The organism is Arthrobacter sp. 001422645, from assembly GCF_059816125.1.
Window position 1 is genome coordinate 115344 of record NZ_JCBANT010000006.1, and the last position, 57055, is coordinate 172398.

The following is a 57055-nucleotide window of genomic DNA, read 5'->3' on the forward strand; positions in this document are numbered from 1 at the left end:
GACTTCCTTGAAGGTGGGCAGCATGCCGGCGTGGTGGGCGGCCAGTCCGCGGAGCAGCCCGTCGCGCCAGCTCCAGAAGCCCAGGACGTCCAGGTCGTCGGAGGGAATGTCCTGCGCGGCCTCGTCGACGCGCCGGGCAATGATGAGCTGTTCCTGCTCGGTGGTCAGCCACAGCCCGGCGGCGACGCACTGCGCCACAGCGGCGTCGCAGCCCGCGCGGGAGAAGATGAAGGTGATGGCCGGCAGCAGGTCCTGCCGGTCGAGGCTGGAAATGACCTGCGGGCGGCTGGCCTTCCGGACCGGGCTGCGCTGGCCGGCCGGCTGGGCGTCGTCGCGCTGGTTCCGCTGCCGCCGCTGGTTGCGGCCGCCGTGCCCGAACCGCCCGCGGAAGTTCATCTGGCTCTCGGCGCGTGCCATCGACAGCAGTTCAGGATTGACCTCGAAGCCGGGCCGGTCGCTGAGGTCCGCCGTCTCCACGGTGGCGGACACGGCCGCGGACGTGGTGGCGGCCGCCCCGGTCCCGGCGGCGGGTGCGATTTCGTCGAAGGTGGTGTCGCCGGCGAAGAGGTCCACGATCTTCCGGCCCACCATCACGTGCTGCCAGAGCGGCACCGGCCGGTGCTCGGACACGATGACGTCGGTCTGGCCGCGCACCGTGTCCAGCCAGGCACCGAATTCCTCGGCGTTGGAGACGGTGGCGCTGAGCGAGGCCACCTGCACCTCGCTGGGCAGATGGATGATGACCTCTTCCCAGACGGCGCCGCGGAACCGGTCCGCCAGGTAGTGGACCTCATCCATGACCACAAAGCCGAGGTCGGCCAGCGTGCTGGAATCGGCGTAGAGCATGTTGCGGAGCACCTCAGTGGTCATCACCACCACCGGGGCGTCCCCGTTGATGCTGGTATCGCCGGTCAGGAGCCCCACCCGGTCGGCACCGTACTTGTCCGCCAGTTCGGAGTACTTCTGGTTGCTCAGGGCCTTGATGGGGGTGGTGTAGAACGCCTTGAGGCCGCGCTGGAGGGCGAGGTAGATGGCGAACTCCCCCACGATCGTCTTGCCGGCACCCGTGGGGGCGGCCACCAGGACACCCCGGCCGGCCTGCAACGACAGGCAGGCCTCGCGCTGGAAGTCGTCGAGTTCGAAGGCGAGCGAACGGATGAAGCCGCCCAGATAGGTTTTGGCTTCTGCGGCCCGCTCGGCACTGGCTCGGTAGCGTTCAGACGGCGATTCCGGCCCGGGTATGGAGGACATGGTTCCAGCCTAGTGCGCCGCGGGCTACAGATTCTCCAGCTCGGAGCTGGGAGTCGCCTGGCCTGCGGTCGCTTCGGTCTCGGCGGCGCGTTTGACGGCGCGCCGTTCGCGGCGGCGGTCGTTGAGCAAACACAGGCCGATGGCGGCGAAGAAGAGAAGCAGCATGGGGCCGGCGAGGTAGAACATGCTCATCGCGTCGGCTCCGGGGGCGGCCATGGCCGCGAAGAGGCAGACCAGGAAGACGGTGATGCGCCAGCTCTTGACGAGCTGCTTGCCTTTGACGATGCCGGCGAGGTTGAGCCCCACGAGGACCACCGGCAGGAGGAACGCGATACCGAAGGCCAGCAGGAGCCGCAGGACAAAGGACAGGTACACCTGGGCGCTGATGAAGTTGGAGCCGCCGGAGGGGGTGAAGTCGGTCAGCACCCGGACGGCGTTCGGAAGTACCAGCCAGGCCAGCAGGACTCCGCCCACAAACAACGGGACGGCGGCAGCCACGAAGGACAGCGCTAGGCGCCGTTCTTTTTTGTGCAGGCCGGGGACGATGAAGGCCCACAGCTGATACAGCCAGACCGGGCTGGCGATGATCAGGCCCAGGAAGACGGAGACCTGGATCATCAGGTCGAAGGAGCTCGCCACACCGTCGAAGTTCAGCGTCGCCTGCCGGCCCTCGTGTTCGTTGAGGTCGCTGATGGGCTTGATCAGGGCCTCAAGCATCGGCTGGTAGACGAGGAATCCGACGACGGTACCGAGGACGACGGCGATCGCGGACCTGAAGAGGCGGTTCCGCAGTTCCTTCAGGTGGTCGAGGAGCGCCATCCTCCCCTCGGGGTTCGACCGGCGGCTCATGGTTACTGCCACGCGGTGTTAGGCGCGGTTCGGCGGCGGAACGTCGGTTCCATCGCCTGCGCGGTTTTCCGTGCCGGCGGACTTCGGGTGGTTCACGACCCTGCCTTCGACCGGCTCGGAACCGTCAGTGGCGTCCGCGGCGCCGTCCTTCTTCATTTCCCGGACCTCAGACTTGAAAATGCGCATCGACTGGCCAAGGCTCCGGGCCATGCCGGGCAGCTTCGGTGCAGCGAAAAGCACCAATGCCAGAACGATGATGATGATGAGATGCCAGCCTTCAAGCCTCATGACAAGAGGTCCTTTCGTTGAAATACATCCTACGTCTATGTCTATCTGAATTCGATGTCGCGCAGCCGCTGGGGCTGGCCGCGGTCCGCCTTGCGCTGGATGCGCCGCTGGCGGCGGGCGTCCTGACGGGCGTGCTTGGATGCGCGATAATCATGCCCCATCTGGACCGGCGAGGCGAAAACGGCGGAACCGGGTTCCGGCAGTGAAACGCTGCCCTCTGCAGATCCGTCAGTCCCGGTTCCCGGGGTGTCGGCGTGACCGGGTGCAGAGGGGAAGGCGGAGAACCGCTCCCCCGCTGCCTCGAGTTCCTTGACCGTAGCCATGAACTGCCGGAACAGCCGGGCTCCGAGCACAACGAAGAACAACAGCGACAGCGCGACGAGCGCTATCCAGATCACGATCCAGGACCACCAAGGCATGCTGAGTAGTCTAGCCGCCGTCCCGGCTAGTCTTCGTATTGGGCGAGGGCAGCGGACAGCCACTCGCGGGAGGCCTCCGCCAGTTCTTCGGGGTGCAGGATCCGCGCCGCCCCGCCGTGCTGGGCGACGAACATGGGCAGCCAGTCGGTGTTGCCGAAGCGGATTTCGGCCAGCAGACCGCCGTCCGGCAGCGCGGCCGTCCGCTCCGCGTAGTAGTCATCGGCGAGGCCCGCTCCGCGCCGGGTGAGTTCGACCACTACCACCGCGTCGTCGTCGTTGGGGGTGAAGAGTTTGACGGGGAAACTGTCACCGGGCTTGGCCGAGTCCGAGACGGGCAGTCCCGTGGATTCCAGGGCCTCGATCCGGTCCAGCCGGAAGTTGCGCAGGCCCTGCGCGGAATGGCAGTAGGCCTCGAGGTACCACGTGTTGTCCAGCGAATAGAGCCGCAGCGGGTCAATGTCCCGTTCGGAAACGGAATCCCGGAGGGGCGAGAAGTAGCGCAGCCGCAGCCGGGTGCCGGTCCGGATGGCTTCCCGCGCGGTTTCCAGGGCCGCGGAGTTGCCGGGCCCCACCTCCGGGGCAGAAAGGGCCGCAGCCTTGAGCCCCTCCTCCCCCGCCGCCGCCATGAGCTTGAGCGTGACGGATTCCAGCGCGCCTCCTTCTGCCAGTTCCGGGAGGCCGTTGAGGGTTTCCAGCCCGGTCAGCAGGGCGCAGGCCTCCTCGACCGTGAAGCGGACCGGCCGCTTTAGGTCGAGATCCTCGGTGATGGTGACATGGTCGTCGTCCCACTGGATGTCCAGCAGGTCGTCCGGGTAGCCCTCGGGCAGGCCGGAACAGATCAGGATCCGCAGGTCCGCTTCCAGCTCCTGGCGGGTGATTCCGAATTTTGCCGCCACTTCGCTGATGTGGAGGCCCTGGTTGTGGACCAGGAACGGTACCAGCTGCAGCATCCGGGCCAGCTGGTCCTCTGAGGTGCGTTTGCGGCCGCGCCGGGGCGCTGCCCCGGCAGGGAATACCGGCTGCGAGGAGCCCGCAGGGAAGGCGACCGGCGGGACGGGTGCGGAGGCGAAGGCAGCGGCGGCCGCCAGGCGGCGGCGCACGGAGGTGAGGAGCTCAGGCGGGGACACCACGCGGACCCGGGGACCGTAGGAGGCGAGTTCCTCGGCGAGGGTCTCGGCGTCGCGGTACGGCACGCTGAGGCGGTCGCGGCCGGCTTCGGGCAGCCCGGCGCCCGCTTCCGGGACGGGGTCGGGAAGGGCGCGTGTGCGGAGCCCGTGCAGCCTGCCGGACTGGACGTCGACGACGGCGGTCCGGATGGGCAGCTCCGCCAGCCCGGCCAGCTCGGCACGCATGTTGAAGTCCGCCAGCGGGGTGAAGCTCTCCTTCTCCAGGACGGTCACGGCGGACGTGAGGCGGGAGAGGCGGAAGAAGCGCTTGTCCCCGCGGTTCCTGTCCCGGGCCACGAGGTACCACTGGCCGAAGCGGCTGCCGAGGCCCCACGGTTCCACCAGCCGCTCCTCTTCCTTGCCGGTGCTCCCGGCGAGGTAGGAGAAAGTGACGGGGTGCTGCGCATGCATGGCCGCCACAAGGTCCTCGAAGGCCTGGCCGGCGGGACGGATCCGCGGCTGGACCCCGGCGGGGAGTTCGGCGTCGACGAGCCCCCCGGAGGCTTGCAGTTTGCGGACCGCATTGACGGCCGCGGACCCGAGCGCCGCGTGCTCCCACAGTTGGGCCGCGAGGATCAGCACGGTGCATTCGGCCGGAGTGAGGCTCACGTCCGGAAGCCGGTTGGATTCCTTGCCGATGCGGTAGCGGGTGGTTGCGGGGTCATCGGACCCCCAGCCCTTGTCCGTGACGGTCTCCACGTCGAAGCCGAAGTGCCGCAACTCGCCCTTGTCGCGTTCGAACATCCGGCCGAAAGCGACATCCGTGCTGGTGGTGTCGTGGTAGACCTTGTCCCGCAACTCGCTGCGGCGCAGGCCGTAGGTGGTGTTGAGCAGGGCGATAAGCAGGTTCAGGAGGCGTTCTGTACGTGAGGCTGACACCCCGCAAGGGTACTAAAGTCCCTGCCCGAAACTGACAAAAGCGCGGTAACAGCCGGAAGAACTTTTCCGATTGTTACCGCGCTTGCGCATGTCAGCAGCTTGTTCAGCCTGCTGGGTGGGCCCACGCCCGCCGGGTTCCCTGTCCGAGCCTGCGAGGATAGGGGGCGGGTGGGGACTAGCGGACGGCGACGAGGTCGACCACGAAGATCAGGGCCTCGTTGGGGCCGATTGCCCCGCCCGCGCCACGGGAGCCGTAGGCCAGCTCGGACGGGATTTCCAGCCGGCGGCGGCCGCCGACCTTCATGCCCAGCAGGCCCTGGTCCCAGCCCTGGATGACCTGGCCGACGCCGACCCGGAAGTCGAGCGGTGCGCCACGGCCCCAGGAGGCGTCGAACTCTTCGCCGGTGGACCAGGCCACGCCGACGTAGTGGGTGGAGACGGTGTCGCCGGCCTTGGCTTCGGCGCCGTCGCCCTCGATGAGGTCGGTGATGACCAGCTCGGTGGGCACGTCGCCTTCGGGGAAATCAATTTCCGGCTTCTGGCGGTCGAGGTTGCGCTGTCCAAATGACATGGTTACTCCTTCTAGCGTGGCTTGAGTGGTGAGGTGTGGTGGCTACTTAACGCCGAGGATGTCGACGACGAAGACGAGGTCGCCCTTTGCCTCGCCCTGGCCCTTCGCGCCGTAGGCAAGGTCCTGGGGAATGACCAGGAGGACCCGGGAGCCGACCGTCTTGCCGGTCAGGCCCTGGGTCCAGCCCTTGATGACGCCGGTGAGCGGGAAGGAGGTCTTCTCGCCGCGGTCAAAGCTGGAGTCGAAGACCTTGCCGCTTGACAGTGCCACACCGACGTAGTTCACGGTGAGGGTGTCGGTGGCCTTGACCTCCGGGCCGGTGCCCTTGATGAGGTCCTGGGAGACGAGGGCCTTCGGGGCGGCTACGCCCTTGACGGAGATCTCCGGGACGCCCTTGTCGTTTTCCTTGACGGTCGGCAGGCCTGCCGGCGGCGTCACGGTCTCGCCCTCGGGCTTGTCGAGTACCTTGGGTGCGTCCTTGGCGGAGATGACCTTGACGACGAGGAGCTGCGTGGGCTGCGCCTGGGCGCCCTCTGCCGCTGCCTGGCCGGGAACCGCGAGGGCCAGGTGGGAGCCGATCTTCGAGCCGACGAAGGCGTTGTAGATGACGGGGCTCTCGGTCTTGAGCGCCTCGTTGAGTTCGAGATCCTGCGGCGCGTCCGGGAACGTGTCTTCCAGGGTGGAGCCGTCCTTGCCGCTCAGGGCGACGATGGAAATTCCGGCGATCTGGTTGGCCTTGACCCGGTCACCGTCACCCTCGGTGACCACCTTGACGGTGGGTTCCTTGACGTCGAGGGGCTTGGTGAATTCAACACCGGGAGCCTTCTTGTCGCCGTTCTCCGTCAGCTTGAGGGAGTCCAGCTTGGCGGTCTCGCCGGCGGACTGGCTGGTGGGTTCCGGGGCGGCTGGTTCGCCGCCGCCGCAAGCGGTCAGCAGCAGCAGTCCGGGAAGAAGAATTGCTAATAGTCGGCGCACTTAAGAACTTTCGTCGGGGCAGGATGGACGCCTCGCCGGGCATGTGCCAGCGGCAAAGCAAGCGTGGCCGCGAACGGCACCCCTCCAGAATAACGCGGAAAGCTGGGTATCAGCCCATAGAGTTCAGCAGGGCATCCACCCGTTCGTCGACGCTGCGGAACGGGTCCTTGCACAGCAGGGTCTGGTGGGCGCGGTCGTTGAGCTTCAAATGCACCCAGTCCACGGTGTAGTCGCGCCCGAGTTCCTGCGCCCGGCGGACAAAGTCGCCGCGGAGCTTGGCCCGGGTGGTCTGCGGCGGGGCGTCCACCGCGTCCTTGACCGCGGTGTCGTCCACCACGCGGCGCACGGCCCCGCGGGACTGCAGCAGGTAGTAGAGTCCGCGGGTGCGCGAGATGTCGTGGTAGGTCAGGTCCAGCTGGGCGATCCGGGGCGCGTCGAGGCCGAGGTTATGCCGGGCGCGGTAGTTGTCCATGAGCTTCTTCTTGATGGCCCAGTCCACTTCAGTGTCGATCTTGCTCGTGTCGCCGCTTTCGATCGCGTCAAGCGTGCGCTCCCAAAGGTCCAGGATCAGCGGGACGTGGGCGTTGTGGGCGCCCTGCTCCGCGACGAAGGCCGTGACCTTGCCCAGGTATTCGCGCTGGATTTCCAGGGCGGTGAGCTGCCGGCCGTTGGCGAGCCGCACCAAGGCGCGTCCGCTGAGGTCATGGGAGATTTCCCGGATGCTGCGGATGGGGTTCTCCATCCGCATGTCGCGCATGATGACCCCTGCCTCGATCATCCGCAGGATCAGGTCAACGGTCCCCACCTTGAGCAGCGCCGTGGTCTCGGACATGTTGGAGTCGCCAACGATCACGTGCAGCCGCCGGTAGAACTCGGCGTCGGCATGCGGCTCGTCGCGCGTGTTGATGATCGGGCGGGACCGCGTAGTGGCGGAGGAGACGCCTTCCCAGATGTGGTCGGCCCGCTGGGAGAACGCGAAGGTGGCTCCGTGGGGGGTCTTGAGAATCTTGCCCGCGCCCGCAATGAGCTGCCGGGTCACGAGGAACGGGATCAGGATCTCGGCGAGCCGGGAGAATTCCCCGCGCCGCGGGATGAGGTAGTTCTCATGGCTGCCGTAGGAGTTCCCGGCGGAGTCAGTGTTGTTCTTGAACAGGTAGACGGTGCCGTTGAAGCCCTCCGCCGCGAGCCGTTCCTGCGCTTCGTCGACGAGGTCGTCCAGGATCAGCTCCCCGGCCCGGTCGTGCGCGATCAGCTGGGCGAGGTCGTCACACTCCGCGGTGGCATACTCCGGGTGGGACCCGACGTCGAGGTACAGCCTGGACCCGTTGGTCAGGAACACGTTGGAGGACCTCCCCCAGCTGACCACCTTGCGGAAGAGGTACCGGGCCACCTCCTCGGGGGCCAGCGGACGGGACTCCGGGCTCGAATAGGAAATCCCGAACTCGGTCTCGATGCCGAAAATGCGCTTGTCCATCTCAGTTCTCCTCAGCCAGCAATGCCGTGATGTCTGCGTCCTCAAGCCTGCGGAAGGCGCGGCGGGTGCCGCGGCTGCTTTCCGAGCCGCGGTCCAGGACGGCCACCTCCACGGCCGACGCCGGCAACGTGGTGGTTTCCTTGTCCGCGACGAGACCGGCCAGGGCCAGTTTGATGGCGCCGGCAAAGTCGAGTTCGCCCTGCCAGCCCGCTGCGACGGCCTCGGAGACCTTGTCCGCCTGGCCGCCCATCACGATGAAGCCGTTCTCGTCGGCAATCGACCCGTCGAAGGTCAGCCGGTAGAGGTGGTCCTCTGCCGGGGAGGACCCCACCTCGGCCACGGCCAGTTCCACTTCGAAGGGCTTCTGTTCCGCCGTGAACACAGCCCCCAGGCTTTGCGCGTAGACGCTGGCGAGGCCCCTGGCCGTCACGTCTTCCCGGTCGTACGAGTAGCCGCGCACGTCGGCGTAGCGCACTCCGGCCTGGCGGAGGCTCTCGAATTCGTTGTACTTGCCCACGGCGGCGAACGCGATTTTGTCGTAGATCTCGCCGATCTTATGCAGCGAGGGTGACGGGTTCTCGGCTACGAGGGCGATCCCGTCGCGGCAGCTGATGACCACCACGGAGCGCCCGCGCGCGATGCCCTTCCGCGCGAAATCCGCGCGGTCCTTCATCAGTTGTTCGGGCGATACGTAGAACTGCTGGGTCATCTCAGGCCTCCCGCTGGGCCACGGCCCTGGATTCAATGATGGTGCCGGCCACTGCCGCGAGCTCACGCTCCGGCACCCGGAAGGCACCTGATCGGTTGACGAGGTAAACCACCGGCCACAGCTGCCGGACCGGGTCCGGTCCGCCCGTGGCGGAATCGTCGTCGGCGGCGTCGTACAGCGCCTCGACGGCGACGGCGACGGCGTCCTGCTCGGAGAGGTTGGGCCGCCAGAGCTTCTTGAGCGCGCCGCGGGCGAACACGGAGCCCGACCCGACGGTGTGGTGCTCCTGCTCCTCATACCGGCCGCCGGTCACGTCGTAGGAGAAAAGCCGTCCGACGCCGGCGGGACGGTCGAAGCCTGCGAAGAGTGGGACTACCGCGAGGCCCTGCATCGCCATCGGCAGGTTGCTGCGGATCATGGCACCGAGCCGGTTGGCTTTGCCGTCAAGGCTCAGGATCGTGCCTTCGATCTTCTCGTAGTGTTCGAGTTCGACCTGGAACAGCCGGGTGATGTCCAGCGCGATGCCCGCGGTCCCGGCGATGCCGAGCACCGAGTACTGATCGGCCGGGAAGACTTTCTCGATATGCCGGCTGGCGATGACGTTGCCCATGGTGGCGCGCCGGTCCCCCGCCATCAGGACCCCGCCAGCGTAGCTCAGCGCGACAATGGTGGTCCCGTGCGGTGCCTGCAGCGGCTGGGCGGTGCCCGCTGCCGTGGCTCCCGCCGGAAGGTGCTGGCCGAACGGCAACAAGTCGGGGCGTTGGCGCTGCAGATGTTCAGTGAAGGAGGACGTGGCGTTGGCTGCTACCTGGTTGGCTGTGGTTTCCTGCACTGGTGCACTCCCTCAACGTAGTGAATCAACGACTTCCGGCCCTCAGCCCTGTCCCGGCGCAACCCGTGGGCCGCCGTGCCCTGGCCGTTCTACTGGCCGCCCTTTTGGACGAACGCGCGGACGAATTCCTCGGCGTTGGACTCCAGCACTCCGTCGATCTCATCGAGGAGATCGTCGACGCCCTGGGTGGCGGCCGACGCCTGTCCCTCGGCGGGAGCCGGCGGGGCGGCGGGGACGTCCTCGTCGACCTCGGTGTCCCGCGACTTCGGCTGTTGCTGCTCCTGGCCTGCCATTGTTTTCTCCTTCTGTCCGTCCCCCGTGGCGAGGGACTTCCTGTAAGCCATATTGCCACGCCAGGGGGCTCTGCGGGGCGCTTTGTTCCTAGGAACCGGGTGGGAGTCCCAGCAGCTCGGAGAGGAACGGTCCGGCCTCCCGGTGGCGGGCGAAGAGCCCGCCGGTGAGTGCCTCGGTTCCGCGCAGCGGCTCCCGGGTGGGGACCCGTTGCAGCCTGCCGCGGCCGGGCACATCGAAGATCACGGAGTCCCAGCTGGCGCCGACCACGTCTGCTCCGAAGCGGCTGATGCAGCGGCCGCGGAAGAACGCCCGGGTGTCCGACGGCGGTTCGGTGACCGCCCGCTGGATCCTGGTGTCGTCGACGAGCCGCTGCATGCGGTCCCGTGCCAGCATGCGGTAGTAAAGCCCCTTTTCGGGCCTGATATCCGCCCACTGCAGGTCCACGAGGCCCAGCCGTGCGTGGCCCCAGTCCAGCCCGTCGCGGTCCCGGTAGCCCTCCAGCAGGGAGAGCTTTGCGAGCCACTCCACGGAGGACGCGGCGGCCGCGCGGTCGCTGCCCAGTTCCGTCAGCGTCGCCGACCAGCGTTCCAGGACTTGATGCGTGTGCCCGTCCCCGTCCACGGCGTCGGCGACACCGGTGTCCTGGGCGTGCTTCGCGGCCGCTTCGTAATAGATCCACTGCAGGTCCAGGGCGGTGATCCGCCGTCCGTCGAGCAGCCGCAGCGTGGCCGTCAGCGAGGTGTCATGGCTGACGGCCTGAAGCGCGGCCACCGGCTCGTGGACTTCAAGCTTGGGGGCCAGGCCGGCCTCGATCAGGCTCAGCACCATCGCGGTGGCCCCGAATTTGAGGTAGTTGGAGGCCTGGCTGAGATTGGCGTCGCCGATGATGACGTGCAGCCGCCGGTACTTGTCCGCCGTCGCATGGGGTTCGTCGCGGGTGTTGATGATGGGGCGGCGGATGGTGGTCTCGAGGCCGACTTCGGTCTCAAAAAAATCCGCCCGCTGGCTGATCTGGTACCCGGGGCGTGACCCGTCCTGTTTCATGCCGACCCGGCCCGCCCCGCAGATAATCTGCCGGGTGACGAAGAACGGTGTCAGCCCGCGGACAATGTCCCCGAACGGGACGTTCCGCGGCATCAGGTAGTTCTCGTGGGACCCGTAGGAGACGGACTTGTTGTCGGTGTTGTTCTTGTAAAGATTGATGGGGGGCAGTTCAGGGTCGGCCGCCAGCCGGCGCACCGCGGCCAGGGCCACGAGGTCGCCTGCGGCATCCCAGGCGACGGCGTCGAGCGGGCTGGTCACTTCCGGGCTGGAGTACTCGGGGTGGGCATGGTCGACGTACAGCCGGGCGCCGTTGCCGAGGACCATGTTCATCAGCAGGGTCCCGGATTCGTCCTCGCCGTCGGCCTCAAGTTCTTGCCGCCCGTACGCTAGGGCGACGGCCTCGGCGTCGAGGACGGGAGGCTGGTCGGTCAGCTGGTCTGGGTCGGCCTGGCTGCGCTCCAGCGTCCACCCGCGGGCATCGTGCAGCGGTTCCTCGTCGGTGTAGTCCCAGCGGGTTTCGGCTCCTCCGGCTGCGCGCTGCCTGGTCACCTGGGCGTAGGCCTGGATCACCCGGGCGGACATCATCGTGGCGTTGGCGCCGGGTGCGGAGGGTGCATGAATGCCGTACTCCGTCTCCGAGCCCATCACCCGCATGGCACCGCCGACCGGCAGCCCGCCGGACACGCCGGCCGGCTTGCCGGGCACACCAGCCGTCACAGGTACTGGCCCGTGTTCGGCATTGTCTCGATGGACTTGCCGGGTTCCTGTCCGGCCTTGCCCTGGACGATGGTGCGGATGTAGGTGATGCGTTCGCCCTTCTTGCCCGAGATCCGTGCCCAGTCGTCGGGGTTGGTGGTGTTGGGCATGTCCTCGTGCTCGCGGAATTCGTCGACGACGGCGCGCAGCAGGTGGTCGATCCGGATGCCCTTCTGGCCCACGGTCAGCAGGTCCTTGATGGCGTATTTCTTGGCCCGGTCCACAACGTTCTGCACCACGGCGCCGGAGTTGAAGTCCTTGAAGTAGAGCATTTCGGTGTCGCCGTTGGCGTAGGTGACCTCGAGGTATTCGTTGGACTTGTCGGTGGAGTACATGGCCTCGACGGTGCGCTGGACCATCGCATCCACAGTGGCCTGGACATCGCCCTGGTGCTCGGCGAGGTCGGACTCGTGGAAGGGCAGGTCAGCGGTGATGTACTTGTTGAAGATGTCCGCGGCGGCTTCCGCGTCGGGGCGGTGGATCTTGACCTTGACGTCCAGCCGGCCCGGCCTGAGGATCGCAGGGTCGATCATGTCTTCGCGGTTGGACGCACCGATGACGATCACGTTGTCGAGCCGCTCCACGCCGTCGATCTCGCTGAGGAGCTGCGGGACGATGGTCGTTTCGACGTCGGAGGAGATGCCGGTGCCGCGGGTGCGGAACAGCGAGTCCATTTCGTCGAAGAACACCACCACGGGGCTGCCCTCGGAGGCCTTCTCCCGGGCACGGGCGAAGATCAGCCGGATGTGGCGTTCGGTCTCGCCGACGTACTTGTCCAGCAGTTCCGGGCCCTTGATGTTCAGGAAGTAGCTCTTCATGTCCGTTTTGCCGGTGCGTTCGGCGGCCCGGGCCGCGAGGGAGTTGGCAACGGCCTTGGCGATGAGCGTTTTGCCGCAGCCCGGCGGGCCGTAGAGCAGGATGCCCTTGGGCGCCTTGAGGCCGTGTTCGCGGTACAGGTCCGGGTGCAGGAACGGAAGTTCCACGGCGTCGCGGATCTGTTCGATCTGCGGTCCCAGCCCGCCGATGTCCTGGTAGGTGATGTCCGGCACTTCTTCGAGGACGAGGTTTTCGACCTCGGAGCGCGGGATCTTCTCGAGGGCGTAGCCGGTGCGGGAATCGATCGAGAGGGCGTCGCCGACCCGGAGCTTCTGCGCGAGCAGGGCGCCGGAGAGCCGGACGACCCGTTCCTCGTCCGCGCGGCCCACCACCAGTGCACGGTCCGCGCCCAGCATTTCCTTCAGCGTCACCAGGTCCCCGGCCCGCTCGTAGCCCAGCCCGGCCACCACCAGCAGCGCCTCGTTGAGGAGGACTTCCTGGCCGACGGCCAACTGGTTCATGTTGACCAGCGGGCTGATTCCGACGCGCATCTTGCGTCCGGCGTTGAAGATGTCCACCGATTCCTCAGTGGCGGCCTGCCCGCCGTTGCCGGCGGAGGGATGGCGTTTCGGGTTCAGCTGCAGTACCGTGCCGAAGCTGTACGGCGGTTGGCCCTCCTGGTCGAGGGCGTTCTTCAGCCGGAGGATTTCCTGCTTGGCGGCCTCCAGCATCGTGACCAGCTTGGAGTTGTTCTGCGTGGCGGCGGCGAGCTGGCGGTCAATATGGCGGAGTTTGTCCCGAAGGATATTGACCTGCCGCTCGGCCACGGACAGTTCACCGGCGCCCTGGCGGTCGCCTTCGGCCCGTGCCTGCCCTGCCGCGTCCTCTGCCGGTGTCCGGCCCGGATCGGTATTCGGAGTCTCCATCGTGCATCAGCCCCTTCCTACGCTTCTATTAAGACATTAGCCCCAAGAAGCCGGGTGCCGCTGAAGACTTCCGAAATGCGGACTACTTCGTAATATCCGGATCGTCCTTGACGTTGGTCCCGGCAATGGCGTCCCGGGCGGCCCGGCGCAGCTTCTTGTCCGACACGGCGCGCTCCCCCACGGCCCCCGGCGTCCAGGCATTGACGTCCTCTTCGTTGAAGTCCGTCTTGGACGGGCGGCGCTTGACCGAGATGCCGGTGACACCGTCGGCCAGCCGCCGGGTGACCAGCAGGAAGCCGGTGTGCGCGACCATCCGGTGGTCCGGGCGGACCGCCAGGCCTTCGAGGTGCCAGCCGCGGACCATGGATTCCCAGGCGTCGGGTTCGGTGAAGCGGCCGTCGGCGCGGATGGCCTCCGCGGTCCGGGACAGCTGGGTCACGGTGGCGACGTAGTTGATCCACACGCCGCCCGGGGCCAGCACGGTGGCGACAGCGTCGAGGCATTCCCATGGTGCCAGCATGTCCAGGACCACACGGTCCACGGAGCCGGGCTCCTCGGTGCGGACCACTTCCTCCTGGAAGTCGCCGAGCGAGATCTGCCAGGCCGGGTGCGGGCCGCCGAAGATCGTTTCGACGTTGCCGCGGGCGATGTCGGCGAATTCCTCACGCCGCTCGAACGAGTGCAGGAAACCGTTGTCCCCGACCGCGCGGAGCAGCGAGATGGACAGTGCCCCGGAGCCGACGCCGGCTTCGACGACGCGTGCGCCCGGGAAGATGTCCGCCATGGTGACGATCTGGCCGGCATCCTTGGGGTAGACGACGGCTGCGCCGCGTGGCATCGAGAGGACGAAGTCCGACAGCAGGGGCCGCAGGGTCTGGTACTGCTGACCGACGTTGTTGACCACCACGGAGCCGTCCGGCTTGCCGATGATCTCGTCGTGGTTGAGGAAGCCGCGGTGCGTGTGGAACGCCCCGCCGGCCTCGAGGCTGATCGTGTTCATGCGGCCGCGCTCGTCGGTGAGCTGCACTCGCTCGCCTTCCCGGAACGGCCCGCGGCGGCGCGCAGCGCCTACCGGGGCGGCGGCATTTGCGGTACCGGACGCCTGGGCGGTGGTGGTTGCTGCGCTGCCGGCTGTACCGGCGTCGTCCGGGCTGATGCCGGCGGCGGTGTCGCTGCTCATGAAAATGTTCCTCAATCCTGTGAAGCTGTGTGGCCGCGGATGGTGCCGGCGGTCCGGCGGCTCGTGCCCGGCGGTTCGTGTCCGGGGCTCGGGCCCGGAAATACACGACCGGCAGGTAACTCTACCGGCTTTGGCCGTCCGTCCGCTTGCCGGCGCCGGGACCCTTGCCCGTGAGGGCGCCCAGGACAGCGGCTTGCCGGAGCAGCCCGGTGACGGTTCCGTCGCGGTCGACGACGGCGTACTCCAGGCCCTCGAGTTGGGCCAGGTACTGGATCAGCTCCTGCCCCCGGGACCACTCAGGCACGTAAGCGCCCGCGCCGAGGGCGTAGGACACGGCGGTCAGGGGCGTGGCGGCGGTGGCTGCCGCGGGAACCGTGGCGACCGCGCCGGCGTCGACCACGGCGGCCGGCCGCCCGTCGGGGCGGTACAGCACGACGGCGGGGGCCGCCCCGGTGGATGGGACCGGCGCAAGGGCCAGCATGTCGGCCACGGTGGCCGACTCCGGCAGGCCCACCGCCGGCTCGGCGAGGGCACCGGCCTCCACGAGCGGCACCCGGCCCCGCAGCCGGGCCTGCCGGATCGAGGCGCTGGCCCCCATCCACAAAAAGCCGCAGACCAGGATCGTGATGAGCACGAGTGACGTGTCCGGCTCACGGCCGCTGAGCAGGGGCAGGACAACAAACCAGCCCACGAGGCCGATCACGATGATCCGACCGCCCCAGCCGGCAGCCACGGTGCCCTTCTCCTGGCTGCCGGTGAGTTTCCAGACCGCGGATTCGACGAGGCGTCCGCCGTCGAGCGGCAACCCGGGAAGCACGTTGAAGAGGCCGATCAGCAGGTTGGCCCAGACAAAGATATTGGCCAGGATGGCCGCGACCCCCGTGAGGTCGCCGCCGGTCAGCACCAGCCAGCCCCCGGCGGCCAGGACGAAGTTCGCTGCCGGGCCGGCCATCGCGACGAGGACGGAACGGCCGGGTGAGGCGGTGAAGCTCTCGAACTGGGTGTGCCCGCCCCAGAGGTTGAGGACGATCTTTTCGCTGGGCCAGCGGTAGATTTTGGCGGTCAGCGCGTGCGCGAGCTCATGCGCGAGGACCGAAACCAGCAGCAGGAGGGCGTAGGCGAACGCCACGACGTAGGCGCCGAGGCCCAGCTCAGGGTTGTTGGCCCGCAGCACCGGGCCGTAGACGATCACCGTGAACGCCGCGATGATGAACCACGAGTAGGCCAGGATCACCGGGATGCCGGCGATGCGGCCCAGCGGGATTCCCTCTTTCCGGCTTTGCTTCTGGGGGTCCTGCCCGCTGCGGCCGCGGGTGTCGGTGTCAGTCATGGACGGGATCCTGCCCGGCGCGGGCCAGGCCGAAGGTGGCGTCCGGGAACTCGTGGCGCAGGGCGACGAGCTCTTCGAGGTCGGCCACGGTCCGTCCTTCCAGGGTGTCCCACATGGCGCGGCGCGGGTCGTGCGGGAGGGGCACGATGTGCGGAATGGCGACGGTCAGCACGCCGGAGGCGACGGCGGCGGCCACGCCCGGTGCGGAGTCCTCCAGTGCGATGCAGTGGTGGAGCCCGAGGTCCGGGTCCTGCTCCTGTAGCAGTTCCACCGCCGTCAGATAGGCCTCGGGATGTGGCTTGCCTTGGGTGACGGTGTCGCCGGTGACGAGGAAATCGAAGTAGGGCTTGGGCAGGCTGGCGACGATTTCCCGCGCCAGCGGCGCCTCGGACATGGTCACGAGGACACACCGGATACCCGCTGTGTGGAGTTCTTCCAGCAGTTCACGGGCGCCGGGCCGCCATGGCACGGACGTGCGGACCTGGCTGACGACGTGGGCGGTCAGGATGTCGATGATCTCGCGGCGGTCGAGCCGGACGCCGGCGTCCTGCAGGATGCCCGCGGAGAAGACAAGGGACTGGCCCACCAGCTGCATGGCCTTCTCATGGGACCACTGCCCGCCGTGCGCGGTGACCAGGGCGTGCTCGGCCTCAATCCAGTACGGCTCCGTGTCGACGATGGTGCCGTCCATGTCCCAGAGAGCGGCTTTGAGGAGGGGCTGGGCAGCTGAGGATTGCATGCTTTCCAGTCTACGGTGCGGCCCTGCGAGGGGCCTGTGACTACGCCTACGGCGAATATCACCTGCGCGTCTGCGATTCCCGGCGCTTCATTCCATGCGTGGCCCGGGTCCTTGGACGTAGGGTGAAGGGATGAATAGCTTCGAGGTAGACCCCGCGGAAACGGGCGACGTGCCCGAGCCGGAACGGCTGCTGCAGCCTGTACCCGAGGGCCAGCGCGTCACGGTGCTGCTCGCGGCCTTCGAAGGATGGAACGACGCCGGGGAAGCGGCCAGTGATGCCTTGCGCTACCTGAACAAGCTCTGGGGCGGCAAGAAGGTCGGGTCCATCGACGCCGACGAATACTACGATTTCCAGTTCACCCGGCCCACGATCCGCCGCACGGCAACCGGTGAGAGGAAGATCAAGTGGCCCTCCACCCGGATCTTCAAAGCCAGTGTTCCCGACTCCAACGTGGACGTCATCTTCGTTCAGGGCACCGAACCGTCTTATAAGTGGCGGGCGTACACCGCCGAACTGCTGGTCCATGCCGAGGCGCTCCATGTGGACTACGTGATCCTGGTCGGTGCCCTCCTGGCTGACGTGCCGCACAGCCGGCCGATTCCGGTGAGTTCCTCCACCGATGACCCTGCGCTGCGCGAGCGGATGGACCTTGAGGCGTCGCAGTACGAGGGTCCGGTGGGGATCGTCGGGGTACTCGCCGAGGTCGCGCTGCTGGCTGGCCTGCCCACGGTCTCGCTCTGGGCCGCCGTGCCGCACTATGTCGCCCAGGCGCCCTCCCCCAAGGCCCAGCTGGCGCTCCTGCACCGGATTGAGGAGCTGCTGCAGGTTCCGCTCGACACGCAGGACCTTGTCGAGGAGTCGGACGCGTGGGAGCGCGGCGTGGATGAGCTGGCCACCGAAGACCCCGAGATCGCGGCGTACGTGCGCCAGCTGGAGGAAGCGAAGGACACCGCCGACCTCCCGGAGGCCAGCGGCGAGTCGATCGCCCGGGAATTCGAGCGCTACCTCAAGCGCCGCGGCAAGGACAAACCCTAGGGTTCAACGCTCGGGTCCGACGCCCTGGTGTTCAACGCCTAGGGAACGACCCCCGCAGAGTTCCACCCCCCGTAGGGTTCGACGCCCTAGAGTTCAACGCCGAGCAGCGCGTTGACGGCGTCGCTGACCAGCGCGGCGTCTGTGGCATCGGGTGCCGCGGCGCGGCCGTCCGCGAGGGCCGCCCGGGCCCACTCATCGACGGCGGCGACGGCCCCGGGGGCGTTCAGGTCGTTGGACAGCTCAGCCCGCATCCGTGACACCAGCCCGGCTGCTGAGCCGCCGGGGGCCGCGGCGAGGGCTGCCCGCCATACGCGGAGCCGCTCCTTGGCCTCGGCGAACCCGGCCTCGGTCCAGGACCAGTCGCTGCGGTAGTGGTGGGCCAGGATGGCCAGCCGGATTGCTGCCGGTTCCTCGCCGGCGGCGCGGAGCCTGGAGACGAGGACCAGGTTTCCCTTGGACTTGCTCATCTTTTCCCCGTCGAGCCCCACCATGCCGGCGTGCGCGAAGTGTTGGGCCAGCGGCACGCCGGACAGCGAATAGGCGTGCCCGGCGCCCATCTCGTGGTGCGGGAAAATGAGGTCCGAGCCGCCGCCCTGCACCGTGAACGGTGCGGGCAGGTACTGCTGGGCTATGACGGTGCATTCGATGTGCCAGCCGGGCCGGCCCTCCCCCAGTTCGCCGCCGGGCCAGCTGGGTTCGCCCTCGCGGGCCACCCGCCAGAGCAGGGGATCCAGCGCCTGGCGTTTGCCGGCGCGGCCGGGATCGCCGCCGCGTTCGGCGAAGAGCTCCAGCATCTCGGCGTCGGACAATCCGGAGATGGCGCCGAGGGTCCAGGCGTCGGTGGCCTCGGCGGAGTGTTTGCCGGCGGCCTCGACGTCGTAATAGACGTCGCCGTCGGGCTCGCCGTCGGAGCCGGCCACCCGGTACGCGAGGCCGCGTTCCACGAGCTGTTCGATCGCGGGCACAATCATGGGTACGGCTTCGACGGCGCCCACATAGTGGTCCGGGGCGAGGACGTTGAGGGCTTCCATGTCCGTCTGGAAGAGCTCGATCTGGCTGGCGGCGAGGTCGCGCCAGTCCACGCCGGTCGCCGTCGCTCGTTCCAGCAGGGGGTCGTCGACGTCGGTGACGTTCTGCACGTAGGAGACCTGTTGCCTGCCGTCCCGCCAGGCTCGGTTGAGCAGGTCGAAGGCGACGTAGCTGGCCGCGTGGCCCATATGGGTGGCGTCATACGGGGTGATGCCGCAGACGTACATGGACTGTTCGCCCGCTGCGCCGAGGGTGACCATACTGCCCTTGGCAGTGTCGAAGAGGCGGAGGGCAGGCATGCTGCCGGGGAGCTGGGGAACGGGGCGGGAGATCCAAGACTTCACAGCCCAAGCCTAGTGCTACGCGCTGATGACGTTGAAACCGAGGAGCAGGTACAGGGCCAGGCCGAGGAGAATCCGGTACCAGACGAAAAGCCGGTAGCTGTGCGTCGAGACGTACTTCAGGAACCAGCCGATGATGATGTACCCCACCACGAAGGCAACGGCCGTGGCGAGGGCCGTTTCCGGGAGGCTGTACGGTCCGGTGACGCCATCCTGGGAGACCACCTTGTAAAGCTGGTACAGGCCGCTGCCGAACACGGCCGGGATCGCGAGCAGGAAGGAATAGCGGGCGGCCGCTTCGCGGGTGTAGCCCATCAGCAGCCCCGCGGTGATGGTGCCGCCGGAGCGGGAGACCCCGGGGATCAGGGCCAGGGCCTGCGCCAGGCCGTAGAGAATGCCGTGCTTGTAGGTCAGCTTGGTCAGGTCGCGGTCCTGGCGTCCGACGGCGTCGGCGACGGCAAGGATCATGCCGAAGACGATCAGCATGGTGGCGACGATCCAAAGGCTGCGTAGCACGGATTCGATCTGGTCCTGGAACAGCAGCCCCAGGACGATGATCGGCAGGCTGCCCAGTATCACCAGCCAGCCCATCCGGGCGTCCGGGTCCTGCCGGGAGACTTTGCCGGTCAGTGATCCGGCCCAGGCTTTGACAATCCGCACAATGTCGCGCCAGAAGTACACCACCACGGCGGTTTCCGTGCCGAGCTGCGTGATGGCGGTAAACGCGGCCCCGGGATCCGCCGCGTTCGGGAGGAAAGAGCCAACAATCCGCAGATGGGCACTCGAGGAAATTGGGAGGAATTCAGTCAGTCCCTGCACAAGGCCTAGAAAGGCCGCTTCAAACCAGTTCACGTAGATAGACCCTACGTCATGAAGCATTCCGAATCCCCGTAAGCTAGCTGACATGCAGCAGCGTTATGTCGGCAACAGTGGGTTGCGTGTGTCCTCCGTTTCCCTCGGCACCCTGTCCTGGGCCCGGGAAACCGATGAGCAGGATGCCTCGGCCCTGCTCCGTACCTTTGTGGACGGCGGCGGAACCCTGATCGACACGGCCGCGTCCTACGGCGACGGCCAGGCGGAGGCAATGCTGGGCGGAATGCTGGGCGACGTCGTCGCCCGTTCCGAGGTGGTCATCTCCACCAAAGCGGGACTTGCGACGTCGGATGGCCGGCGCAGCGTCGACACCTCCCGGAACGGGATGCTCTCCGGCCTGGACGCCAGCCTTGCCCGGCTCGGCACCGACTACGTGGACCTCTGGTTCGCGCATGCCTGGGACCCCAACGTCCCGCTGGAGGAGACCCTGTCCGCGCTCGAATTCGCCGTGCGCACGGGCCGCGCCCGCTACGCGGGTGTGTCCAACTTCAACAGCTGGCAGACGGCGAAGGCCGCCGCCGTCGCGGGTTTTCCGCTGGTCGCGAACCAGTCGGAATACTCCCTCCTGCACCGCTCCCCCGAAACTGAACTGGTCCCCGCCATCGAGGACGCAGGCCTGGGCCTGATGGCGTGGGGGCCGCTGGGGCGCGGGGTGTTGAGCGGCAAGTACCGCGGCCATATCCCTGCGGATTCGCGGGCGGCGCAAGCGCGGCTGGCCGGCTATGTGGAACCGTACCTTGAGGGTGCTGCGTCCAGCGTGGTGGAGGCCGTGGCGATGGCGGCGAAAGGCTTGGGGCGGACGTCCCTGGACGTTTCGCTGAGCTGGCTGCTGTCACAGCCCGGCGTCGCGACGGCGATTGTGGGGGCGCGTACGCCGGTGCAGCTCAAGGAGATTATGGATTCAACGCTGGCGCCGCTCCCGCCGCAGATCGCCCAGGCCCTGGAGGACGTGTCAAACCCCGCCTGACCGGACTATTTGGCTGGCCTCACGGCCGGACTTAGTCCTGGAGGATCTCGAGGTCTTCCTCGTCGTCGACGTCCTCGTCCTCATCCTCGTCGCTGTCGTCATCGATCACTTCAAGCGGCGTCACTTCGCCGTACGCTTCGTAGAGCGAGTCGTCGTAGACTTCAAAGGCATCAGCAACGGCGAAGAACGCTGCCTCGACCGCCGGATCCCCGGCCCCCCGGCGCGCCGACGCGGCGGCGAGGTGTTCTTCCAGGGCAGACGTCAGGGACTGAAGCGCGACACGCGGATCGATGCTCATGACTTCACGTTAGCCGGAAAAGGAAGAAAATGGAGAGCAATGAAGGAACATTTTCTCAGCAGTTCAGTCCGGCGGGAACGGGACTATGTGAGGCAGTACGAGTACCTCGTACTGACGGTAAGTCCTGAGGATTCCCTGCCCGAGGCGCGCCGCCGCCTGGTGGAGCACTCCGAGTACGGCAAGTGGGAACTGGAGCGCAGTGTGCTGTATCTGGGCGGCGGACGCCGCTTCTGGCTGCGCCGACGGGTTACCCAGGTCCAGAGGACCGTTTAAGGGTTCTGGAGTACAGAGGACCGTTTAGGGGTTCTGGAGTCCAGAGGACCGTTTAGGGGTTCTGGACTCCAGCGTTTACGCCGTTTCGAGGGGTCCCAACCACGCGTTGGCCACTGTGTTGTGCGCCGACTCGTCGTCTGAGGGGTGGAACATTCCTGCCAGCACGTCGCGGTACAGCCGCTCCAGCTCCGAGCCGCGGAAGTAGCTGGAGCCCCCGGAGACCCGGATGGCCAGGTCCACGACGGTGCGGGCCGTCTCCGTCGCTCTGACTTTCAGCCCCACCAGCTTCGGGAACCACTGGCCGCCATGTTCGGCGAGTGCGTCGACGTCGGCGGCGACGCCCGACAGTTGCGGATACAGGGCGTCCATCGCCATCGCCGCGTCGGCCACCTTCCAGCGGATGTCCGGATCCTGGGCATAGCTGCGCCCGCCGTTCTTGAACGAAGTCCGGCCCTTCACGGCCTCAACGCCGAGGGTCAGGGCCCGTTCGCCGATGCCCGTGTACACGGCGGCCAGCAGCGTCTCGAAGCAGGCGAAGATGGCGAAGATCAGCGGATCCGCGTTCGGGCCGACCGGCAGCTTCCGGAAAATCCGCTCGGCGGGCACCACCGCCCCGTCCAGGACCGTAGTGTTCGACTGGCTGGCGCGCATGCCCAGGGTGTCCCAGTCGGCCAGGATCTCGTAGCCGGGGGTATCCCTGGTGATGAAGCCGTGGACCAGCTGCCCCTCGCCGTCGCCGGCCGAGGTGTCCTTGCCGAATATCCCCAGCCGGGTCCACGCCGGTGAGAGGCTCGTGAAGATCTTGCGGCCGGTGAACGCGTAGCCGCCGCCTGAGTCCGGCACGGCCGTGGTGCGGGAGTCGAAGAGCACCGAGTCGTTCCCCGCCTCCGAGTTGCCGAACGCGAAGATTTCGCCCTGCGCGGCCTCCTTGAGGACAAAATCCAGTGAGGCGTCGCCGCGGGCGGCCAGGACATGCGCGACGCCGGTCCACACCAGGTGCACGTTGATGGCCAGTGCGGAGGCCGGGGCCGCCGTCGCCAGCCGGCGCTGCAGCTGCGCTGCCGCCGCGAGCCCGAGTCCCAGCCCGCCGTCGGCCGCCGGGACGAAGATCTTCAGATAGCCGGCCGCGGCCAGCTCCTCAAGATCCTCGTGGAAGAAGGCGTTGTCCCGGTCATAACCCGCCGCGCGCCCCCGGATCCGTTCGAGCAGGTCATCGGGCAGGACTTCAGACAGGGCGTCGGGCAAGGCTGCGGGCAAGGCCGCAGGCAGGGAATCGTCAGGGCTCATGTGTGGTGTCTACCGGGCCTTAGTAGTTGGTGAGCAGGGTGTCCAGCACGCGTGCACCGAACTTCAGGGATTCGGTGGGGACGCGTTCGTCCACTCCGTGGAACATCCCCGTGAAGTCCAGTTCGTCCGGGAGCTGGAGCGGGGCGAAGCCGTAGCCGGTGATGCCCAGACGGCTGAGGGACTTGTTGTCCGTGCCGCCGGAGAGTGTGTAGGGCAGGACCTTGGCTCCCGGGTCCTCGGCGTGCAGGGCGTCGATCATGGAGTCCACGAGATTCCCGGCGAACGGAACCTCGAGGGAGACGTCGTTGTGGACGTAGCTGACGTCCACGCCGGTGCCGGCGAGTTCGCGGACGATCTCGAGGACGTGCTCCTCCTGGCCGGGCAGGGTCCGGCAGTCGATGAGGGCCTCCGCCGATTCGGGGATCACATTGTGCTTGTAGCCGCCCTTGAGCAGCGTGGGGTTGGTGGTGTTCTGCAAGGTGGCGCCGACAAACCGGGCCACCGTGCCGAGCTCCTTGAGGATCTTGTCGGGATCGTCGGGATCGAATTCCACACCCGTGAGTTCCGTCACGCCGTCGAGGAACTGCCGGGTGGTGGGGGTCAGCTCCACCGGCCAGCGGTATTCCCCGATGCGGGAGACCGCACTGGCCAGCCGCGTAACGGCGTTGTCGGTGTTGATCTGGGAGCCGTGCCCGGCGCGGCCGTGGGCGACGAGCCGGAGCCAGGACAGTCCCTTCTCGGCGGTCTGCAGCAGGTAGGTGCGCTGGCCGCCGATGGTGGCGGAGAAGCCGCCGACCTCGGAAATGGCCTCGGTGGCGCCGTCGAAGAGCTCGGGGCGCTTCTCGATCGCGTAGCGGGCGCCGTAGGTGCCGCCGGCTTCCTCGTCGGCGAAGAACGCGAAGATCAGGTCCCGTTTGGGTTTGCGGCCGGTGCGGGCAAAGTTCCTGAGGACGGCGAGAATCATGGCGTCCATGTCCTTCATGTCCACGGCGCCGCGGCCCCAGATCATGCCGTCCTTGAGTTCGGCGCCGAAGGGATCCACCGACCACTGGTCGCGGAGTGCAGGGACGACATCCAGGTGTCCGTGGACCACCAGGGCGCTGGCGGACGGGTCCTCGCCGGCCAGCCTGGTCACCACGCTGGCGCGGCCCGGGGCGGACTCGAAGATTTCGGCATCCAGTCCCACTTCCGTCATCAGCCCCGCGGTGTATTCGGCAGCCGCCCGCTCCCCCGGGCCGGACCCGTCTCCATAGTTGGAGGTGTCGATCCGGATCAGTTCCTGGCAGATTCTGACGACTTCGTCCTCGGGCCTGATGTCAGTCATGTGTAACTCCTCGTGGCGTCGGCTCTGTTGCTGGCTTCAGCCTACCCACACCACCCCGCCGGACCCCGATTATTTGTTTCCGGAAAAGTCGTGCTAGAGTCTTTCTCGCTGCTTCGGAGAAATCCAAAACGCTGAAAGGCGAAATGGTTCACCGAATACCACCTGCGCGGGTGGCGGAATGGCAGACGCGCTAGCTTGAGGTGCTAGTCCTCGAAAGGGGGTGGGGGTTCAAGTCCCCCTCCGCGCACAACAGGAAAAGGCCCTGGAATCCCATGGATTCCGGGGCCTTTTTCGCGTGCCCGATAACCCGGTGCAGCCAGGTCATTCGCTGCTGGAACTCGGTTCCGGCCACTTCCACCGGCCGTCCGGCATGATCTTGTACACCACGGCGCCGAAGAGCAGATCGCTGGTTCCGGCAGGATTGCCGCCGTGCCGGACGTATTCTTCCTTGACCCTTCGTCCGCGGCGCTGCATGGCAGTCACACACCACCACAGGCCCGCAAGGCCGCCCAGTGCGATGAGGCCCATGAGCGCGTAGCCGTCCTCGACGCCGGCGCAGGCACCCACGACGAAGGTGAGGCCTCCGCCGACGGCTGCGCACACCGCACCCTGGAGCACCACAGTGAGCCACAGTGACGCATTAGGGGGTCGGTTCTCGATCCCGTAGAGGTATTCCTCGAGTTGTTGGGTGAGGCGCTGGTTGAGGTCGTCGAGGGGGTTCACAGGGTTTTTCCTATCGGCTCGGGGAATACTTCATCCGGCGGTACGCACCACGAGACGTATACATCTTCTGTTGGGTGGTCATCCCGCGGGGCCAGCTCTGGCTGCGGCAGCAGTTGTCGAAGTCTAGCCAGTCGTCAGGGCCCGGTGCGATTCCGGCAAAAGCAGAAGGCCCCGCAGACTGATTTGGGCAGTCGGCAGGGCCTTCGACTTTTGGTGCTTCGTGCGGGATCAGCTTGCTGTCCCTGCAGCCGGGCTACCAGCCATGCTGGTCGAAACGCTGCCCGGCCGGCTTGGCTTCCATCACCATAAAGACGAGCAGGATGATGCCGCCCACGAACGGTACGAAACCGAGGAGCAGCATCCAGCCGCTGAAGTTCGCATCGTGGAGCCGCCGGACCGAGAGGGCCAGGGACGGAACGATGACCGCAATGAACCAGATGGCGGCGAGGATGAGCCCGATCACCATCCCGGGGCCGGGGACGCTGGTGCCATCGGCTCCCACTTCGGCGCCGGCGGCACCGCCCACGAGCATTATGACGTTCAGTACGGCGGAGACGATGAAGGAGACCAGCACCCACCACCAGTATTCGCTCCGGCTGGCCCGCCCGGAGAATGTGGCGTACTTCTTGAAGAACCGGCGGACGGCTGCCGGGAACGGTGCCCCGTAGTACGGCGCCCAGAGTGGCGGTTCGCCGCCCTGCCAGACCGGTTGCCCGGATTGCTGCTGAGTCTGTTGCGGATATTGCGGATAGCTCACGGTGATTCCCCCATGGTGTCAGTGTGATGAAACGAGGTCATCGTATACGGACACCCGCGGGCGGGTCATTGATTTGGCGAAAACTCTTTGCCTTGAGCTAACGCGTCCGGGTGCAGCGCTGACCGGATCGTGCCGACAAGTGAACGGAATCCCGGATCGGACTGCAGCCCGTCCAGCAGGACGGGTCCCCCGGGGCCGGCGAGCGGTATGCGCCAGTTGGGGTATTCCGTGCTGGTGCCGGGCTGGTTCTGCGTCCGGGTTTCGCCCACCGCATCCACCAGCGCGACACCCAGCAGCGACGACGGCGTCAGAGTGGTGAAGGCGTAGAGCGCCTCCACCGTGCGCTGGACATCCCGGTGCCCCGGCTCCGGCAGGAGGCCGCGATCGTGCAGGAGGCGGAGCACGGCTTCCTGCTCCGCGGCAGCTTCGGCGCGCTCCTCGTGCACCGGACGCTGCAGCAGCCCCAGGGATTCGCGGAGGGTGACGTGCTCGCCGGCCAGATACCCTGCCGTCGGGGGCAGGTCGTGGGTGTTGACGCTGGTCAGGCACTGCTGCCGGTATCGCTCCGGCGGGATCGGACCGTCGGCGTCGTGCTCGAACCAAAGAATCGAGGTGCCGAAGATCCCGCGCTCGGCAAGATAGTCCCGGACCCACGGCTCGAACACGCCAAGGTCCTCGCCGATCACGATCGCGCCTGCCCGCTGCGCTTCCAGCGCCAGGATGCCGATGAGCGCCTCGTGGTCGTAGTAGACGTAGGTGCCCTCCCCCGGCCCGGCACCCTCAGGAATCCACCACAGCCGGAACAGCCCCAGAATATGGTCCACCCGGATCCCGCCGGCATGGCGCAGCACCGTGCGGAGCATGTCCCGGTAGGCGGCATAACCCGATTCGGCGAGCCGGCCGGGGTGCCAGGGCGGTTGGGTCCAGTTCTGGCCCTGCTGGTTGAACATGTCCGGCGGCGCACCCACCGAGACGTTCCGGGCCAGGACCCGCGCCAGCGACCAGTCGTCGGCACCGCCCGGCTTCACGCCCACGGCAAGGTCGTGGATGACGCCGATTTCCATGCCCGCCCTGCGGGCCGAGCGCTGGGCGGCCTCGAGCTGCTGGTCGCAGAGCCACTGCAGCCAGCGGTGGAACTCGATGCGGCCTGCCAGCAGCGCGCGCTGCTCCCGGCAATAGGCGGTCTCCGGCGAGGAGGCCTCCACCGCCCACTGGGGAGCGTCGGGGGCCAGCTTCTCGGCCAGGGCGCACCACAGGGCGAAGTCGTCGAGCCCCTTCCCCTCCCGGGCGCAGAAGTCAGCGAACGCGAGCGAGCGGGCGGGGTCGCGCGGAACGCCGAACAGCAACTCCAGGGCAGCCAGTTTGGCATTGTAGCTGGAGTTCCGGTCCAGCAGCCCGGTGGAGTGGTTGGCGGAGTGCTGTTGGGCGGCCAGCCGTTCCACCTCGGCGCGGTCGGCCGGGCCGAGGTAGCCGTATTCGGGGATCTCCTCCACGCGCAGGTAGAGCGGATTGACGTACCGCCTGGTGGTGGGCAGGTAGGGCGAGTCCTCGACGGGAGGCCGGGGCTCGGCGGCGTGCAGCGGGTTGACCAGCAGGAAGCCGGCGCCCTCCTGCCCGGTCATGGCGGCGAGATCGGCCAGGTCGGTGAAGTCACCGATGCCCCACGACCGGGAGGACCGCACGGAATAGAGCTGCGCGGTCAGGCCCCAGTTCCGCCGTCCGGCGAGCGCCTCGGTGGTGTGGAGCCTCCGCGGCGTGACAATGAGCGGGCATTGGGCCACCGTGCCCTCGTTGTCCGCCACCAGGGTGTGCCACCCCAGGGGCACCCGGTCCGGAACCGCGAAGGTCGCCTGGCCGGTGAGGACGCCGTCGACGTCGACCGGCGCGTCCCAGTTGTCCCGCTGCGTTGCCTCGTACCTGGTGCCGTCCTCGGCGACGATCCAGACGCGGACGGCGCTTCCGTGCTGCACATGGACATTGACGTGGAGTTCCTGCCCCTCCCGCGCGACGGCGACCGGCGGCAGCAGGCGCCGCCACGGCGCCAGCCGGGCCTCGGTCAGGGACCGTTCCGTCGCGTCCGCGTCCCCGGCCGGGACACCCAGCGCGGCGAGAACCGCGCGCAAGGTCCTCTCCGGGACGGACCGTTCGACGCCGTCCCACCCCCAGTAGGTGGTCCCTACGCCGTGGGCGGCCGCAAGCTCCTTGAGCAGTGCGGCTGCGCGAGGAGCAGTGTCAGGGTGCATGCCATCAGCCATGGGGCAACTCTAAACGCTGCCCCCGGGCCCCGTCCCGTGTCGGTGGACGTGGGTTTCGCCCACCAGTTCCTGCAGGCCCTCAACGGCGCGCGCCAGCGAGAGCTCCGGGGAGGCGACGATGAACGGCAGCAGGAGCCGGTTCTCTTTCTCCAGGTGCAGGGCGAAGATGTCCCGGAGCGAGCCGGCGGCCACGGCGGCGTCCACCCCGGTGGATCCCCGCAGGTCCTCGACCAGTCCGACGACTACCTGGTGCTCGGCGAGCATCCCCTCCACGAGCAGCCGGCCTTGCGGCAGGTTCCCTGCCCCTGTGTACAGCGGACCCTCCTCGGCGAGCGCATGGGGGACGAGTTCGGTCTCGCACCACTCCACCAGCACCTCGTGGGCGTCGTGTTCCGCCACAGTGTCGCCGGTCCTGACGCCGCGCGGACCAGTGTCGCCGTCAGCGCGCTGAGGCGCTTGAGCATACTCGCATGGTGCTGTTCCACCGCCGCGAAGGCCGCGGCGTCGTCATCGGCGTTCTTGTTGACGGTGCCGGCCGCTGGCTGGTCCATGACGTCTCCTGGGACTGTGGAATTGGGGGCTTCCGCGCTCTCTTCCCCACTGTACGGCGGAGATTCCCCGGGCACCGGGGCCTTTCGGCCCAACCAGATGGTGCCGGCCGCCGCGGATTCCGCCGCCGGTTTCAGGCTTGGGGGTTTCGACGCCGGCTGGCGCGTCGCGCTAGCCTTGCAGCCTATGGTCGACGTCGAACGGTTCCGGACTCTCCTTCAGGAGGAGCGCCGCCGCAAACTTGAACTCCTGCCCGCGCTGCGCCGGGACATCACGGCGGTGAACGCCGCCCGGCAGGATTCCAATGTCGATGACGAACACGATCCCGAGGGCTCAACGATCGCTTTTGAGCTCTCCCAGGCTTCCGCCCTGATGGACCAGAGCCGGCAGGGCCTGGCGCACATTGAGGCAGCCCTGGCACGGATCGACGCCGGCACCTACGGAATCTGCTCCGTGTGCGGGGAAGGGATCGCGGAGGGACGGCTGGAAGCCAGGCCCTGGACACCGTATTGCATCCGGCACAGTGCCGGCCCGGCAGGACCTACTCCTCGGGGCAGGGCATGACCGACGCAGCCGGGGCCTGGTGGGACCGGATTGCCGCCGGATTCACCCAGTCCCCCGTCCCCCACGTCACCGGCACCGAACTCGCCCTGGTGGTGCTCCTCGCCGTCGTTCTCTCCCTGCCGCGGGTGACCTGGCGGTACTTCGGGTTGCTGGCCACGGTGACGCACGAGCTCGGCCACGCCTTCGCGGCGCTGATGACCGGGCAGCGCGTGGGCGGGATCCGTCTGGGCCTGGACCATTCGGGCACCACCACCACCTACAGCCGGCGACCCCTGGCAGCCGTCTGGTCCACCTTCTGGGGCTACCCGGTGCCAGCCGTGGTCGGGGCCGCCATGGTCTGGAGCGGCTTCAACGGCTGGGGTCCGGCAGCCATGTCGCTGGGCACCCTCATCCTGCTGGCCTCGTTCCTCTTCATCCGCAACGGCATCGGGCTGCTGATCACCGCCGGTGCGGTCCTGGCAGCGGCCCTGCTTGTGCAGTTTGTCCCGCCCGAATTCAACGGCCACGTCATGATCGTGCTTGGCCTGGCACTCCTCGTCGCGGCCGTCCGGGACCTCGGCAAGCTCGCCACCGTGCACCTGAAGCGGCGGGACCGGCTGGCGACGTCGGACGCGTACCTGCTGCACCGGTCCACCCGCATCCCCGCGGCCGTCTGGATCGTGCTGTTCGCCGTGGTGGTCGGCGCGGCCTGGTGGGTCGCCTGGCAGCCCCTGTCCCAGGTCCTCGCGGCAGGACTGCCGCCGCAGTGGCAGGGCGTACCATTGCACGCCACCGGCGGCACCCCGGCATAGGCTGGGACCATGAGTACAACACACACGGACGATCCGGGATTCAGCACCAAGGGCGCCTATGTCACCGGCGGCGAGGAGTTCACCCGCGACACTAACTACATCGAGGACCGGATCACCCGCGACGGCGCCCCCGGCCGGAACGGTGAGCCCGGCTGGCCGGTTGAGCCGGGGCGGTACCGGCTGATCGCGGCCCGCGCCTGCCCGTGGGCCAACAGGACCGTGATCGTACGGCGGCTGCTTGGCCTCGAGGACGCCATCTCCCTCGGCCAGCCCGGCCCCACCCACGATGCGCGCTCGTGGACCTTTGACCTGGACCCGGGTGGCAAGGATCCGGTGCTCGGCATCGAGCGGATCCAAGAGGCATACTTCCGCCGGTTCCCGGACTATCCCCGCGGCATCACCGTCCCGGCCCTTGTCGACGTCGCCAGCGGACAGGTAGTGACCAACAACTTCCCGCAAATCACCCTGGACTTCTCCACCGAGTGGGCCGAGCACCACCGGCCGGGCGCGCCGGACCTGTACCCGGAAGCGCTGCGCGGGGAGATCGACACCGTCAACAAGAGGGTCTTCACCGAAGTGAACAACGGGGTGTACCGCTGCGGCTTCGCCGGCTCGCAGGAAGCGTACGACGCCGCCTACCACCGGCTCTGGACCGCCTTGGACTGGCTGGAAGAGCGACTTACGGGCCAGCGCTACCTCGTGGGCGACACAATCACCGAAGCCGACGTCCGCCTCTTCACGACGCTGGCCCGGTTCGATGCCGTCTACCACGGTCACTTCAAGTGCAACCGGCAGAAGCTCAGTGAGATGCCTGCTCTGTGGGCCTACGCCCGCGATCTCTTCCAGACCCCCGGATTCGGTGACACCACCGACTTCGTGCAGATCAAGCAGCACTACTACATCGTCCACGAGGACATTAACCCCACCGGGATCGTTCCCGCGGGACCAGCGCTCGACGGTTGGCTGACTGACCACGGCCGCGAAGCCCTCGGCGGCCGTCCCTTCGGCGACGGAACACCTCCGGGCCCGGTACGTGCCGGCGAAGAAGTGGCCCCCGGACACGGCGCAGGCTAACGGATGGGGTCGTCGACAACATCGCTCTCCAGCGGGTTTGCCACCGCGGAATTCACGGACGTCCGCACCCTGTTCGACGCCTTCCTGGCCGAGGATCCGGACTATAGCTCCCAGCTGACGGTCTACCGCCACGGGGTGAAGGTGCTCGAGCTCATCGGCGGTCCGCAGCTGACTCATGGTGACATCACCGGCACTTACTCGTGTTCAAAAGGTGCGGCAGCTTTCGTGATGGCCCTGCTGCTGCAGGACGGGACGTTGGACCTTGACCGGACAATGTCCTCTTACTGGCCGGAATTCGGTGCCCACGGTAAAAACAGGATCAGTGTCAGGCAGGCGTTGTCGCATCAGGCGGGCGTGCCCGGCGTCGCGGGCGGGTTTGCCCTGGATGAGTTCACCACTCCGGAGGCGGCCGACAGGCTGGCCGCGGCCGTGCCCCTGTGGCGCCCGGGAACAACGTTCGGCTACCACGCCCTGACAATGGGAATCCTCATGGAGGAGCTCTGCCGACGGGTGACCGATTCCTCCCTGCAGGAGTTGTACGATGCGCGCATCCGCCGGCCATTCGGCGTCGACTTCTTCCTCGGGCTGCCCGAGGACCAGGAGCCGCGCTACCGGGAGGTTCTCTATGCGGATGACCCTGACCTCCCGTGGACTGACCCGTTCGGACTGGATGGCCTGAACAGCAACGCACCGGTCAGCACCATTATGGAGCTGCCCAACCACCGCGTCATCCGTGCCGGCGGGATGAGCAGTGCTGGCGGAGTGGGTTCCGCTGACGGTCTTGCCAGGCTCTATGCCGCCGCAACCACGGGAGTCGACGGCTCCGCGCCCTTCCTGACGTCGCAAACAGTGGACGCCATGGCCGAAGAACAGGTCTGGGGCCTGGACCGCGCTTCGGGCCAGGACAACGCGTTCGCCGTCGTATTCATGAAACCGCAGCCCGGCCGGAATTTCGGCAGCCATTGCGCTTTCGGGCATGAGGGAGCCAACGGGGCGCTCGGCTTCGCGGACCCTGCCTACGGTCTCGGATTCGGATATGTTCCCCGCCGGAGTGAAGAAGGCCGCACCCGCGGGCGCGCCCAGCGTCTTTCCGCGGCCGTCCGGCAGGCCGCCGGCGACGCCAGCTAAGGGTTCGTCCAGTTGTCGCAGCAACATCCCCACCCTAGGGTGAACCGGGTGACAACTACAGATGAGGCCACCCACGCCGGACACCCCTCACTCGTCCGGCGGCTCTGGCGGATCGCGGCCAGCAACGTCCGCTCGGCGCTGCTGTGGCCCCGGCTGCAGCTGGCCCTCAAAGCAGGACTGGCCGCGGGCATCGCGTTCGCCATCGCCCCGTTTATGCCGGGGTCCGCAGCCGACTACCCCTACTACGCTCCGCTGGGCGCCTTGGTGGCGATGTACGAGAACGTCGCCGGTTCCATGAAGCAGGGGGTCCAGACGCTCGCGGGGCTGGCAATCGGCGTCGGCCTGGCCTTTGTGCTGTTCATCCTCGGCAGTCCCACGCCGTTGACGGTCGGTGTGGTGATGGCTTTCGGCGTCATCCTCGCCGGACTCCCGAAGATCGGCGCGGGCCGGGACTGGATCCCGACGGCGGCGCTCCTGGTCCTGCTGGTCGGCGGCCACAATCCGGACCAGTTCTCCTTCGGCTACCTCCTCCAGATGGGCGCCGGGGTGACGGTGGGCGTCCTGGTGAACCTGCTGGTGTTCCCGCCGCTGCACTTCCGCGCCGCGGAGCTCAGCATCGCCGAACTGCGCCTGGCGCTCGCCCAGCAGCTCTGGGACATGGCCAAGGCGCTGAAGGAGAGCTGGCCGCCGGAGCACGAAGACTGGTCAAAACGCTCCGACGGGCTTGAATCGTCCGCACGGTCCGTCCGCCTCGCGGTGGAGAAGGCGGACGCCAGCCGGCGGGCAAACCCCCGGCGCCGGCTCCATCCCCGCGACATCGACGAGGACTACCGCAACCTGCGGGACCTGGAACGGGTGACCTTCCACGTGCAGGACGTGACGCAGGTGCTTTCGGACGTCATCTGGGCCAAGGACACCCCCTTTGTGGTGCCGGATGAATACGCCGCGCCACTCGCCGACGCCATGGCTTCCGTGGGCGACGTCCTGCGTTCGGTCGAGGAGGAAAGCCCGGAGCGGCAGGCCGAGCTGAGCGCTGAGGCCGACGCTGCCGTCAAGGCCCTGACGGCACGGGTCGGCAGCGAGGAAGCTGCCACCGGTGCGCCCAGCGCCGTTGAATCGATTCTGTTGAGCCTCCACCGGATGCTGCGTGTGGTGAAGGAGTCAGCAGACCGGCAGTAGCGGTTCCGGCACCAAAAAACGAGTGGGCGAACAGCCCACAAAACGACGGCGGCGCCTTCCCCTCCCGGAGCGGGCGCCGCCGTCGTCATTCTTTCGGTCGTCATGTTGTCGGCCGGCGCGGCTAGAGCGCGGCAACCGATCCGCTGAAATGCCTGCGCCCGGAACGCGAATTCCAGGCGACATAGTCGGAGCGCTGCCACGCCCCCACGGAGTCCTGTACGGAACTGATATCCAGCGCCACCCGTGCCGGCAGGAATACCGGCGCCTCGAAGGCCACGTCCCAGCTGAAGGCTTCACCCTTCACGGCGCCCACGTCCGCCAGTGCCCTCGACGCGAGATACATCCCGTGCGCGATGGACCGCCGCATGCCCAGGGCCTTGGCCGAGAGGACGCTCAGGTGGATCGGGTTGAAGTCGCCGGACACGGCAGCGTAGGCCCGGCCCGTGTCGACGCCGAGTTGCCACAGTGCGGTGGGATCCGGCGCCGAAAAGTCCGCCGCCGCCGATGCGGCCGTCGGCTTGTCGATGCCGGGCAGGAAAACACCCTTCGCCAGATAGGTCGACACACCTCGCCAGCTCACGGCGTCCTTCCCCGCGCAGCCGACTTCGGTGACGACGTCCAGCTGGGTGCCGGACCGGTGCCCGCGCAGGTTCTCCGTCCATGCCCGGACGTCGAGGGCCTCCGTAAAGCGCAGGGGCGCGGACTGCACCACGCGGTTTTCCAGATGGATCATGCCCAGCAGAGGCAGCGGGAAGTCATCCCGGTTCATCACACTCATGGCCAGCGGGAACGCCAGCGCATGGATGAAGCCGGCGGGCAGCACATCGCTGGCGGTCTCGCCGATCAGGTGCTGGTAGGCCGTGAGGTTCTCCACCGCCGCCTTCACCCCGCGGACCTCGTGCCGTGCCTCCGGGAGACCGTTCCCCGCATGGGTGCCCAAGACCCGGCGGCGGGCGGCGGTGGCGGCCGCGTTGACGTACAGCTTCGACAGCGACGGCATCTCCCCCAGGATGACGGGCCCGGATGGGGTCATGCTCCCACCAGGTTCTGGCCGCACACACGCAGTACCTCGCCGGAGATGCCGCCGGCCGCGTCACTGGCCAGGAACGCGATGGTTTCGGCCACATCGGCGGGCCGGCCGCCCTGCTGCAGGCTGTTGAGCCTGCGGGCGATCTCGCGGGTGGCGAAGGGGATCTTCGCTGTCATCTCGGTCTCGATGAAGCCCGGGGCGACGGCGTTGATGGAACCGCCGTGCACACTGAGCAGAGGAGCCGTGGCCCGGACCATGCCCATCACACCGCCCTTCGAGGCGGCATAGTTGGTCTGGCCGCGGTTTCCGGCGATGCCGCTGGTGGAGGCCACGGAGACGATCCGCGGTGACTCCCGGAAGTGCTCCGAGCCCAGCAGCGCCTCGTTGATCCGCAACTGCGCGGCGATGTTGACCGCGATCACGGAGTCCCAGCGGCTCTGGTCCATATTGGCCAGCAGTTTGTCCCGGGTGATGCCGGCGTTGTGGATCACGATGTCCAAGCGTCCGTGGCGTTCCACGGCGTGGTCGATGATCCGCTGTCCGGCGTCCTCCCGGGTGATGTCCAGCTGCAGGGCGGTGCCGTGCACCTCGTTGGCCACCGCGGCAAGGTGGTCGCCTGCCGCCGGGATATCGACGACGACCACTGTGGCGCCGTCCCGGCGCAGGGTGCGGGCAATCGCGGCGCCGATTCCCCGCGCGGCCCCGGTCACGACTGCGACCTTACCCGCCAGGGGCTTCTCGGCGTCGGCCGGCAGCTGTCCTTCCGCGGAGCTCACGGTGAGGAACTGACCGTCGACGAACGCGGAACGGCCGGAAAGGAAGAACCGGAGGGCACCGAGCGTACTGGGGCTGGTGGTTCCGGCGCCGCCCGCGAGCAGGATGCCGTTGGCGGTGGCACCGGCGCGGAGCTCCTTGGCGAGCGAGCGGAGCAGCCCGTCCACTCCCTGCCGGGCCGCGGCGGAGGCAGGGTCTGCAGCGGCTGGGTCTGCACTGTCGGATGCAGCACGGGAGACGGTGATGACACGGGCATTGGGTGCCAGGTCCCGGAGGGACGTGGCGGCGGTGAGCACGGGCCGCGCGAGGTCCTCGGGGCGGGCCAGTTCGTCAAGCACCACGATGATGGCGCCGAGCTTCTCTTTGGGCACGGCATGCCGGCGCACGTCGAGATCCCAGGCCAGCAGGGTCGAGGCCAGCTCGTCGGCTCCCGTGCCGGTCCCCTGGACCAGTACGGGTCCGGTGATGAGCGGCTGGCCCGGCTTGTGGCGCCTCAACACCACCGGCTGGGGCAGCCCAAGTTTCCGGGCGATGTCCCTGCCCGGGCTGAGGCTCACGAATTGGGTGTATTTGTCGGTCATCGGGTCCCCCTAGTGTGCTTCAAGAATGGCGACGACGCCCTGGCCGCCGGCGGCGCAGATGGAGATGAGGCCGCGGGCCGGACGGCCGTCCACGCGGCCCTTGGCGTGGAGCATTTTCGCAAGCGAAGCGACAATCCGTCCGCCGGTGGCCGCGAAGGGATGGCCCGCCGCGAGCGAGGACCCGTTGACGTTGAGCGTGGAGCGGTCGATGGTGCCGAAGGCCCCGTCCAGCCCCAGCCGGGTGCGGCCGAACTCCTCGTCTTCCCACGCTGCCAGGGTGCTCAGCACGGTGCCGGCGAATGCCTCGTGGATTTCGAAGAAGTCGATGTCGTCGAGGCTGAGCCCGTTGCGGGCCAGCAGGCGCGGCACGGCGAAAGCGGGTGCCATCAGGAGGCCGTCCTTGCCGTGGACAAAGTCGACGGCCGCCGCCTCGCCGTCGAGCACCGTGGCCAGCTTGGGCAGGTCGTGGGCGTCGGCCCACTCCTCCGAGGCGAGCAGCACGGTGGAGGCGCCGTCAGTCAGCGGAGTGGAGTTGCCCGCCGTCATGGTCGCCGCGGAACCCAGGCTCTTGCCAAAAACGGGCTTCAGGGTGGCCAGCTTTTCGAGGCTGGTGTCGGCGCGCAGGTTGGAATCCCGGGTGAGGCCGCGGTACGGGGTGAGCAGGTCATCGAAGAAGCCGCCGTCGTAGGCGGCGGCGAGGTTGCGGTGGCTGTTGAAGGCCAGCTCATCCTGGGCCTCCCGGGTGATCTTCCACTGCGCAGTGGTGAGCGCCTGGTGCTCTCCCATGGACAGGCCGGTGCGCGGTTCGCCGGTGTTGGGGGCATCCGGGGAGAGGTCCTTGGGCCGGAGCCGGCTGAGGACCTGGAGCCGCTGCGGCAGCGTCTTGGCGCGGTTGAGGTCAAGGAGCACCTCGCGCAGGCCCTCGCTCACGGCGATGGGGGCGTCCGAGGCGGAGTCCACGCCGCCGGCGATGGCTGAATCGATCTGGCCGAGCTTGATTTTGTTGGCGAGGCCCAGGACCGTTTCCAGCCCGGTGGCGCACGCCTGCTGCAGATCGTAGGCCGGCGTCTCTGCGGAGAGCGCGGAGCCGAGCACGGCTTCGCGTGTCAGGTTGAAGTCACGGGAGTGTTTGAGCACGGCGCCGGCAGCAACTTCCCCAATGCGCTCGTCCTGCAGCCCGAAACGGGCGATGAGCCCGTCCAGGGCCGCTGTCAGCATGTCCTGGTTGGAGGACTTGGTGTAGGCGCCCCCGGTCCGGGCAAAGGGAATGCGGTTGCCGCCCACGATGACCGCCCTGCGAACCTGCGGAAGGTGTGAAGCGGCCGGTCCGGTTGCTGTGCCTGCGGCCGGTTCTGCCGTTGGCGCGCCGGCGCCTTTGCCTGCCGGGGGCGTCGCTGCGCGGGTCGATTCCTTTGGTCCGGGTGCGGACTGTCCGTTGACGGACATGGGCTGTCTCCTTCGATCAAAGCGGGTTACCGATACCCAGCGTACCTGATACGCTGGGTATCGTGAACATCCCCCAGCCCGGCCTTCCCGGCGGAAGCGCCGCCGACTCCCCCTCTGCCGCCGCCGGCAGTGTGGACGGCCGCGCCTCGCGCTGGCAGTCGCATCGTGAAGAGCGCCGCCGGGAGCTCATCAAGTCGGCCCGGAAGGCCGTGCACGCGCTCGGCAGTGACGCGTCCATGGAGGACATTGCCGCCGCCGCGGGTACCTCGAAATCCGTGTTCTACCGGTACTTCGGGGACAAAGCCGGGCTGCAGCAGGCCGTCGGCGAAGTGGTGCTGAGCCAGATGCAGCGCCGGATCCAGGAAGCCGCGCAGAGCGCACAAACTCCCCGCGAGGGACTGTTCGCCATGGTCTCCGCCTACCTTCAGATGGCTGAGACCAGCCCGAACGTGTACGCCTTCGTGACGCGCTACACCCCCGGCGATACGGGAGCCACCAACGGCACCATCGCCACCGCCGGCGCCCTGGGCCACTTCTTCGCGTCGATCAGCGACATGATCGCCCGCCCCATGCGCAGCCACCTGGGCGACTCGGCGGGGCGCGAGGCCGTGATCGGCTACTGGCCGAACGCGGCGATCGGCCTGGTCCGGAACGCCGGCGAACAATGGCTCGCCAGCCCGGAGTCCCCGTCCAAGCCCGGGCAGGAAGCGATGGCACGCCAGATTACCGACTGGCTGTGCCTCGGCCTCGCCCCCGAGCTGCGCACGGCAGCCCCGAGCCGAGCAACACCGACTTCAGCACCGCCTTTGTCAGAACCAAAGAAGGAATCGACATGACCGAACTTGCAGACCGCCAGTGGGGCGAAGCCCCCGAGAACACCGTCCGCAACACGACAGCCCGCACCGCCGCTTCCCGCCCCGCATCGGCCCCGGCGCCGGCCGCCGCGGGGAGCTCGTCCGGGACGCCGGCCCCCGTGGTCGACGTCGCTGCCCTCGGCGAACTGCTCCTGGGCAAGTGGGCCGAGACCCGCCGTGCCTCCCGGGCGCTCGCCGGCCGGCCGGAGCTGCACAAGACAGAGGGCCTGACCCACACCGAGCACCGCCAGCGTGCATTCGGCCAGCTCAAGATCCTGGTGGAAAACGGCGCGGTGCACCGCGCCTTCCCCGTGTCCGTCGGGGGCGCTGACGAACACGGCGGCAACGTGGCCGGTTTCCAGGAACTCGTCATCGCCGACCCCTCACTGCAGATCAAAGCCGGCGTCCAGTGGGGCCTGTTCGGCTCCGCCGTGAACCACCTCGGCACGGAGGAGCACCACGGGAAATGGCTCCCCGGCATCATGAGCCTGGACATTCCCGGCTGCTTTGCCATGACCGAGACCGGGCACGGCTCGGACGTCGCCAGCATCGCCACCACCGCCACGTATGACCCCGCCACGGAGGAGTTCGTGGTGCACACACCGTTCCGTGCCGCGTGGAAGGACTACATCGGGAACGCCGCCGTGGACGGCCTCGCCGCGGTGGTCTTCGCCCAGCTGGTGACGCAGGGCGTGAACCACGGCGTCCACGCCTTCTACATGGACCTCCGCGATCCCGAAACCAAGGAATTCCTGCCCGGAATCGGCGGCGAGGACGACGGCGTCAAGGGTGGCCTCAACGGCATCGACAACGGCCGGCTGCACTTCACGCACGTCCGGATCCCGCGCACCAACCTGCTGAACCGCTACGGCAACGTCGACGCCGACGGCAGCTACAGGTCCCCCATCGCCAGCCCGGGCCGCCGCTTCTTCACTATGCTCGGCACCCTGGTCCAGGGCCGCGTCTCCCTCGACGGCGCCGCCGTCACCGCGTCGAAGCTGGCTTTGAAGACAGCCATCCAGTACGCCACGGAGCGCCGCCAGTTCAACGCCTCCTCCCAGACCGACGAGGAAGTGCTGCTGGACTACCAGCGGCACCAGCGCCGGCTGTTCACGCGCCTCGCGACGACCTACGCCGCGGGCTTCGCCAGCGAACAGTTGCTGCAGAAGTTCGACGACGTCTTCTCCGGCCGCACGGATACGGATGAGGACCGCCAGGACCTGGAAACCCTCGCGGCGGCGCTCAAGCCGCTCAGCACCTGGCACGCCCTCGACACCCTGCAGGAATGCCGCGAGGCCTGCGGCGGCGCCGGCTTCCTGATCGAGAACCGCTTCGCCTCGCTGCGCGCGGACCTGGACGTCTATGCCACGTTCGAAGGCGACAACACCGTCCTGCTGCAGCTTGTTGCCAAGCGGCTGCTCGCCGACTACGCCAAGGAATTCCGCAGCGTGAACTTCGGTGTGCTGGCCCGCTACGTCGTCGGCCAGGCCACCGACGCCGCCATCCACCGGACCGGCCTGCGCGGGGTGGCGCAGTTCATGGCGGACACCGGTTCGGTGCAGAAAGCTGCCATCGCGATCAAGGACGAAGCGAGCCAGCGCGCGCTGCTGACCGACCGTGTCCAGACCATGGTCGCCGAAGTCGGCTCGGCCCTGAAAGGCGCCGGCAAGCTGCCGCAGCAGCAGGGCGCCGCGCTGTTCAACAGCCACCAGAACGAACTCATCGAAGCCGCCCAGGCGCACGCCGAACTGCTGCAGTGGGAAGCCTTCACGGAAGCGCTGGGGAAGGTCGCGGACCCGGGCACCAAAAAAGTCCTGACTTGGCTTCGCGACCTCTTCGGCCTGTCCCTGATCGAGGAGAACCTGTCCTGGTACCTGATGAACGGCCGCCTCTCGATGCAGCGCGCCCGGACCGTGGGCGACTACATCAACCGGCTGCTGGTGAAAATCCGCCCGCACGCCCTGGACCTGGTGGACGCTTTCGGCTTCGGCCCTGAACATCTCCGTGCCGAGATCGCCACGGGCGCCGAAAAGGTCCGCCAGGACGAGGCCCGCGAGTACTTCCGCCGGCAGCGTGCCAGCGGCGACGCACCGGTGGACGAGAAAATCCTGCTCGCCCGAAAGACCCGCGCTACAAAGGCACAGTGAATCGAAAGCGCCGCGCCTGACCCGGCCGGACAACGACGACGGCGCCGCCCCCAAAGCCGGGGCGGCGCCGTCGTCGTTTGTTGTCTGGAAGCGGCGGGTCAGGAACCCTCGGGGAGCACCGAGCGGTAGACCTCCAGGGTGGTCTCCGTGATCGATTCCCAGGAGAAGTGCTCCTCCGCCCGGCGGCGTCCGGCCTGTCCCATGGCGCGGGCCCTTTCCGGATCGGACACCACCTCGGTCAGGGCAGCGGCGAATTCGGTGACAAACTTCTCCGGGTCCAGCGGAGTGCCGGTCCCGTCCGTGACCTGCTCGATGTCCACCAGCAGGCCGGTCTCACCGTGCTGGACCACCTCGGGGATTCCGCCGGTGGCGCTGGCCACAACGGCGGCGCCGCAGGCCATGGCCTCCAGGTTGACGATTCCGAGCGGTTCGTAGATCGACGGGCAGGCGAACGCTGTGGCGTGGCTGAGGACCTGGATGAGTTCGTTCCGCGGCAGCATCCGCTCCACCAGGATCACACCGCCGCGCTGGGTCTGCAGCTCCTCGATCAGGCGGGCGGTTTCGGCCGCGAGCTCTGGGGTGTCAGCGGCGCCGAGGCACAGCACCAGCTGGACGTCGGCCGGCAGCTTGGCGGCCGCTCGGAGCAGGTAGGGCACACCCTTTTGGCGCGTGTTGCGGCCTACGAAGACCACGCTCGGCCGGTCCGGGTCGATCCCCAGGGCGCGGACGACGTCGTCGCCCTCGTCCCGGTTCCAGAGGCTCACGTCGATCCCGTTGTGGACCACCTTGACCTTGGCGGGGTCAACTTCGGGGTAGCTGCGGAGGATGTCCTGGCGCATGCCCTCGGAGACGGCGATGATCGCGGCCGCGGCCTCGTAGGCGGTTTTTTCCACCCAGGAGGACAGCGCGTAGCCGCCGCCGAGCTGCTCGGCCTTCCACGGACGCAGCGGCTCGAGGCTGTGCGCGCTGAGCACGTGCGGAATGCCGTGCAGCAGCGAGGCGATGTGCCCGGCCATGTTGGCGTACCACGTGTGCGAGTGCACCAGGTCCGCGCCGGCGATGTCCGGAACGATCCGCAGGTCCACACCCAGGGTCTGCACTGCGGCGTTCGCCCCGGAAAGGTCCTCGGGCACGGCGTAGGACGTGACCGTCGCGCCGTGGTACCCCGGTTCACGGGGCGCGCCGAAGGCGCGCACCTGCAGATCCACGTGCTGGGCGAGCACCCGGCTGAGTTCGGCCACGTGGACCCCGGCGCCGCCATAGATTTCGGGCGGGAATTCTTTGGTCACAATGTCTATACGCACAAACCCCAAGGTAGTCGTTACGGTGGAACTGATCTAGTGTGAAGACGTTCGGGCGTGCCGGACTGTTTGGGGAAGTACAAAGGCGTTCAGGAGCGATCACCATGCCGAATAAGAAAGTTCTGGCTATTGTCCTTGCAGGCGGCGAGGGAAACCGGCTCATGCCACTGACGGCGGACCGGGCCAAGCCCGGCGTCCCGTTCGCAGGAAGCTACCGGCTCATTGACTTTGCGTTGTCCAACCTGGTCAATTCCCGCTACTTGCAGATCGTTGTGCTGACGCAATACAAGTCGCACAGCCTGGACCGCCATATTTCTGAGACCTGGCGGATGTCCACCCAGCTGGGCAATTACATCGCCTCCGTCCCTGCGCAGCAGCGTGTGGGCAAGAGCTGGTTCCTCGGCAGCGCCAACGCCATCTACCAGTCCCTGAACCTGATCCATGATGCCAACCCGGACATCGTGGTGGTTGTGGGCGCAGACCACGTCTACCGGATGGACTTTGCCCAGATGGTGGACCAGCACGTCGCCAGCGGCGCCAAGGCCACCGTCGCCGCCGTCCGCCAGCCGCTGCACATGGCCGACCAGTTCGGTGTCATCGAAGTGGACCAGGAAAACCCGGAGAAGATCGCGGCCTTCGTCGAGAAGCCATCCTCCACGCCGGGCCTGGCCGCTGATCCCAGCCAGTTCCTCGCCTCCATGGGCAACTACGTCTTCGACGCCGACGCCCTCGTTGAGGCCCTGCACGTCGACGCCGAGCGCCTGGACACCAAGCACGACATGGGCGGTGACATCATTCCCTACTTCGTGGACAAGGGAGAGGCCGGTGTCTACGACTTCACCCTGAACGAGATCCCCGGCTCCACCGAACGCGACCGCACCTACTGGCGCGACGTCGGCACCATCGACTCGTTCTACGACGCGCACATGGACCTCATCTCGCCCGTGCCGGTGTTCAACCTGTACAACTCCGAATGGCCCATCTACACGCGGCAGAGCATCTCCCCGCCGGCCAAGTTCGTGCGCGGCCAGAAGAACACGGTGGGCACGGCCTTGGATTCGATCGTCGCCAGCGGGGTCGTGATCTCCGGCGGCATCGTGGAAGGCTCCGTGCTGTCCAACGACGTCTACGTCGGTACCTCCAGCCGGGTGCTGGACTCCGTCCTCATGGACAAGGTCAACATCGGTGCGGGGGCCGTCGTCAAGCGCGCCATCATCGACAAGAACGTCAAGGTCCCGGCGGGCGCAGCGATCGGCCTCGACGCCGATCTGGACCGGTCCCGCGGCTTTAAGGTCACCGAATCGGGCATCACTGTCCTGTCGAAGGGGCAGTTCGTGCCCGAACCCGGCGAGCAGGAACGCGCCTTGTCGGCCGCCAACCTGATCCTGGTGCCCGACGCCGTCCGTGCCGCCACGGAGAACTGGCCCGCCATGCGGGAATCGGTGGACAAGGTCGCCGAGGTCCAGGCCGCCGCAGTAGGCGTCCCGGGCGCAGCGTCCCCGAAGGACCGCTGAGCCCGCCGGCCAGCGAGGATTCATAAAGGGCGGGGAGCCCGGTGCCGGCGTCGGACCGGGCTCCCCGCAGGCTGTAAAATTGGGGGAATGAGCTCCCCCGATCTGCAGTCCGATCTGACGCCCGAAGAAATCCAGGCCTGCCTCAAGGTCCTGAACAGCATCCACGTCTATGACGAGGAGCACCCGGACTACGTTTCGGTGCGCAGGGCCACCGGCAAGATGTTCAAGGCCGTCAAGCGTCACCGGCGGGTCAGCAAGCGGGATCTCATCGCCGAAGCGGACCGTGCCGTGATCGCCCAGACGGCGACGGCCGCACCGGACCGGATCGACGACGAAACCCGCGGCAATAAGCTCGCCCCGTCCACGACCGGGAGCATCGCGGGGCACCTGATCAGGTCCCGGCCCTGCTACATCTGCAAACAGCACTACACCCAGGTGGACGCGTTCTACCACCAGCTGTGCCCGGAATGCGCCCTCTTCAGCCACAGCAAGCGGGACGCCCGGACGGACCTGTCCGGACGCCGCGCGCTCCTTACCGGCGGCCGGGCGAAAATCGGCATGTACATCGCGCTGCGTCTGCTCCGCGACGGCGCCCACACCACCATCACCACCCGCTTCCCCAAGGACGCCGCGAGGCGCTTCGCAGCCATGGAGGACAGCGGCGAGTGGCTGCACCGGCTGCGGATCGTGGGCATCGACCTGCGCGACCCCGCCCAGGTCATGGCGCTGACAGATTCCCTGGACGCGGCGGGTCCTCTCGACATCATCATCAATAACGCGGCCCAGACCGTGCGCCGCTCCGGCAACGCGTACAAGCCGCTGGTCGACGCCGAGGACGAACCGCTACCCGCGGCCCTGCAGGCCGCCAACGGCGGGCCGGAACTCGTGACCTTCGGGCACGCCCACGACAAGCACCCGCTGGCCCTGGCCAGCACCGTCCTGGAGCACCCGGTGCTGGCCGGCGACGCCATCACCTCGCTGGCGCTCTCCACCGGCTCCGCTTCGCTGGAGCGGATCGCCGCCGGCACCGCCATCGACGCGGGCGGCCTGGTCCCGGACCTGGCCGCCATCAACAGCTGGACCCAGGTGGTGGACGAGGTGGATCCCCTCGAGATGCTCGAAGTCCAGCTGTGCAACGTCACCGCGCCTTTCCTCCTCGTCAGCCGGCTCCGGGGCGCGATGAAACGCTCCACCGCCAAGCGGAAGTACATCGTGAACGTCAGCGCCATGGAAGGCCAGTTCTCCCGCGCCTACAAAGGCCCGGGCCACCCGCACACCAACATGGCCAAGGCCGCGCTGAACATGATGACCCGGACCAGCGCCCAGGAGATGCTGGACGCCGACGGCATCCTCATGACCGCCGTCGATACCGGCTGGATCACTGATGAGCGCCCGCACTACACCAAGGTGCGCCTTATGGAGGAAGGGTTCCACGCCCCCCTCGACCTCGTCGACGGGGCTGCCCGGGTCTACGATCCGATCGTGATGGGCGAATCGGGCGAGGACCAGTACGGCGTTTTCCTGAAGGACTACAAGCCGAGCCCCTGGTAGGCGGCGGCGTCCGGTGCGGGCCTTATGGCCCTAATGGGGTGCCGGGACAGACCGTAACGTGGGTCCACATGAACACAGAGAGCACGCCCGCGCCCGATTTTGGCCTGTCCCTTGACCAGTGCTGGACACTTCTGGAAACGGAAGTTGTGGGGCGGATCGCCCTGATCGTGGACGGCCATCCGGAGATCTTTCCCGTGAACTTCGCGCTGGAGCGCCGCTCCATTGTGTTCCGCACCGCCGGCGGGTCCAAACTGTGGGCCGCGATGACGGCCAAGCCGGTCGCCTTCGAGATCGACGGCTATGATGCCCACGAACAGCAGGCCTGGAGCGTTGTGGCCCGCGGCGAAGCACAGTTGATCGAGAGCCAGCAGGAAAAGGACGCAGTCGATCAACAACTGCTCGAACCGTGGCAGCCGGGCGACAAGGACTACTACGTGCGTCTTGCCCCCAAGGCCATGACCGGGCGCCGGTTCAAGGTCAACCGGCCTGACATGTGGGCCACCCGGCTCTCCGATCCCCGCCGGGCTTCGTTCGAATAGGCGGCATCAGACCGGCAGGACCGCACTACTACCCCCCCCGGAAATTTCCACGGGCGCCTACTTGGCGGCTTTGGCCGCCTTCGTTTCCGGAGAATGGACCACCAGTACGGGGCAATGGGCATGGGCCACCAGCGCAGAGCTCACGGATCCGATCAGCATTCCGCCAAAGCCTCCGTGCCCGCGGCGGCCCACCACCAGCAGGTCGGCGTCCCGGCTGGCCTCAATCAGGGTGTACCTCGGGTGCCCCTGCACGAGCCGCGTTTCGACGTTGGCGGGCCTTGCCGCCCCGAATGCCTTGTCCACTGTCTCTTGGAGGATTTCGCCGGCACGGACGTCGAAGTCGTCGATGCCCATGGCGACGTAACCGTCGTACACGGGAGGGACGTCCCAGCTGGCCATGGCGACCAGCGTGGCCGAGAGCGGCCCGGCGAGGCTTTGTGCCTGGCGCAGCGCCTCCACCGAAGCATCGGAGCCGTCAACCCCCACCACGATGGTCCGGATGTCCCTGGCTTCGGTCATTGCTGATCCCTTCGTCGTACAGCTGGCGCGTCCAGCCTACAATGACCGGCCAGCCACGACGACGGCTAGGGCCATATGTCCTAGGCGCGGTTTGCACGAGATGTCCCGGCGGGACCAAGGACCCTTGCCGGGGTCCCCGGCAGGGGCAAGAATTGCAGTCGTCGGTGGTAAACCACTCGCAGGGGGCAACCCGCAGGGACCGTCAGTTCCCGGGCGACCAGGGCGAACAGCGACAGCGGCGCCCAAGTCGGCGACAATGGAGTCAGCGGACGCGCAGGTATGATCTGCGGACAGGCTGGGGACCACCGCACCATATGTGGCGGCGCAAGCCGCCGGAGGGAGAATCATGATTGCCTGGGCAGAAGCAGGTCTCACTGCACCCGACGGGGCGCGGGCCGTCATACGTGTCTTCATCCTGGATGACCACGAACTCGTCCGGCGCGGCCTTCAGGAGCTTCTTGAGGGTGAAGGCTTCCAGGTGGTGGGAAGTTCGGGTTCAGCCGTGGAGGCGACCCGCCGGATTCCCGCTCTTCATCCTGACGTCTGTGTCCTGGATGCCAGGCTTCCGGACGGGACCGGAATTGAGGTCTGCCGTGACGTGCGCTCGGTAGACCCATCGCTGAACTGCATTATTCTGACCAGTTTCGACGACGAACAAGCGCTGCGCGGGGCCGTCCTGGCTGGCGCGAGGGGCTATGTCCTGAAAGAAATTGGCGGCACGGACCTGATCGGTGCATTGCGCCGGGCGGCGGCAGGCGAGTCGCTCTTCGAGGAGGGCGTAGCCGCCGGCGTCGTGGAGAGCCTGGTGGAGGCTGAAGAAGTGGACCCCCGGACGTCTTCCCTCACACCCCAGGAGCGCCGGGTGCTGGAGCTGGTGGGCGGCGGACTCACCAACCGCCAGATCGCTGCGGAAATGTTCCTTGCGGAGAAGACGGTCAAGAACTATGTCTCCTCACTGCTGGCCAAGCTGGGCTTCGAACGGAGGACCCAAGCCGCCGTGTTCATCGCCGGACCGGCGTCGCCTGTGCAACCCGCAGGCCAGGCCGAGAGTCACCGCACCCACAGCGTCCGCTAGCCGGCAGCCGCCGCTCGCGGCTGTAGCTGACCGCGCATCCTGACCGCGCATCCTGACAGCGCACCTGAGGATGTCCGCTCCTAGAGCGGCACCGACCACTCAAGGCTCGTGCCGGTATCCGGGGCGCTGACGATCGAGCATTCGCCGTCAAGCATCCTGGCGCGGTCTTCCAGGTTGGCCAGTCCCCTGCGCTTTTCCGGTTCGGCGAAGCCCGCACCGTTGTCCGTGATGACAACCGTGACCCGCCCCTTGACGACGCCGACCGACACGGAGATGGCATCCGCCCCGGAATGCCTGATGGCGTTGCTGAGGCCCTCCGAGACCACGGCCACAACATTGTCCGCCTTGTCCGGCGTGACCGCGTCCACCGGGCCCGTCAGGGTCAGCCGCGGTGTGAACGGCATGGACTTCGCCGAGCTGCGGGTCACCCGCCGGATCCGGCCGCTGAGCAGTTCCGTTTCACCGCTGCTGCTCTTGAGCGAGTAAATGGTGTCCCGCAGGCTCCGGATCGCCTCGTCAAGCTCACCGGTGATGGTTCGGATCCTTTCGGTGGCGAGCTCGTCCTTGGTGAAGCGGGTCAGGCTCTGGACGCTCAGTCCCGCCGCGAACAGCCGCTGGATGACAAGATCGTGAAGGTCACGGGCGATGCGGTCCCGGTCAGTGAACACCAGCAGCTCCTCCCGGAGCCGGTGGACGCGGGCAAGCTCAAGGGCGAGGGCCACATGGGAACCGAAGACGGCCCCCATTTCGATGTCCGTGCGGGCGAAATGGAGCGCGTCCGGATCCCGGACCAGCACCAGGAGCCCGTGATGCGCTCCCTGCGTGCTCAGCGCCACCGCCAGCAGTGGCCCGGTGATCCCGCCGTCGATCTCTCCGAACAGAGCGGAGGCGTCTTCAAGGACAACAGGCTCTCCGCCTTCGAGGACACTTTCCAGCAGCGGCGAATCCAGTCGCAGAGAGCGGCCGGAGAACTGTGAACCACGCTTGCCGGCGACGCCGGCCACAATATGGCCCGAGGCGTCCCCGGCGGCCGCCACCAGCAGCGCGAGCTGGGAGCCGGATTCCTGCAGTGCCCTGCTGGCGATGGGATCCAGTCCCCCGGAGGTGTAGTCGCGGTCGCTGCTGAGCATGAGCCCGGAAACGTCCATACAGGCTTCCAGCCAGCGGGCCCGGCGCCGGGCGTCGTCATAGAGGCGGGCGTTCTCGATGGCCACGCCCGCGGCGGCGGCCAGCGCGACGGCCAGGCCCTCGTCCTCGGCCGTGAAGTCGCTGCCGTCTTCCTTTTCCGTCAGGTAGAGGTTGCCGAAGACCACGTCCCGGACCCGCACCGGGACACCGAGGAAGGACTTCATGGGGGGATGGTTCGCCGGGAAGCCGTAGGATTCCAGATGCTGGCGCAGGTCATGGAGCCTGAGGGGCCGGGGCTCGGAAATCAGCAGACCCAGGACGCCGTGGCCGGTTGGCAGCGGCCCGATCCGGTGGGCGAGTTCCTCGTCAATGCCGACAGTGATGAAGTGGCTGAGTGCGCGGTCATCGCCGATGACGCCCAAGGCGCCATAGCGGGCATGAAGAAGCCGGCAGGCGGACTCCACCACGCGCTCCAGCACGGCGTCCAGGCTGAGGTCCTCGGCGACAGCCACGACTGCTTCCAGCAGCCCGGCCATGCGTTCCTGGGACTGGAGGAGTTCCTCGGCCCTGGACACGAAACCCCGGAGGACACCGTCAACCATGGGTTGTGGCTCCGTGGCGGTCTGGTCCGGGCGGTCCCCCATTGAATGCATGCTCATGGCCCCAATTCGATACAAACGAACGCGACGATCGTCAACGCTGACGATGGTGATGCCAGAATACCCCGTGGCGGGCACAAAGACCCGGGTAGCCGGACGATCTGCCCGGGATTGTGACCTTATCCCCTACCCCGCTGCCGCCGGGCGGGCGTAGGCTCGGCGGCATGAGTACTGATCCCAACCCGGGCAAACACCAGCAGGCACACGAAGTTGAGAACCTTGACCACCATGAATGCTGGCGTCTGCTACGCGGCGTCAGCGTGGGTCGGCTCGCGGTGTGGGTGGATGACCATCCTGATATCTTCCCGATCAATTACAAGGTGGACCACGGCACTCTGGTGTTCCGCACGGCGGACGGCACCAAGCTGCAGGCGGCCACGGCAGACACACCCGTGGCACTGGAGGCCGACGGTATCGACGCTGACTCCGGCGTCGCCTGGAGTGTGGTGATCAAGGGACAGGCAGCACCGGTGCAGAACCAGCAGGAGGTCCTGGACACCGTGGGGCTCCTCCTGTTCCCGTGGCAGGCGGGCAAGAAGGAACACTTCGTCCGGATCACTCCGGACACCGTTACGGGACGCCGCTTCAAGGTGGTCCCCCCGCTGACCTGGTGGACGCCGCTGGATGACGCCACCCGCTCCGGCCTGGAATAACACTTAAACCCGTTGCGCTATCACTTGTTGCTGTTCTGGGGCCTCAGAACAGCATTAGGTGATAGCGCATCAGCGAGATGAGGTCGGGAATCAGGCCAGGCGGGTGATCTCCACCGTGACGCTGAGGGCGGAGCCGCCCCCGCCGGACAGGATTCCCTTAAGCGGGGGCACGTCGCGGTAATCCCGGCCGCGTGCCACAGTCACGTGGAAATCGCCGGCCGGTTTGTGGTTGGTGGGGTCCCAGCTGCGCCATTCGCCGTCCCACCATTCCAGCCAGGCGTGGGACTGTCCCGCGACCGTCTCGCCGAGGTCCGCCGTCGACCGCGGGTGCAGGTAACCGGACACATACCGGGCAGGGATGCCCCGGCTCCGCAGCGCGCCGATGGCGAGGTGCGCCAGGTCCTGGCAGACGCCCTGGCGCTGGTTCCAGGCCTGTTCTGCGTTCGTGGTGACGCCGGTGGAGCCCTTCATGTAGGTCATTTCGCCGCGCATCCATTCGAAGATCGCCATGGCGGCCTCATGCGGGTTGCGGTCCCCGACGACGCCGGGAATGATTCCGAGCACTTCGGTGCCCGGCCCGGTGAGCTGCGACTGCGGAATCCAGTCGCTGAACTTGTTGAGGGTGTCCGGGGAGTCGAGGACGTCCCAGCCGACGATGTCCGCCTCGGCCGGGATCCGCTCCACCCGGTGCACCTCGACTGTGGTGGTCGACAGGACTTCCAGGTGCTCGTGCGGCATCTGCATGTCGAAGGCGGTGACCCGGGTGCCCCAGTAGTCGCGGTAGCTGCTCAACGACGCCTGGGACGGCGAGACCTTCAGCGAGGATTCCAGCACCACCTGCTGGGGGTCCGTTAGCGGGGTCATCCGGGCCTCGTTGTAGGACAGTGTGACCCGCTTGTTGTATTTGTACGCCGTCTTGTGGATGATACTCAGCCGGGTCATGAAACTTCTCCCACCCAGGCCAGTTCGTCTGCCTGATTGAAGTACTTACGGGAAATGGCGTCCGAAGCCTGCGAGACGGCCTTCTGGACACGTTCCATGTGCTCGGGCAGCTCCGACATCAGGTCGTCGGTGCGGTGGAACTCGAGGAAGGTGCGGGCCTGGCCCACGATCCGGCGGGCGTCATTGATAAAGCCGACGCGCTGGGCCGAGGGGTCCAGCTTCGCGAGGCATTCATCGGCGTCACGCAGCGCATACACGATGGAGCGCGGGAACAGACGGTCCAGGAGCAGGAACTCGGCGGCGTGCTGGTCGCCGAAGGCTGCCCGGCGGGTGCGCAGGAACGATTCGTAGGCGCCGGCGCAGCGGAGCATGTTCACCCACGACATCCCGGCGGAGAGCACGTCCCGGGTGGAGAGCATCCGGGCGGTCATGTCGGCGCGTTCCAGGGAGCGGCCCAGGACCAGGAACTGCCAGCTTTCGTCGTGGCTGACCGTGGTGTCCGCGAGGCCGCTGACCATGGCCGTGCGTTCCAGCACCCAGTTGCAGAATCGGTAGGTGCCCACGACGTCCTTGCGGTGCTGGTTCAGCCCGTAATACGTGGTGTTCAGGCTCTCCCAGAGCCCGGACGACACGGTTTCCCGGGCGCGGCGGGCGTTCTCCCGCGCCGCGCCGAGGGAACCGGCGATGGACGTGGCGCTCTGCTTGTCATAGGCGAGGGCGTTGAGCAGTTCCGGCAGGCCGAAGTCCTCGCTCTGCGCCCGGGCGCCCATCACGGCCAGGAGTTCCTGCGCCACGCTGCGCTGTTCCTCCATGGGCAGGTGGTTGAGCCGCTCAAGGTGGACGTCGAGGATCCGGGCGGTGCCGTCGGCCCGTTCGACGTAGCGGCCGATCCAAAACAGTGACTCGGCGATACGGCTAAGCATTCGCGGTTACCTCCAGCGCATCGGAAATCTGAAAAGGGCAGGTCAGCGGAACAGTGTGTGGCAGGGTGCCGGGGGTCATTGCTGCTGCTCCTTCTGGCTATCGCGCCAGTTGCTTTCGACGGGCCAGACCGAAACCCGTTCGCGGACCGTGATGGCCTGGCGGGGCAGGGTCTCCACGGGCACCTCGGGGGAATCCGCCAGCACCCATGTGTCCTTGGAACCGCCGCCCTGGCTGGAGTTCACGATCAGGGAGCCTTCCTTGAGCGCCACCCGGGTCAGCCCGCCGGGGAGGACCCAGACGTCGTCGCCGTCGTTAACCGCGAAGGGGCGCAGGTCCACGTGCCGCGGGCCGAACTTGTCGCCGCTGAGGGTGGGCACGGTGGACAACTGCAGGACCGGCTGCGCGATCCAGCCGCGGGGGTCCGCGATGACGCGCTTGCGCAGCGCATCGAGTTCGTCTTTGGAGGCATCCGGGCCGATCACGAGGCCCTTGCCGCCGGAACCGTCCACGGGCTTGACCACCAGTTCGTCCAGGCGGTCCAGGACCTCTTCCCGGGCTTCCTTCTCCTCCAGCCGGAACGTATCCACGTTGGCGATCACGGGCTCTTCGCTGAGGTAGTAGCGGATCAAGTCAGGGACGTAGCTGTAGACCAGTTTGTCGTCGGCGACGCCGTTGCCCACGGCATTGGCGATGGTGACGCCGCCGGCGCGGGCTGCATTGACCAGGCCCGGGCAGCCGAGCATCGAGTCGGCCCGGAACTGCAGCGGATCCAGGAACTCGTCGTCGATGCGCTTGTAGATCACGTCGACGCGCTGCTCACCGGCGGTGGTGCGCATGTAGACGCGGTTGCCGCGGCAGATCAGGTCGCGCCCCTCGACGAGTTCCACGCCCATGAGGCCGGCGAGCAGGGTGTGCTCGAAATAGGCGCTGTTGAAGACGCCGGGGGTCAGGACCACCACGGTGGGGTCGTCGACGCCTGACGGTGCCGTCTTGCGCAGGGCGGAGAGGAGCCGGCGCGGGTATTCCTCGACCGGCCGGATCAGCTGCTGGCCGAATGCCTCGGGCAGGCCCTTGGCCATGGCGCGGCGGTTCTCCAGGACGTAGCTGACGCCGGAGGGCACGCGGACGTTGTCCTCGAGGACACGGAAGGTCCCGGCGGCGTCGCGGACGACGTCGATGCCGGAAATGTGGACGCGGACGCCGCCGGCCGGCTCGAAGCCGTGCACCTGGCGGTGGAAGTGGGCGCTGGTGGTGACGAGCTGGCGCGGGATGACGCCGTCGGTCACCACGGCCATCTTGTCGTAGACGTCGTTGAGGAACGCCTCCAGCGCCCGCACGCGCTGCGCGACGCCCTGCTCCAGCACGGTCCACTCATCGGCCGGGATGACGCGCGGCACGATGTCCAGCGGAAAGGGCCGCTCCTCCCCCGCGAAGTCGAACGTGACGCCGCGGTCCAGGAAGGTCCGTGCCATGGAATCGGCGCGGGCGGTGACATCAGCGAGCGAGAGTTCACGCAAAGCCCCGGCAACCTGCCCGTAGGACTTCCTGGGCTCCTGCCCGGGGGTAAACATCTCGTCGTAGGCGCCGGTACGTTCGGCGGCCACGGAGTAATCCTGGAATAGGTCAGACATGGTCACTAGACAATCACCTTTTTGTTGCGAAATCATTTCCATGCCCGCCGGAGCGTGGCGCCGGGCAGCAGGAATCCGCCGGGCGTGGCGCTGTCCGCTGGCCGGAAACCGGAGCTGACCGCGGGGCGGCCGCCGTGGCGCGTGCGGGCTTTTCCGCGCAGTTGGGGCAAGGTTGGTGCGTGCCACCGAAAATTCCCCACCCGCTGCCCAGGGCCAAGCCGCTGCCGGGCCTGGTCCCCGGGCTGCTGGCCGCGGCAGCCGCCGTCGTGCTGTCGCTGACCGTCCACGCCCTGGTTCCCGTGCTCCCGGCGATGACGCTGGCCGTGGCGTTCGGGCTCCTCGCCGCCAACGTCCCGGGGCTGTCAGGCTGGACGGCGGGCCCGGGCCGGCCAGGTCTGGACTTCGCCGGCAGGCACCTGATGCGCGCCGGAATCGTGGTCCTCGGCCTGAAAGTCAGCCTCGTGGACGTGCTGGGCCTGGGCTGGAGCGCGCTGCTGCTGATCACGGGCGTGGTGCTGGCCGCCTTCGCCGGAACCTACGGCATCAGCAGGCTGTTCCGGCTGCCGCCGCACGTGTCGCTGCTGATCGCCACCGGCTTCTCCATCTGCGGGGCCTCGGCCATCGGGGCGATGGCCGCGGTGCGCCGGATCCGGCAGCACGACACCGTGCTCCCGGTGGCCCTGGTGACACTGTGCGGCACCCTGGCCATCGGTGTGCTCCCGCTGCTCATCCAGCCGCTGGGCCTGACTCCGGAGGTTTTCGGGGCCTGGGCCGGGGCGTCCGTGCACGACGTCGGACAGGTGGTGGCCACCGCGCAGACCGCCGGGGCCTCGGCACTGGCGGTCGCCGTCGTCGTGAAACTCACCCGGGTGATCCTCCTGGCCCCCATGGTCGCCGCCGCGGGCCTGCACCACCGCAGCACCGCCGACGCCGGCACCGGCCTGAAGCGGCCGCCCATCGTCCCGCTGTTCGTCCTCGGCTTCGTCGCCCTGGCGGCGCTGCGCACCACGGGCTGGCTCTCCCCCGCCGTGCTCGACGCCGCCGCGGTGCTTCAGGACATCCTGCTGGGGATGGCGCTGTTCGGCCTCGGATCGGCGGTGCGGGTGGGCCAGCTGATCCACACCGGGGCGCGGGCGTTGCTGGCCGCTCTGGCGTCGTGGCTGCTGATTGCCGCGCTGGGGCTGGGCGCCGCGTTCCTCATGATTAGATAGCTGGGTGTCGAACCAGAACCTGCGCCGCGATGAAGCCGCAACCCGCTCAGCCCTGATTACCACCCACAGCTACGACGTCTCCCTGGACGTCCGCCAGGCTGCGGATCCGGACGTCGCCGGGTACACGAGCCGCAGCGTCATCAACTTCTCCGCCGGCCAACCCGGGTCCTCCACGTTCCTGGACTTCATCAGCAGCCAGGTGCACAGCGTCTTCCTCAACGGCAAGGGACTCCCGGTCGCCGACGTCGTGGACGGCTCCCGGATCCGGCTGGACAACCTCCAGGCGGAGAACCAGGTCACCGTCACGGGCACCGCGCTGTACAGCACTTCCGGGGAGGGCATGCACCGCTTCTTCGACCCCGCCGACGGCCAGTGCTACCTCTACACCCAGTACGAGCCCGCCGACGCCCGCCGGGTCTTCGCCAACTTTGAGCAGCCCGACCTGAAGGCGGAATTCACCTTCCACGTCATGGCGCCCTCAGCCTGGCAGGTGTCCTCCAACGGCGTCGAAACCCGGCGCGCGCAGCTCACCAGCGATCCCGACACCAGCCGCTGGGACTTCGCCCCCACGAAGGCGATGTCCACCTACATCACCACGGTGCTGGCCGGCCCGTACTTCAAGGCCGAGGACTCCTGGCGCGGGACGCTCACTGACGGATCCGTCTTGGACGTGCCCCTGGCCCTTTACTGCCGTGCCTCGATGGCGCCGTCCTTCGACCCCGAGGCACTCTTCACCCTCACCAAGAACGGCCTGGACTTCTTCAACGAACTCTTCGACTTCCCGTACCCGTGGGGCAAGTACGACCAGGCCTTCGTGCCCGAGTACAACCTCGGCGCCATGGAGAACCCGGGCCTGGTGACGTTCACGGAAAACTACGTCTTCACTTCACGGGCCGCGGATTCGCAGTACCAGGCCCGCGCCAACACCCTGCTGCACGAGATGGCCCACATGTGGTTCGGCGACCTCGTCACGATGCAGTGGTGGGACGACCTGTGGCTCAAGGAGTCCTTCGCGGACTACATGGGCACCCTCGGCGTGGACCGCACTACGGACTGGGACACAGCCTGGGTGAACTTCGCCAACAACCGCAAGGCGTGGGCCTACGTGCAGGACCAGCTGCCGACGACGCACCCGATCGTCGCCGACATCCCCGATCTCGAGGCAGCCAAACAGAACTTCGACGGCATCACGTACGCCAAGGGCGCCTCGGTGCTCAAGCAGCTGGTCGCGTACGTGGGTTTCGAGGCCTTCGTCGCCGGTTCGCGCCGGTACTTCAAGGACCATGCCTACGGGAACACCACCCTGGCCGACCTGCTCGCCGCGCTCAGCGCCGCCTCCGGCCGGGACCTCGCGGACTGGGCCCGCCAGTGGCTGCAGACCTCGGGCATCTCCACCCTCACCACCGGGATTGAAGAGCACGACGGCGTCCTCGGTGCCGTCACCCTTTTCCAGGACGCCGAGGACCCGACGACGGGCCGGCAGGAGCCGCGGCCGCACCGGCTGCGTATCGGCCTGTACGAGATGGACGACGCCGGCGCCCTGGTCCGCACGGACAGCGTCGAGACCGACGTCACCGGCGCCCGGACCGACGTGCCGGCCCTCGCCGGCAGGCCGCGGCCGGCCCTGATGCTGGTCAACGACGATGACCTGAGCTACGCCAAAGTGCGGCTGGACCCGCGCTCCGAGGCCACGGTCCGGAACTCGCTTAGTTCACTCACGGATCCGATGGCCCGGGCCCTGTGCTGGACCGCGCTCTGGGATTCCGCGCGTGACGCCGTCACGCCGTCCGCCCTGTACGTGGACGCCGTGCAGCGCTTCGGTCCCGCGGAGGCCGGCATCGGTGTGCTGCTGAACGTCCTGGGCAATGCCTCCACGGCCATTGAACGCTACGTCCCCGAGGCGAAGCGGGCCGGTGTCCGCCGCGGGTTCTTGTCCATGGCGGCCGACGAGCTCCAGCGTGCCGCACCGGGGTCCGACCAGCAGCTGGCGTGGGCGCGCACGGTTGCCGCGACCAGCCGGTTCGATGACAGCCGGCTCGACCTGCTCCGCGGGATCCTGGACGGCAGCACGGTCATTGAGGGCCTGTCCGTGGATGCGGAGCTCCGGTGGAACCTCTGGCACGCCTTGGCCGCCCACGGGCAAGCCACCGCCGAGCAGCTCGACGGGGAGCTGAGCAGGGACAACACTGCCGCCGGCAAATCCGGGCATGCCACCGCCCTCGCAGCCCGCCCGGATGCGGCGGTCAAGGAGGCAGCCTGGAATGAGGCCGTGCATGGCACGTCGCTGTCCAACCAGTTGCTCAGCGCGACCATCGCCGGTTTCAACACCGGCCCGGCGGCGCTGCTGCAGGGCTTCACTGATCGGTATTTCGACTGCCTGGAGGACGTATGGGCCGGGCGCAGCATCGAGATTGCCAGCCGGATCGTCCGCGGGCTCTACCCGGCAGGGCAGGACCTCGGCGGCGGCACCCCGGACTCACACCCCGTCATCATCCGGACGGATGAGTGGCTTGCCGGACACCAGGACGCCCCGCGGGCACTGCGCCGCATCATCATCGAACAGCGCAGCCACCTGCACCGCGCCCTCGAGGCGCAGGCGCTGCCCGCGAACACCCCGTCCGCTGCTCCGTAACCGCTGTATGCGAGGCGCCCGGCCACCCATCTGACACGTACGGCCGCTAAGCGGGTCGGTGTAGCGGCCACTTGTGGTGAATCGGTCACGAGCGCATCCCGCGGTGCGCACTTCTGACACGTACGGCCGCTAAGCGGGTCGGTGTAGCGGCCAGTTGTGGTGAATCGGTCACGAGCGCCGCCCGGCCGGCCACCCATCTGACACGAATGGCCGTTACCCGAGGCGCCCTGAGGGCAGCGGCGGCTCAGTCGGGGGGCCGGTGGGATGCAATCTGTGGGGCGCGCGGGGGCCTACGGGACCCGGTGCAGCCACTCCGCGGTACCGAACTTGGCCTCGACCCGCTGATGGGCCGCTGCGATTTCGCCGTCGGTGAGCTCCGACGGCGTCGCCGCGTAGCGTTCCGCGAAGACGTCCATCATGGCCGCGACGATCTCGGACCGCGCCAGGCCCGTCTGCCGGCGGAGGGGATCCACCCGCTTCTTCGCGCTCCGCGTGCCCTTGTCTGAGAGCTTCTCCTTGCCGATCCGCAGGACCTCCACCATCTTGTCCGCGTCGATGTCGTAGCTCATGGTGACGTGGTGCAGCATGCCGCCGTTCGCGAGCCGCTTCTGCGCGGCGCCGCCGATTTTTCCCTGCTCGGTGGCGATGTCGTTCAGGGGCACATAAAAGGCGCTGATGCCCATCTTCTCAAGGGCAGCCATCACCCACGCGTCCAGGAAGCCGTAGGAGTCAGCGAAGCTGATGCCGTCCACGAGGGTCTGCGGCACGTACAGGGAGTACGTGATGCAGTTGCCGGCCTCCATGAACATCGCTCCCCCGCCGCTGATCCGGCGGACCACGCTGATGCCGTGGCGTTCGACGCCGGCGGGGTCCAGTTCGTTGCGGACGGACTGGAAGCTGCCGATCACCACGGACGGCTCTTCCCAATCCCAGAACCGCAGCGTCGGGTTGCGGCGGCCCGCGCCGACCTCTTCGGTCAGGACCTCGTCAAGGGCCAC

The 57055-nt window shown here is 67.7% G+C and carries 52 protein-coding genes and 1 tRNA gene (2 of these 53 only partly in view); 18 read left to right on the forward strand and 35 right to left on the reverse strand.

Features of this window, described 5'->3' with window-relative positions; translation table 11 throughout:
• The 16 genes from AC6EUH_RS08695 to AC6EUH_RS08770 all read right to left on the reverse strand — a co-directional run.
• Window positions 1-1251, reverse strand: the start of a protein-coding gene (locus AC6EUH_RS08695; RefSeq protein ID WP_499738379.1) for a DEAD/DEAH box helicase. 1659 nt of this gene lie to the left of the window's left edge; the window shows 1251 of its 2910 coding nt (coding positions 1-1251); its start codon is at window positions 1249-1251; its stop codon lies beyond the left edge, outside the window.
• A 24-nt stretch (window positions 1252-1275) separates the two neighbouring features.
• Entirely contained in the window at window positions 1276-2070 is a 795-nt protein-coding gene (tatC, locus tag AC6EUH_RS08700; RefSeq protein ID WP_499738414.1) for a twin-arginine translocase subunit TatC, read from the reverse strand.
• A gap of 48 nt (window positions 2071-2118) precedes the next feature.
• Window positions 2119-2388, reverse strand: a complete 270-nt coding sequence (gene tatA, locus AC6EUH_RS08705; protein ID WP_056429436.1) for a Sec-independent protein translocase subunit TatA — start codon at window positions 2386-2388, stop codon at window positions 2119-2121.
• Window positions 2389-2429: 41 nt separating this feature from the next.
• On the reverse strand, window positions 2430-2807 hold the full coding sequence (locus AC6EUH_RS08710; RefSeq protein WP_499738380.1) for a hypothetical protein: 378 nt from the start codon (window positions 2805-2807) through the stop codon (window positions 2430-2432).
• 26 nt (window positions 2808-2833) lie between these two features.
• Window positions 2834-4852 (reverse strand): helix-turn-helix transcriptional regulator, encoded by a 2019-nt coding sequence (locus AC6EUH_RS08715; RefSeq protein ID WP_499738381.1) that lies wholly within the window; start codon window positions 4850-4852, stop codon window positions 2834-2836.
• Between the two features lie 175 nt (window positions 4853-5027).
• Entirely contained in the window at window positions 5028-5423 is a 396-nt protein-coding gene (locus tag AC6EUH_RS08720; RefSeq protein WP_056429429.1) for an FKBP-type peptidyl-prolyl cis-trans isomerase, read from the reverse strand.
• Between the two features lie 42 nt (window positions 5424-5465).
• Window positions 5466-6398: an FKBP-type peptidyl-prolyl cis-trans isomerase gene (locus AC6EUH_RS08725; protein WP_056429427.1), complete on the reverse strand. Its 933-nt coding sequence runs from the start codon at window positions 6396-6398 to the stop codon at window positions 5466-5468.
• Window positions 6399-6507: 109 nt separating this feature from the next.
• Complete coding sequence (pafA, locus tag AC6EUH_RS08730; RefSeq protein ID WP_056429425.1) at window positions 6508-7872, reverse strand: Pup--protein ligase; 1365 nt, start codon at window positions 7870-7872, stop codon at window positions 6508-6510.
• 1 nt (window position 7873) lies between these two features.
• On the reverse strand, window positions 7874-8581 hold the full coding sequence (prcA, locus tag AC6EUH_RS08735) for a proteasome subunit alpha (RefSeq protein ID WP_056429423.1): 708 nt from the start codon (window positions 8579-8581) through the stop codon (window positions 7874-7876).
• A 1-nt stretch (window position 8582) separates the two neighbouring features.
• The gene (gene prcB / locus AC6EUH_RS08740; protein ID WP_056429422.1) at window positions 8583-9413 is read right to left on the reverse strand and encodes a proteasome subunit beta; all 831 of its coding nucleotides are present in this window, start codon (window positions 9411-9413) and stop codon (window positions 8583-8585) included.
• Window positions 9414-9502: 89 nt separating this feature from the next.
• Entirely contained in the window at window positions 9503-9706 is a 204-nt protein-coding gene (locus AC6EUH_RS08745) for a ubiquitin-like protein Pup (protein ID WP_056429993.1), read from the reverse strand.
• 88 nt (window positions 9707-9794) lie between these two features.
• Window positions 9795-11405, reverse strand: coding sequence for a depupylase/deamidase Dop (gene dop, locus AC6EUH_RS08750; protein ID WP_156367573.1), 1611 nt, complete (start codon window positions 11403-11405; stop codon window positions 9795-9797).
• 59 nt (window positions 11406-11464) lie between these two features.
• Window positions 11465-13249 carry a proteasome ATPase gene (arc, locus tag AC6EUH_RS08755; RefSeq protein WP_499738382.1) on the reverse strand — a complete coding sequence of 595 codons (1785 nt, stop codon included), beginning with the start codon at window positions 13247-13249 and terminating at the stop codon, window positions 11465-11467.
• A gap of 82 nt (window positions 13250-13331) precedes the next feature.
• Complete coding sequence (locus tag AC6EUH_RS08760) at window positions 13332-14429, reverse strand: tRNA (adenine-N1)-methyltransferase (protein ID WP_499738383.1); 1098 nt, start codon at window positions 14427-14429, stop codon at window positions 13332-13334.
• Window positions 14430-14550: 121 nt separating this feature from the next.
• Window positions 14551-15759, reverse strand: a complete 1209-nt coding sequence (locus AC6EUH_RS08765) for a site-2 protease family protein (RefSeq protein WP_499738384.1) — start codon at window positions 15757-15759, stop codon at window positions 14551-14553.
• Window positions 15752-16498, reverse strand: coding sequence for an HAD family hydrolase (locus tag AC6EUH_RS08770; RefSeq protein WP_499738385.1), 747 nt, complete (start codon window positions 16496-16498; stop codon window positions 15752-15754). The genes AC6EUH_RS08765 and AC6EUH_RS08770 overlap by 8 nt, the downstream gene beginning before the upstream one ends.
• Before the next feature lie 130 nt (window positions 16499-16628).
• Between AC6EUH_RS08770 and AC6EUH_RS08775 the strand changes: the two genes are divergently transcribed.
• On the forward strand, window positions 16629-17534 hold the full coding sequence (locus AC6EUH_RS08775; RefSeq protein ID WP_056429410.1) for a PAC2 family protein: 906 nt from the start codon (window positions 16629-16631) through the stop codon (window positions 17532-17534).
• An 86-nt stretch (window positions 17535-17620) separates the two neighbouring features.
• Here AC6EUH_RS08775 and mshC read toward each other — a convergent pair whose 3' ends face one another.
• A complete protein-coding gene (mshC, locus tag AC6EUH_RS08780) occupies window positions 17621-18907 on the reverse strand; it encodes a cysteine--1-D-myo-inosityl 2-amino-2-deoxy-alpha-D-glucopyranoside ligase (protein WP_499738386.1) in 1287 nt (428 codons plus the stop codon).
• Window positions 18908-18922: 15 nt separating this feature from the next.
• On the reverse strand, window positions 18923-19756 hold the full coding sequence (locus AC6EUH_RS08785) for an undecaprenyl-diphosphate phosphatase (protein ID WP_499738387.1): 834 nt from the start codon (window positions 19754-19756) through the stop codon (window positions 18923-18925).
• 52 nt (window positions 19757-19808) lie between these two features.
• Here AC6EUH_RS08785 and AC6EUH_RS08790 point away from each other — a divergent pair, with 52 nt between their 5' ends.
• Window positions 19809-20744: an aldo/keto reductase gene (locus AC6EUH_RS08790; RefSeq protein WP_056429405.1), complete on the forward strand. Its 936-nt coding sequence runs from the start codon at window positions 19809-19811 to the stop codon at window positions 20742-20744.
• A gap of 31 nt (window positions 20745-20775) precedes the next feature.
• Here AC6EUH_RS08790 and AC6EUH_RS08795 read toward each other — a convergent pair whose 3' ends face one another.
• On the reverse strand, window positions 20776-21042 hold the full coding sequence (locus tag AC6EUH_RS08795; RefSeq protein ID WP_056429402.1) for a hypothetical protein: 267 nt from the start codon (window positions 21040-21042) through the stop codon (window positions 20776-20778).
• Between the two features lie 39 nt (window positions 21043-21081).
• On the opposite strand from AC6EUH_RS08795, the gene AC6EUH_RS08800 reads away from it, so the two are divergent.
• The gene (locus tag AC6EUH_RS08800; protein ID WP_024366712.1) at window positions 21082-21315 is read left to right on the forward strand and encodes a DUF5703 family protein; all 234 of its coding nucleotides are present in this window, start codon (window positions 21082-21084) and stop codon (window positions 21313-21315) included.
• A 75-nt stretch (window positions 21316-21390) separates the two neighbouring features.
• Here the strand turns inward: AC6EUH_RS08800 and AC6EUH_RS08805 are convergent, their stop codons facing one another.
• Both AC6EUH_RS08805 and AC6EUH_RS08810 read right to left on the reverse strand, forming a co-directional pair.
• On the reverse strand, window positions 21391-22602 hold the full coding sequence (locus AC6EUH_RS08805) for an acyl-CoA dehydrogenase family protein (RefSeq protein WP_499738388.1): 1212 nt from the start codon (window positions 22600-22602) through the stop codon (window positions 21391-21393).
• A gap of 19 nt (window positions 22603-22621) precedes the next feature.
• Window positions 22622-23926, reverse strand: a complete 1305-nt coding sequence (locus AC6EUH_RS08810) for a M20/M25/M40 family metallo-hydrolase (protein ID WP_056429397.1) — start codon at window positions 23924-23926, stop codon at window positions 22622-22624.
• A gap of 164 nt (window positions 23927-24090) precedes the next feature.
• Here AC6EUH_RS08810 and AC6EUH_RS08815 point away from each other — a divergent pair.
• Window positions 24091-24173: transfer RNA gene (locus tag AC6EUH_RS08815), tRNA-Leu, on the forward strand.
• A 74-nt stretch (window positions 24174-24247) separates the two neighbouring features.
• On the opposite strand, the gene AC6EUH_RS08820 is transcribed toward AC6EUH_RS08815, so the two are convergent.
• The 4 genes from AC6EUH_RS08820 to AC6EUH_RS08835 form a co-directional block, all read right to left on the reverse strand.
• Window positions 24248-24649, reverse strand: coding sequence for a hypothetical protein (locus AC6EUH_RS08820; protein ID WP_499738389.1), 402 nt, complete (start codon window positions 24647-24649; stop codon window positions 24248-24250).
• A gap of 253 nt (window positions 24650-24902) precedes the next feature.
• Window positions 24903-25406 carry a DUF805 domain-containing protein gene (locus tag AC6EUH_RS08825; protein ID WP_499738390.1) on the reverse strand — a complete coding sequence of 168 codons (504 nt, stop codon included), beginning with the start codon at window positions 25404-25406 and terminating at the stop codon, window positions 24903-24905.
• A gap of 65 nt (window positions 25407-25471) precedes the next feature.
• Window positions 25472-27661: a 4-alpha-glucanotransferase gene (gene malQ, locus AC6EUH_RS08830; protein ID WP_499738391.1), complete on the reverse strand. Its 2190-nt coding sequence runs from the start codon at window positions 27659-27661 to the stop codon at window positions 25472-25474.
• 9 nt (window positions 27662-27670) lie between these two features.
• Window positions 27671-28060: a hemerythrin domain-containing protein gene (locus AC6EUH_RS08835; RefSeq protein WP_499738392.1), complete on the reverse strand. Its 390-nt coding sequence runs from the start codon at window positions 28058-28060 to the stop codon at window positions 27671-27673.
• A 336-nt stretch (window positions 28061-28396) separates the two neighbouring features.
• Between AC6EUH_RS08835 and AC6EUH_RS08840 the strand changes: the two genes are divergently transcribed.
• The 5 genes from AC6EUH_RS08840 to AC6EUH_RS08860 all read left to right on the forward strand — a co-directional run bounded on the left by AC6EUH_RS08840 (window position 28397) and on the right by AC6EUH_RS08860 (window position 32946).
• Complete coding sequence (locus tag AC6EUH_RS08840; RefSeq protein ID WP_499738415.1) at window positions 28397-28774, forward strand: TraR/DksA family transcriptional regulator; 378 nt, start codon at window positions 28397-28399, stop codon at window positions 28772-28774.
• On the forward strand, window positions 28771-29565 hold the full coding sequence (locus AC6EUH_RS08845) for a M50 family metallopeptidase (protein WP_499738393.1): 795 nt from the start codon (window positions 28771-28773) through the stop codon (window positions 29563-29565). The genes AC6EUH_RS08840 and AC6EUH_RS08845 overlap by 4 nt, the downstream gene beginning before the upstream one ends.
• A 9-nt stretch (window positions 29566-29574) precedes the next feature.
• Entirely contained in the window at window positions 29575-30639 is a 1065-nt protein-coding gene (locus tag AC6EUH_RS08850; protein WP_499738394.1) for a glutathione S-transferase family protein, read from the forward strand.
• A 3-nt stretch (window positions 30640-30642) separates the two neighbouring features.
• Entirely contained in the window at window positions 30643-31767 is a 1125-nt protein-coding gene (locus AC6EUH_RS08855) for a serine hydrolase domain-containing protein (RefSeq protein WP_499738395.1), read from the forward strand.
• A 141-nt stretch (window positions 31768-31908) separates the two neighbouring features.
• A complete protein-coding gene (locus AC6EUH_RS08860) occupies window positions 31909-32946 on the forward strand; it encodes an FUSC family protein (RefSeq protein ID WP_499738416.1) in 1038 nt (345 codons plus the stop codon).
• Between the two features lie 121 nt (window positions 32947-33067).
• On the opposite strand, the gene AC6EUH_RS08865 is transcribed toward AC6EUH_RS08860, so the two are convergent.
• Genes AC6EUH_RS08865 through AC6EUH_RS08875 form a run of 3 tightly spaced genes read right to left on the reverse strand, consistent with a single transcriptional unit; the run spans window position 33068 to window position 36777 of the window.
• Window positions 33068-33979: a MaoC family dehydratase gene (locus tag AC6EUH_RS08865; protein ID WP_499738396.1), complete on the reverse strand. Its 912-nt coding sequence runs from the start codon at window positions 33977-33979 to the stop codon at window positions 33068-33070.
• Window positions 33976-35331, reverse strand: a complete 1356-nt coding sequence (locus tag AC6EUH_RS08870; protein ID WP_499738397.1) for a 3-oxoacyl-ACP reductase — start codon at window positions 35329-35331, stop codon at window positions 33976-33978. The genes AC6EUH_RS08865 and AC6EUH_RS08870 overlap by 4 nt, the downstream gene beginning before the upstream one ends.
• Before the next feature lie 9 nt (window positions 35332-35340).
• Window positions 35341-36777 carry an acetyl-CoA C-acetyltransferase gene (locus tag AC6EUH_RS08875; protein WP_499738398.1) on the reverse strand — a complete coding sequence of 479 codons (1437 nt, stop codon included), beginning with the start codon at window positions 36775-36777 and terminating at the stop codon, window positions 35341-35343.
• A gap of 68 nt (window positions 36778-36845) precedes the next feature.
• Here AC6EUH_RS08875 and AC6EUH_RS08880 point away from each other — a divergent pair, with 68 nt between their 5' ends.
• Complete coding sequence (locus tag AC6EUH_RS08880; protein ID WP_499738417.1) at window positions 36846-37613, forward strand: TetR family transcriptional regulator; 768 nt, start codon at window positions 36846-36848, stop codon at window positions 37611-37613.
• Window positions 37610-39778, forward strand: coding sequence for an acyl-CoA dehydrogenase family protein (locus tag AC6EUH_RS08885; protein ID WP_499738399.1), 2169 nt, complete (start codon window positions 37610-37612; stop codon window positions 39776-39778). The genes AC6EUH_RS08880 and AC6EUH_RS08885 overlap by 4 nt, the downstream gene beginning before the upstream one ends.
• A 98-nt stretch (window positions 39779-39876) precedes the next feature.
• Here the strand turns inward: AC6EUH_RS08885 and glgA are convergent, their stop codons facing one another.
• Window positions 39877-41082, reverse strand: a complete 1206-nt coding sequence (glgA, locus tag AC6EUH_RS08890) for a glycogen synthase (protein ID WP_499738400.1) — start codon at window positions 41080-41082, stop codon at window positions 39877-39879.
• A gap of 95 nt (window positions 41083-41177) precedes the next feature.
• On the opposite strand from glgA, the gene glgC reads away from it, so the two are divergent.
• The 3 genes from glgC to AC6EUH_RS08905 all read left to right on the forward strand — a co-directional run bounded on the left by glgC (window position 41178) and on the right by AC6EUH_RS08905 (window position 44683).
• Window positions 41178-42593, forward strand: coding sequence for a glucose-1-phosphate adenylyltransferase (glgC, locus tag AC6EUH_RS08895; RefSeq protein WP_200913041.1), 1416 nt, complete (start codon window positions 41178-41180; stop codon window positions 42591-42593).
• An 87-nt stretch (window positions 42594-42680) separates the two neighbouring features.
• On the forward strand, window positions 42681-44144 hold the full coding sequence (locus AC6EUH_RS08900; protein WP_056429374.1) for an SDR family NAD(P)-dependent oxidoreductase: 1464 nt from the start codon (window positions 42681-42683) through the stop codon (window positions 44142-44144).
• Window positions 44145-44212: 68 nt separating this feature from the next.
• Window positions 44213-44683, forward strand: a complete 471-nt coding sequence (locus AC6EUH_RS08905) for a pyridoxamine 5'-phosphate oxidase family protein (RefSeq protein ID WP_056429373.1) — start codon at window positions 44213-44215, stop codon at window positions 44681-44683.
• Window positions 44684-44740: 57 nt separating this feature from the next.
• Here AC6EUH_RS08905 and AC6EUH_RS08910 read toward each other — a convergent pair whose 3' ends face one another.
• On the reverse strand, window positions 44741-45202 hold the full coding sequence (locus AC6EUH_RS08910) for a universal stress protein (protein WP_056429371.1): 462 nt from the start codon (window positions 45200-45202) through the stop codon (window positions 44741-44743).
• Window positions 45203-45548: 346 nt separating this feature from the next.
• Here AC6EUH_RS08910 and AC6EUH_RS08915 point away from each other — a divergent pair, with 346 nt between their 5' ends.
• Window positions 45549-46277, forward strand: a complete 729-nt coding sequence (locus AC6EUH_RS08915; protein ID WP_499738401.1) for a response regulator — start codon at window positions 45549-45551, stop codon at window positions 46275-46277.
• A gap of 80 nt (window positions 46278-46357) precedes the next feature.
• Here the strand turns inward: AC6EUH_RS08915 and AC6EUH_RS08920 are convergent, their stop codons facing one another.
• Window positions 46358-48058 carry a sensor histidine kinase gene (locus AC6EUH_RS08920; protein ID WP_499738418.1) on the reverse strand — a complete coding sequence of 567 codons (1701 nt, stop codon included), beginning with the start codon at window positions 48056-48058 and terminating at the stop codon, window positions 46358-46360.
• Window positions 48059-48228: 170 nt separating this feature from the next.
• Here AC6EUH_RS08920 and AC6EUH_RS08925 point away from each other — a divergent pair, with 170 nt between their 5' ends.
• Window positions 48229-48717 carry a pyridoxamine 5'-phosphate oxidase family protein gene (locus tag AC6EUH_RS08925; protein WP_056429367.1) on the forward strand — a complete coding sequence of 163 codons (489 nt, stop codon included), beginning with the start codon at window positions 48229-48231 and terminating at the stop codon, window positions 48715-48717.
• Between the two features lie 90 nt (window positions 48718-48807).
• On the opposite strand, the gene AC6EUH_RS08930 is transcribed toward AC6EUH_RS08925, so the two are convergent.
• From AC6EUH_RS08930 to AC6EUH_RS08940, 3 genes are all read right to left on the reverse strand, one after another.
• A complete protein-coding gene (locus AC6EUH_RS08930; RefSeq protein ID WP_499738402.1) occupies window positions 48808-49659 on the reverse strand; it encodes a transglutaminase family protein in 852 nt (283 codons plus the stop codon).
• Window positions 49656-50582 carry an alpha-E domain-containing protein gene (locus AC6EUH_RS08935; RefSeq protein WP_024366688.1) on the reverse strand — a complete coding sequence of 309 codons (927 nt, stop codon included), beginning with the start codon at window positions 50580-50582 and terminating at the stop codon, window positions 49656-49658. Before AC6EUH_RS08935 ends, AC6EUH_RS08930 begins: the two co-directional genes overlap by 4 nt.
• Before the next feature lie 75 nt (window positions 50583-50657).
• A complete protein-coding gene (locus tag AC6EUH_RS08940; RefSeq protein WP_056429975.1) occupies window positions 50658-52214 on the reverse strand; it encodes a circularly permuted type 2 ATP-grasp protein in 1557 nt (518 codons plus the stop codon).
• 179 nt (window positions 52215-52393) lie between these two features.
• Between AC6EUH_RS08940 and AC6EUH_RS08945 the strand changes: the two genes are divergently transcribed.
• Both AC6EUH_RS08945 and pepN read left to right on the forward strand, forming a co-directional pair.
• Entirely contained in the window at window positions 52394-53425 is a 1032-nt protein-coding gene (locus tag AC6EUH_RS08945; RefSeq protein WP_499738403.1) for a YeiH family protein, read from the forward strand.
• 4 nt (window positions 53426-53429) lie between these two features.
• Window positions 53430-56057 (forward strand): aminopeptidase N, encoded by a 2628-nt coding sequence (pepN, locus tag AC6EUH_RS08950; RefSeq protein WP_499738404.1) that lies wholly within the window; start codon window positions 53430-53432, stop codon window positions 56055-56057.
• A 290-nt stretch (window positions 56058-56347) separates the two neighbouring features.
• Here pepN and lplAB read toward each other — a convergent pair whose 3' ends face one another.
• Window positions 56348-57055: the 3' portion of a lipoate-protein ligase LplAB gene (gene lplAB, locus AC6EUH_RS08955; RefSeq protein ID WP_499738405.1), read on the reverse strand. It continues 399 nt past the right edge of the window; the window shows 708 of its 1107 coding nt (coding positions 400-1107); its start codon lies off the right edge, out of view; its stop codon occupies window positions 56348-56350.

Coding starts and splice junctions, on each gene's coding strand:
- tatC (WP_499738414.1), bottom strand. CDS start 2,070: ATGGCGCTCCTCGACCACCTGAAGGAACTGCGGAACCGCCTCTTCAGG.
- tatA (WP_056429436.1), bottom strand. CDS start 2,388: ATGAGGCTTGAAGGCTGGCATCTCATCATCATCATCGTTCTGGCATTG.
- AC6EUH_RS08710 (WP_499738380.1), bottom strand. CDS start 2,807: ATGCCTTGGTGGTCCTGGATCGTGATCTGGATAGCGCTCGTCGCGCTG.
- AC6EUH_RS08720 (WP_056429429.1), bottom strand. CDS start 5,423: ATGTCATTTGGACAGCGCAACCTCGACCGCCAGAAGCCGGAAATTGAT.
- pafA (WP_056429425.1), bottom strand. CDS start 7,872: ATGGACAAGCGCATTTTCGGCATCGAGACCGAGTTCGGGATTTCCTAT.
- prcA (WP_056429423.1), bottom strand. CDS start 8,581: ATGACCCAGCAGTTCTACGTATCGCCCGAACAACTGATGAAGGACCGC.
- AC6EUH_RS08745 (WP_056429993.1), bottom strand. CDS start 9,706: ATGGCAGGCCAGGAGCAGCAACAGCCGAAGTCGCGGGACACCGAGGTC.
- dop (WP_156367573.1), bottom strand. CDS start 11,405: ATGCGGGTGATGGGCTCGGAGACGGAGTACGGCATTCATGCACCCTCC.
- arc (WP_499738382.1), bottom strand. CDS start 13,249: ATGGAGACTCCGAATACCGATCCGGGCCGGACACCGGCAGAGGACGCG.
- AC6EUH_RS08760 (WP_499738383.1), bottom strand. CDS start 14,429: ATGAGCAGCGACACCGCCGCCGGCATCAGCCCGGACGACGCCGGTACA.
- AC6EUH_RS08765 (WP_499738384.1), bottom strand. CDS start 15,759: ATGACTGACACCGACACCCGCGGCCGCAGCGGGCAGGACCCCCAGAAG.
- AC6EUH_RS08770 (WP_499738385.1), bottom strand. CDS start 16,498: ATGCAATCCTCAGCTGCCCAGCCCCTCCTCAAAGCCGCTCTCTGGGAC.
- AC6EUH_RS08775 (WP_056429410.1), top strand. CDS start 16,629: ATGAATAGCTTCGAGGTAGACCCCGCGGAAACGGGCGACGTGCCCGAG.
- AC6EUH_RS08790 (WP_056429405.1), top strand. CDS start 19,809: ATGCAGCAGCGTTATGTCGGCAACAGTGGGTTGCGTGTGTCCTCCGTT.
- AC6EUH_RS08795 (WP_056429402.1), bottom strand. CDS start 21,042: ATGAGCATCGATCCGCGTGTCGCGCTTCAGTCCCTGACGTCTGCCCTG.
- AC6EUH_RS08800 (WP_024366712.1), top strand. CDS start 21,082: ATGAAGGAACATTTTCTCAGCAGTTCAGTCCGGCGGGAACGGGACTAT.
- AC6EUH_RS08805 (WP_499738388.1), bottom strand. CDS start 22,602: ATGAGCCCTGACGATTCCCTGCCTGCGGCCTTGCCCGCAGCCTTGCCC.
- AC6EUH_RS08810 (WP_056429397.1), bottom strand. CDS start 23,926: ATGACTGACATCAGGCCCGAGGACGAAGTCGTCAGAATCTGCCAGGAA.
- malQ (WP_499738391.1), bottom strand. CDS start 27,661: ATGGCTGATGGCATGCACCCTGACACTGCTCCTCGCGCAGCCGCACTG.
- AC6EUH_RS08840 (WP_499738415.1), top strand. CDS start 28,397: ATGGTCGACGTCGAACGGTTCCGGACTCTCCTTCAGGAGGAGCGCCGC.
- AC6EUH_RS08845 (WP_499738393.1), top strand. CDS start 28,771: ATGACCGACGCAGCCGGGGCCTGGTGGGACCGGATTGCCGCCGGATTC.
- AC6EUH_RS08850 (WP_499738394.1), top strand. CDS start 29,575: ATGAGTACAACACACACGGACGATCCGGGATTCAGCACCAAGGGCGCC.
- AC6EUH_RS08855 (WP_499738395.1), top strand. CDS start 30,643: ATGGGGTCGTCGACAACATCGCTCTCCAGCGGGTTTGCCACCGCGGAA.
- AC6EUH_RS08865 (WP_499738396.1), bottom strand. CDS start 33,979: ATGACCCCATCCGGGCCCGTCATCCTGGGGGAGATGCCGTCGCTGTCG.
- AC6EUH_RS08870 (WP_499738397.1), bottom strand. CDS start 35,331: ATGACCGACAAATACACCCAATTCGTGAGCCTCAGCCCGGGCAGGGAC.
- AC6EUH_RS08875 (WP_499738398.1), bottom strand. CDS start 36,777: ATGTCCGTCAACGGACAGTCCGCACCCGGACCAAAGGAATCGACCCGC.
- AC6EUH_RS08885 (WP_499738399.1), top strand. CDS start 37,610: ATGACCGAACTTGCAGACCGCCAGTGGGGCGAAGCCCCCGAGAACACC.
- AC6EUH_RS08900 (WP_056429374.1), top strand. CDS start 42,681: ATGAGCTCCCCCGATCTGCAGTCCGATCTGACGCCCGAAGAAATCCAG.
- AC6EUH_RS08905 (WP_056429373.1), top strand. CDS start 44,213: ATGAACACAGAGAGCACGCCCGCGCCCGATTTTGGCCTGTCCCTTGAC.
- AC6EUH_RS08910 (WP_056429371.1), bottom strand. CDS start 45,202: ATGACCGAAGCCAGGGACATCCGGACCATCGTGGTGGGGGTTGACGGC.
- AC6EUH_RS08915 (WP_499738401.1), top strand. CDS start 45,549: ATGATTGCCTGGGCAGAAGCAGGTCTCACTGCACCCGACGGGGCGCGG.
- AC6EUH_RS08920 (WP_499738418.1), bottom strand. CDS start 48,058: ATGCATTCAATGGGGGACCGCCCGGACCAGACCGCCACGGAGCCACAA.
- AC6EUH_RS08925 (WP_056429367.1), top strand. CDS start 48,229: ATGAGTACTGATCCCAACCCGGGCAAACACCAGCAGGCACACGAAGTT.
- AC6EUH_RS08930 (WP_499738402.1), bottom strand. CDS start 49,659: ATGACCCGGCTGAGTATCATCCACAAGACGGCGTACAAATACAACAAG.
- AC6EUH_RS08935 (WP_024366688.1), bottom strand. CDS start 50,582: ATGCTTAGCCGTATCGCCGAGTCACTGTTTTGGATCGGCCGCTACGTC.
- AC6EUH_RS08940 (WP_056429975.1), bottom strand. CDS start 52,214: ATGTCTGACCTATTCCAGGATTACTCCGTGGCCGCCGAACGTACCGGC.